This is a genomic window from Kitasatospora sp. NPDC029367 (genome assembly GCF_055569135.1).
This window is the reverse complement of the sequence record NZ_JBVHYH010000051.1, coordinates 1-54,887: the sequence shown is the minus strand read 5'-3', so window position 1 is coordinate 54,887 and position 54,887 is coordinate 1. Positions and strand designations below refer to the sequence as shown.

Genomic DNA, 54,887 nt, shown 5'->3' with positions numbered 1-54,887 from the left:
CGCGGCCACCGCCGTGGCCATCGTCACGGTCAACATGTTCGAGGGCGTGCTGATCGGCCTGGGCCTGTCGGTCGTCAAGTCGGCCTGGGAGACGTCCCGCCTGCACGTGGCGACGGAGGAGCGGCCCGGTGGCACCGTCCGGGTCCGACTGACGGGCAACGCCACCTTCCTCCGGCTGCCCAAGCTCCTGGACACCCTCGAAGCGCTGCCCGCCGACCGCGTCGTGGAGCTGGACCTCTCCGGGCTCCGGCACCTCGACCACGCCTGCCAGTCCGCGCTGACCACCTGGACCGAGCGTCACAACGCCCGGGCCCCGGAGGCCGTGCGGCTGATCCCGGCGCCGGCCGGTCGGACCTGACCCCGTCCGCGGTGCTCGCCGTCAGGCCACCGGAGCGCCGGTTCCCGCGAGCACCTCGGGCCGGAGCAGGGCGGCGAGCCGCTCGGCCGGGAGCAGCCCCTTCTCCAGGACGAGTTCGGCCACGCCCCGGCCGCTGGCGAGGGCCTCCTTGGCGATGTCGGTGGCGGCCGTGTAGCCGATGTGCGGGTTGAGGGCGGTCACCAGGCCGATGGAGTTCTCGACGCTCGCGCGCAGCACCTCGGTGTTGGCGGTGATGCCGACCACGCAGCGCTCGGCGAGGGTGAGGCAGGCGGCGCGCAGATGGGTGATCGACTCCGAGAGCGAGTGGAGGATGATCGGCTCGAAGGCGTTGAGCTGGAGCTGTCCGGCCTCGGCGGCCATGGTGACGGCGACGTCGTTGCCGATCACCTCGAAGGCGACCTGGTTGACGACCTCGGGGATCACCGGGTTGACCTTGCCGGGCATGATGCTCGAACCGGCCTGCACCGGCGGCAGGTTGATCTCGCCGAGGCCCGCACGCGGCCCCGAGGACAGCAGGCGCAGGTCGTTGCAGCTCTTCGAGAGCTTGACGGCGATGCGCTTGAGCACCCCGGACATCTGGACGAACGCCCCGCAGTCCTGGGTGGCCTCGACCAGGTTGGCGGCGGTGACGAGGGGCAGCCCGGTGAGCTCGGCGAGGTGTCGGCGGGCGGACTCGGCGTACCCGGCCGGGGCGTTGAGGCCGGTGCCGATCGCGGTGGCGCCGAGGTTGATCTCCAGGATCAGCTCGACGGCCTCCGCGAGCCGGCTGCGGTCCTCGTCGAGCATGACCGCGAAGGTCGAGAACTCCTGCCCGAGCGTCATCGGCACGGCGTCCTGCAGCTGGGTGCGGCCCATCTTGAGGACGTCGCGGAACTCGACGGCCTTGCGGGCGAAGGCGTCCTGGAGGACGGCCATCGCGTCGAGCAGGCCGCGCACGGCGAGGACGGTCGCGATCCGGACGGCCGTCGGGTAGACGTCGTTGGTGGACTGGCCCAGGTTGACGTGCTCGTTGGGGTGCAGGTGCCGGTAGTCGCCCTTGGCGTGCCCCAGCAGCTCCAGCGCCCGGTTGGCGATGACCTCGTTGGCGTTCATGTTGGTCGAGGTGCCGGCGCCGCCCTGGATCACGTCCACGACGAACTGCTCGTGCAGCTTTCCGGCGCGGATCTCCTGGCAGGCGGCGACGATCGCGGCGGCCTTCGCCGGCTCCAGCAGGCCGAGTTCCTCGTTGGCGAGGGCGGCGGCCTCCTTGACGGCGGCGAGGGCGTCGATCAGGTGCGGGTAGGTGGAGATGGGCGTGCCCGTGATGGGGAAGTTCTCGGTGGCGCGCAGCGTGTGGACGCCCCAGTAGGCGTCGGCGGGGACGTCGCGGTCTCCGAGCAGGTCGTGTTCGCTACGGGTGGCGGCGGTCATGGGGGTGCGGTCCTCTTCCTCGGTGGAACGGTGGAACGGTGGGTCGGGTCAGACGGGGGCGGGCAGGGCCGACGGGTCGAGCGCCGCCACCGGCCGGACGCCGCCGACGGGCCGGCCACCGCCGGTCGTCGGCTCGCCCGCGAAGCCGGTGAGCAGCCGCGGTTCGACTCCCGCCAGGGCCAGCGCGGCCGCCGCCACCGGGACGCGCGCCCGGTTCGCCCCGTCGGCGATCTTCACCGCGATGGCGCGGCCGTCCGGCAGCGCGGCGACCTGCACGCCCTCGAAGCCGTCCTTGGCCAGCAGTCCGGGCACCGCGTGCATCAGCGCGGCCGTGTCCCGGCCGGCGCCGGAGGCCATCTCCGGGTGCGCGCGCAGCGCGTCGGCCACCCGGAACTCGGGCGTCCCGGGCGCGCCGGTGGCGATGCGGGCGGCGGCGCGGGCGAGGCCGTGCAGCGAGACGGCGAACAGCGGGGTGCCGCAGCCGTCGACGCTGACCCGCGCGATGCGTTGACCGGTGAGCTCCTCGACGACCCCGGCGATCACCCGCTGGAGCGGGTGGGTGGGATCGTCGTAGTCCGTCAGCGGCCAGCCGTTGAGCTTGCAGAGGTAGAGCATCGCGGCGTGCTTGCCCGAGCAGTTCTGGGCGAGCCGGGAGGGCGGGCGGCCCTCCCGGATCCAGGTGTCGCGGACCGCCGGGTCGTACGGGAGGTCCGGGACGTTGCGCAGGTCGTCCTCGGAGAGGCCGGCGAACTCCAGGATCCGCCGGGCTCCGGCGAGGTGGCGTTCCTCGCCGGAGTGGCTGCCCATCGCGAGGGAGAGGAGTTCGCCGTCGAGCGGCAGCCCGGCCCGCACCATGGCCACGGCCTGGAGCGGCTTGAGGGCGGACCGCGGGTAGCAGGCGACCTCGATGTCGCCGAGCCCGAACCGGACTTCGCCGTCGGCGTCGAGGACGACGACCGAGCCGTGGTGGACCCCCTCGACCATGCCGCCGCGGGTGACGTGGGCGACGGGGACGTGCCGGGGCTCGCGGATCGCGGGTGCGTCCGCGGGGGTGGTTCTGTGCATCACTGCCTCGCTGGGTGGTGGTTCGCTTGCTGCTCCGCCGGCCGGGCGGGCGGCCCTCGACAGCCGCGGGGTCGCCCCCGCACCGAAGGCCGCCGCCCGGGTCAGCCGTCGGACCGGGCGCCGTCGCGCGCGAGGCGGCGGCGGATCGCGTACCAGCCGGCCACCAGTGCGGCGGCGATCAGTGGTACGCAGAGCACGGTGGTGCGTCCGGCGCCGCCGTCGGCGTACATCAGGACCAGGACGGTGGCGAGGAAGGCCAGCGTCACGATCTCGGTCCAGGGCGAGCCCGGCAGCCGGTAGGAGGGGCGGGTCAGTTCGCCGGCCCGGGTCTTCCGCCAGAAGAAGAGGTGGCAGACCATGATCATGCCCCAGGTGGCGAGGATGCCGATCGCCGCGAAGTTGAGCACGATCTCGAACGCGTCCGCGGGCACCACGTAGTTGAGGCCCACGCCGAGGACGCACATGCCGCTGGTCAGCAGGATGCCGCCGTACGGCACCTGACTGCGGCTCATCCGGGCGGTGAAGCGCGGCGCCGAGCCGCTCACGGCCATCGAGCGCAGGATGCGACCGGTGGAGTAGAGGCCGGAGTTGAGCGAGGACATCGCCGCGGTGAGGACCACCAGGTTCATCACGCTGCCCGCCGCCGGGATGCCGATGTGGGACAGCACCGTCACGAACGGGCTCTGGCCGGAGCTGTACCTGTTCCAGGGCATCAGCATCGACAGCAGCACGACCGAGCCGACGTAAAACAGGCCCACCCGCCACATGATCGAGTTGATCGCCTTCGGCATGATCTTCTCGGGGTTCTCGGTCTCCCCGGCCGTGACGCCGACCAGTTCGACGGAGGCGTAGGCGAAGACGACGCCCTGGATGATCAGCAGCATCGGCATCAGGCCGTTGGGGAAGATCCCGCCGTTGTCGGTGATCAGGGACGGGCCGGGCACGGCGCCGTCAACCGGGTGCCGGGTGACCAGCAGGAAGATCGCGATGCCCATGAAGACCAGCAGCGCGCCGACCTTGACGATGGCGAACCAGAACTCCAGTTCGCCGAAGATCCGCACCGAGATGAGGTTCACCGTCAGCACCACGGCCAGGGCTATGAGCGCGATCACCCACTGCGGGATGTCGGAGAACAGGTGCCAGTAGTGGGTGTAGGTGGCGACGGCGGTGATGTCGGCGATGCCGGTGGTCGCCCAGTTGAGGAAGTACATCCAGCCCGCGGTGTACGCGCCCTTCTCCCCCAGGAACTCCCGGGCGTACGAGACGAAGGCACCGGAGGACGGGCGGTACAGGACGAGTTCGCCGAGCGCGCGCACGACGAGGAAGGCGAAGACGCCGCAGACGGCGTACGCGACGAACAGGGAGGGCCCGGCGTCGGCGAGGCGGCCACCGGCGCCCAGGAACAGGCCGGTGCCGATGGCACCGCCGATGGCGATCATGTTGACGTGCCGGGGCTTCAAGGACTTGCTGTAGCCGGCGTCACCGGCGTCGACATGCCGAGCCGTAGGGGCCGTGGGGGTGGTGGGGGCGTTGGGGGTGGTGGGGGCCGTGGGGGTGGTAGGGGCGTTGGGGGTCGTGGGGCGCTTCTCGTCTTCGAGGAACTGCTCGCTCACGCCTCAGCTCTGCCTTCCATGGGGGTCTCCGTGCGCCTGGGGTGCACGATGTCGGTGAGGGTCGCCTCGACGCGGTGAAGGTGGTGCGACATCGCCGCTACCGCGTCGGGCTCGGAACCGTCGACCAGCGCCTCGACGATCGCCCGGTGCTCGCAGTTGGACTGCTCGCGTCGATCGCCCAGCTCGTTGAGGAACGCCGACTGACGCGCCAGTGCGTCGCGGATCTCCTCGATGACCCGACGGAAGACCGGGTTGCGGGAGGCCTCGGCCACCGCCAGGTGGAAGACGGTGTCCAGGGCGACCCACGCGGTGGTGTCGGTCTCCCGCTCCATCCGGTCGAGCAGGTGGGCCAGCTGGTCCAGGTCCTCCGGGGTGCGGCGCAGCGCCGCGTACCCGGCGACCGGGATCTCGACGTGCCGGCGCACCTCCAGCAGGTCGCTGGCCGCGTAGTCGCCGAAGGTCGGGTCCTCGACCGTGTTCGCCACGACGAAGGTGCCCTTGCCGGTCTTCGAGACGGTCAGGCCCATGGCCTGGAGCGCCCGGAGCGCCTCCCGCAGCACGGGCCGGCTGACCTCCAGGGTCCGGCACAGCTCCGCTTCGGAGGGGAGCTTGTCCCCCACGACGTACTCGCCGCGCTCGATGGCGCTGCGCAGGTGGCCGAACACTGCTTCCATCGCGCTCACGCGCCGGGGGGCCGACCCTGCTGTCTGGCTGTCTGACAGGTTCACAGGGCGATCCTGGGGCTTGCGGCCGGAGGGTGTCAAGATGTTGAGAGCGCTCACATGAGAACGCTCACAAGTCCGCCGGTGCCCCACGGCTCACGCGCGCCGGGCACCTCGGGCCTTCGCTCAGCGGGCGATCGGCAGGACGGACGTGGGCTCGGTGACCACCAGGGGCTCCCCGGCCGGGCTCAGCCGGCCGGTGGACGGGTCGCGATGGAAGGCCGTGACCGTGTCGGAGCGCTGATTGGCGCAGAAGAGCAGCCGGCCGTCCGGGGTGAGTGCGATGTCGCGCGGCCAAGTCCCGCCGCAGGGAACGGCGGTGAGCAGCTCCACGGAGGCGCCGTCATCGCGGACGGCGTGGACCGAGATCGCGTCGTCGCCGCGGTTGGTCGTGTAGAGGAAGCCGCCGTCGCCGGACAACCGGACAGCGGCGGCGGAGTTGGCGTTCGGCGCGCCCGGATCCTGCCGGGTCTCGACCTCGGCGAACGGTTCGAGGCGGCCGGAGAGCGCGTCCCAGGTGCACACCGTGAGGGTGGAGGAGAGCTCGTTCAGGACGTAGGCGTACCGGGCCGACGGGTGGAACACGAGGTGCCGGGGGCCCCTGCCCGGCGGCAGTTGCACCGTCCGGTGGGCGCTGAGCGGGCCGCTGTCCGGATCGAAGGCGTAGACGTACACCCGGTCGGTACCGAGATCGGTGCACAGCAGGAACCGCCCGTCCGGCGACGGGGCCGCCATGTGGGCGTGCGGGGAGGTGAGCAGGTCCCCGGAGGCCTCCCGGCCCGGGTGCCGAATGGTCTGCACCGGCTCGGCGGTGGCGACCGTGCCGTCGGCGCCGGTGGGGACGACCGAGAGGACGCCGTCGCCGTAGTGGGCCACGAAGACGTGCGAACCGCTGGGGTGGACCGCGAGGTGGCACGGGCCCGCACCACCGCTGGCAGCGGCGGCGGGCGGCCCCTCGCCCTCGGCCCCGGAGTCCGTCCGGAGGGAGACGACCCGTCCGACCGCCTGTTCCAGGACGGTGTGGACGACGGCGCGTGTCGGGTCGACGGCCGCATAGGAGGGGTGGTCGAGCGGCAGTGTGTGGAGGAGGCTCATGGCGCCGGTGCCGTCGTAGCCGACCGTGCACAGCCCCGCGCCGGAAGCGTCGGCCGGGGCGGCGCTGCCGATGACCAGCAGTCCGCCGGGCGACGTGGTCGAAGGATGGTTCACGAAGGCCTGCTCTCTGCTCTGTGCCGCTGCTCTGTGCCCTCTGCCCTCTGCTCTCTGCCCTCTGCTCTCTGCTCTCTGCTCTCTGCTCTCCGGGTGGCATCGTCTCGGTGGCAGCGGGGCCGTGAGGTGGGGCGGGAAGTGCCGAAGTCTATCCGGCGCCCGAACGCCGGCACACCCGTCGAGCGGATGGTGCGGCGCGGCAACTGGACTTTCCGATCTGCCGTTTGACGGCCCCGTGGCAGGGCGGGCGCCGTCCCGGCTCCCGCGTCCGTCATCGCAAGCGCCGCCCGAGCCGGTGACGCCCCTGCGCCCAGCGCTTGTGATGATGGAGGCGTCAACCCGGGTCGTCGGCATCACCGCAGGTGAACGGCCGTGTGCTGACCGTCGAGGTCAGCGGTCGGGCGCGGACGGACGACCCGGCGTTGACACGGTTGCGCTCGGCCGCCGACGCACCTTCGTCCCGGCTCCCCGACGAACGGACCGGCAGGTGCGTACCCCCACGAGCCCTGAGCAGCCGGCCCCGCCCACCCCGGTCCCCTGGAGCGCTCCCCCATGTCCCTGCTCGCTCATCCCGCCCGTGTCCTCACCCCGGCCGCCCCTGTCCTCACCCCGGCCGCCACGGCCCTCGGCACGCCCCCCGAGCCGAGCCGCCCGGTCGTTCCGGCCGCCCCGGCACCCCGATTGACCAGCACCGTCGCCAAGGAGTACGTCCACCGGGCCTGCCACGCCGAGGTCTTCATCACCGGCAGCGAGCCGCTCGGCGACACCGCGTTCACCGTCACCGCCCAGTGGCCGCGGGCGCACACCTTCTTCAGCACCCCGGACGGGACCCGGTACGACCCGATGCTCGCCGCCGAAACGGTTCGCCAAGCCGGGCTCTATCTCGCCCACAGCCGGTACGACATCCCGCTCGACCACCGATTCCTGATGTGGAACCTCGACTACACCGCCCGCGCCCACCGGCTGTCCATCGGGGCGACACCCACCGACCTCACCATCGAGGCCAGGCTCCTCCCCCGGCCCCGGCGCACCCGCAGCACGATCGACTTCACCTTCACCGCAACCGTCCGCCGCGGCCCCCACCTGGCCGCGACCGGCGAGGCCCGCTTCACCACCGTGCCGGACTCCACCTACCGCCGGCTGCGCGGCGCGCGCCCCGCGAGCGGCCGGATACCGGTCGCGGCTGCGGCGGGCGACGACCGGCGCCTGCCACCGGCCCTGGTCGGCCGGGCCCGGCCCTGCGACGTCGTCCTGACCCCGACCGGCACCCCCGGCACCTGGTACCTCACCCCCGACCTCCGGCACCCGATCCTGTTCGACCACGCCGGCGACCACATACCCGGCATGGTGCTGCTGGAGGCCGCCCGCCAGGCCGCCAACGCCCTCACCGCCCCGGTCACCGTCACCCCGGCCGCCGCGGCCACCACCTTCCACCGCTACGCCGAGCACGACGCGCCCACCACCGTCACCGCCCGGCACACCCCCGGTGAGGACCCGGACGCCCTGACCACCACCGTGACCGGGCACCAGCACGGCGAACCGATCTTCACCACGATCCTCACCGGCCGACCCGACCGGCCCTGACCCGCAGGCCCTCGGCCCTGGCCCGCAGGCCCCGGCGCGGCCCGTCCGGCCCGTCCGACTGCGGGTCGGACGGGCCGGACAGGCCTGCTCCTACGGGCCGACTGTTCGTCAACTCCCTTGGGAGACAGTGCTTCCGAGTCGGCCGAGCGAGCGGTCGGGGAGGACGAGGAGGAAGAGCAGGGCCGCACCGCCGAACATGAACAGCGCGAGGTGGTGCAGCCCGGCCGTGGTGGCGCCGTGCGGGAAGAAGGCCGCGTTGGCGGCCGAGGCGGCCATCGCCCCGAGGTACATGAAGGTCCGCAACAGCCCGGCCGCGGAGGCGATGGCGGCCGGGTCGGCCTGGTGGTAGAGCGCGGTCTGGTTGCCGAGGCCGATCAGCCCCTGCGGAATGCCCGCCAGCACCCCGACGGCGATCAGCAGCACCGGAGGACTCGCCGAGCCCGCCGTCAACAGGGCCGCGCAGGCGGCCATCTGGACCACCGCGCCGACCACCAGCTTTCCGCGCACCGCCGCACGGCGACCGGTCACACCGGAGACCGTGAGGGCGGTGAGCGAGAGCGGGAGCAGCACCAGCCCGGCGGAGGCGGCACTCAGACCCCGCCCCTGCTCCAGCCACTGGGTGTAGCCGTAGAGGAAGGCGTAACTCGCCGTGTAGCCGAGCACCTGGCGCAGGTAGGTGGCGATCAACGGACGGTTGCCGGCCAGGGCCCGCAGGTCGATGAACGGGCTGCGGGCCCTGGTCTCCCGGAGCACGAATCCGACACCGGCCAGGATCGCGAGCACCGGCAGGTACCAGCGCTCCGCCCCGGGCCGCATCACGAACAGCATCAGCGCCAGCAGGAGGACGGCGAACAGGGCGATCCCGGACCGGTCCAACCGCTCCCCGGCGTCCCGGCGCGGGGCGGCGGCGGGCAACCGGGCGGCCCCGAGTACCAGACAGGCCAGCGACAGCGGGACGTTGACCGCGAAGATCGCCCGCCAGCCGCCCAACCCGATCAGCAGGCCGCCGAGCGTCGGCCCGATCACGGCGATGGTCTGGTTGGCGACGGCGAGCGCCGTCAGCACCCCGGTGGGGCTGTCCCGCCCGGTCCGCTCGGCCTCGCTGCGGGTGAGGTGCATCGCGGCCGGATACGCGGCGGAGGTACCGATCCCGAGCAGCACCCGGGCGACGACCAGCACTCCGAGGGTGGGCGCGAGCACGCCCACCAGTCCGGCCAGGCCGACCAGCGCTGTCCCGGCCAGGTAGAGCCGGCGCGGCCCGTAGGTGTCCACCAGCCGGCCGATCACCGGCTGGCCGACGGCGGTCGCGAGGTAGAGCCCACTCACCAGCCAGGCCGTCTCGGCGGGCGGCGCCCCGAAGGCCGTGCCGACGGGCACCAGGGCCACCGCGATCATCGAGGAGTTGATCGGATTGAGCACCGAGCCCAGCACCATCGGGGCGAGCAGTCGGCGGTTGAAGCCGTCGCCGGGCCCGGCCGGCCCGTCGGCCCCGGTGGGCGCTCCTGCCCGAGCCGAGGCCGACGGCTCCGCCGCCCGCTCCGTGCCCTGGCGCCGGGAGCGGAGCCGCGCCAGCAACGTCGACGGGCCGGTCATCGCCGGTTCAGCCGGTCCAGCAGGGGCAGCGCCGCCAGCACGGTGGCGCGCTCGGCCTCGGTGAGCTCCTGCTGCAGCGCCTGGGCCAGCCACTCCTCACGGGCCCGGCGGCTGTCCGCGATCCACTCCAGCCCGGTCACGCTCAGGTCCACGACCTGGCGGCGCCCGTCCTCGGGGTCGGGACGGCGGGCGATCAGCCCGTGCGCCTCCAGCGCGGCCAGTGTCGCGGCCATCGACTGCGGCCGGACCCGCTCCGCGGCGGCCAGCGCGCTCGCGGAGGCCGGCCCGTCGGTGATCAGGCGGTTGAGCACCGCGGTCTGGGAGGGGGTGAGGCCGGTGGTGCCCTGCCCCTTCTCCTTGAGGGTCCGGCGCAGCCGGCTGAACACGGCCCGGAGCTCCCGGGCGGCCAGCGCGGCCGTGTCGACGGGGAGCTCCGGAACGGCCGGGGGCTCCGGAACGGCTGGGGCGGTTCGTTTCTCGGTCACCACTCCACGGTAATTTCATCAGTCCAAACTGTCCAGCCTTGCTGTAGATATTGTTCCGCACCCGGCCCCACCGTCCACCCGGACGGTCCGGATAATGGCGTCATGATCGACAAGCAGCTCCGCGTCGTCCTCGCCGAGGACTCGGTGATCCTCCGCGAGGGGATGGTCGAGCTCCTGACCGCCCGCGGGTGCGCGGTGGTCGCCACCGCCGGTACGGCCCCGGAACTGGTCGCCGCCGTCACCGAGCACCGGCCGGACGTGGCCGTGGTGGACATCCGGATGCCGCCCACCCACACCGACGAGGGGATCCGGGCCGCGGTCGAGATCCGGGCCACCGCACCCGGGGTCGGCATCCTGGTCTTCTCCCAGCACGTGGAAACCGCCTGGGCCGCCCGGCTGTTGGCTGACGGCGCCGCCGGCATCGGCTACCTGCTCAAGGAACGGGTGGCCCGCACCTCCGAGTTCGTGGACGCGCTGCACCGGGTCGCCGCGGGCGGCACGGCGCTCGACCCGGAGATCGTCAACGGGCTGATGCACGGCGGACGGCGCAACCGGGTGGACTCGCTCACCCCCCGCGAGCGCGAGGTGCTGGAGCTGATGGCCCAGGGCCACTCCAACCGCTCGATCGCGGGACGGCTGGTGGTCTCCGAGCGCGCCGTGGAGAAGCACGTGGCCGCCGTGTTCGGCAAGTTCGACCTGCCCGCGACGGACGCGGACAACCGCCGGGTCAAGGCCGTCCTGGCCTACCTCGCGGAGACCGGGGCCTGAGCTGCCCGGCCTTCCGCCCGGCACACCGCCGGACGCGCCGCCCGTCCCACCGCCCGACGGGCGGCCTCACAGCCTGCTCGGCAGCTCCGCGGTGACCACCGTCGGCCCACCGGGCGGGCTGTCCACCCGCAGCCTCCCGTCCACCGCCGCGAGGCGCTCGGCCAGCCCGGCCAGCCCCGTCCCCGCACCGATCCCGGCGCCCCCGCGCCCGTCGTCGCGGACCGTCAGCCGGACCCTGCCGTCGCCCGCACTCACCGTCAACTCGACCGCCCGGGCCCCGCTGTGCTTGGCCACGTTGGTGAGCAGTTCGGCCGCGCAGAAGTAGACCGCGCGCTCGATCACCTCCGTCGGCCGCTCCCGCAGGTCCAGCCGGAGCGTCACCGGCACCGGCGAGGTGGCGGTCAGCGCGGGCAGTGCCTCGGCCAGGCCGCCGTCCAACGCCACCGGGTGGATGCCCCGGGTCAGGCGGCGCAGCCCGGTGATGGTGTCGTCGGTCTGCCCGCGCGCCCGGTCGACCAGGGTGCGCAGCCGCCCGAGGTCGGCACCGACACCGGCACCGCTCCCCGCCCCGGCCCCGGATGCCTCCGGATCACCGAGGGCGTCGTCCGCCAGCGAGAGGGTGATGGCGAGCGCGACCAACTGCGCCTGGGTGCCGTCGTGCAGGTCGCGTTCGAGCCGCCGCAGCCGGTCCGTGTTCTCGGCGAGCAGGGTGGCGCGGGCGTGCTCCAGCTCGCGCACCCGCTGCTGCGAGCGCACCGGTCCGAGCAGCGCCCGGGCCAGCGCGCGGTTGGCCCGGCTCAGGGCCCGCAGTACGGCCGGTACGGCGGCCAGCACCGCGAGGCCCACCGGCGGCCCGGCGAGGTCCAGCCAGTCGACCGGTCGCGGCCCGGGCTCCAACAGCCGTACCCAGAGCGGAAAGCCCGCCAGCCACACCGAGCTGAGCGGCAGTCCGACCACGGTCAGAAAGCCGAGCACGCCGAGCGGCAGCCGGAGCAGCAGGTAGAGCAGCGCCCGCCAGGCGACCGGGTCGGTCAGTACGGCCCGCCCCCGGGCCAGCAGCCCCGAGGGGCGCGCCGACGCCGGTGGCGCGGCCACCCGTTCGCCCAACAGCCGCCCGACCAGCCGCCGGTGCAACCCGCCGATCCCGCGTGCCCCGGCCAGGGCGGCCGCGACGAACGGCAGCCCCAGGACGGTGAGCGAGAGCAGCGCGCCCGCGTAGAGCACGGCCACCGCGTAGACGCCGCCCAGCACTCCGAGCGGCAGTCCGAGGACGGCGAACGCCACCTCACCGCCCCGCACCGACATTCCGCGCCGCCACCGAGTCACCACGTGCCCCACCGTTCACCGATCAACCGACCCCCAGCATCCCTCAGCCGCCACCGGATCCGCCGCACGCCCGGACCCTCCCTCACCGCAGGCCACCTCACGGCCCCGAACCTCCTCTCACCTCCGCAGTTCTCATCCGCCTCATCCGCCCTCATGCCTCCTCAGCCGTCCTCGGTCGTCCGAAGCCGTCCCCGGTCGTCCGAAGCCGTCCTCGATCGCCCGCAACCGTCCCTCTCCCCGCTCACCCCCGCTCACCCCCGCTCACCGCCCACCTCCTCCACCGCGCGCCCGCCGATCGCCCAGAGTCCGGTGCCCACGATCCCCGGTACCGTCAGCACCGCCGCGCCCGCCACCACCCAGCCGCAGGCGGCCCCCGGCACCACCGGCAGCAGCGACCCGGTGACCGCCCGACTGAACGCCCCGGTCGCCGCGGCCGCCACCGCCGCGCCGAGCAGCACGCCCACCGCCGTGGTCAGGACGGCCTCGACGAGGAGCATCCGCAGCAGCTGCCGCCGCGTCGCCCCGACCAGCCGGAGCAGCGCGAACTCGCGCCGGCGGTCGGCGGTCAGCGCGACCAGGGTGTTGACCGTGGACACCGCCGCGAAGCCGGCCAGCAGGCCCAGCTCCGCCTGCCGCAGCCAGACGTCGCTGGCCTTGGTGACGCTGGTCGTGGCCCCCGTCGCCAGGGCCGCCCGCTCCGCCGTGCCGGTCATGATCAGCATGGTGGCCGAGAGCCCCACCAGCAGCGCGACCGGGACCACCGCCGAGGAGAGCCGGACCGCGTAGCCGCGCAGGTTGGCGTCCGCCAGCCAGCCGACCCGGGGCAGCAGCGCCCGGACCGGGGCACCGAGCACCGCCACCGGCAGCCGGGCCAGCACCGGCCCCAGCAGGGCGACCGCGACCAGCAGCACCAGAGCGCCGAGCAGGGCCGCCTGCCCCGCCTTGTCCAGTTGCTCGGCCGGTCGGCTGCCGGCCAGCCGCAGCAGCAGGCCGCCGCCCACCAGCACCGCCCCGCCGACCAGCAGCCGCACCACGCCCGTCCACCGTTGCCCGACCGCGCTGTCGGTCAGCGCGGCCGCCGGGGCGGGCCGGGTGATCCGCCGGACCGTGAGCCCGGTGGCTGCCAGGCCGACCAGCAGCGCGACCGCGAGCGCGATCAGCACCGGCACCGGTGTCCCGGGTATCCGCAGCCCGGGTGCGGCCATCCCGCGCCGCTGCAGCGCGGCGAGGAAGGCCCGGGCGGCGAAGTGGCCCACCGCACCGCCCGGAACGGCCGCCGCCAGCACCGTCGCCGTGACCTGGAGGCGCACCAGCCGCCGGATCTGGCGGGGCGTCGCCGCGACCGTGCGCAGCAGGGCGAGGTCGCGGTGCTGCTGGCGGAGGGTGAACCCGAGCGCGTTCACCACCACGAACAGCGCGACCAGGACGGCGATCTCGCCGAAGGCCCCGGCGATCACCAGCAGCCCGGGCCCGGTCACCGCCGCCCGCGCCACCGGGGCCGGCGCCGTGACCTGGGCGGCGACCAGGGAACCGAACAGCGTCACCGCCGCCACCGCCAGGAACAGCGCCGCCGCGAGCCCGGCGAAGGCCGCCGGCCGACGCCTGATCTGACCGACCGCCAGGGTCGGCACGGAACCGCCACGCATCGCCCTCACCCGCCCAACCTGCTGAGCCGCTCGCCGACCTGCGCCGCCGTCGGCCGGTCCAGTTCGTCCACCAGCAGGCCGTCCGCCAGCAGCAGCACCCGGTCCGCGTAGCCGGCGGCCACCGGATCATGGGTGACCATCACGCACGTCCGCCCGTCCTCGTCCACGCCCGCGCGCAGCAAGTCCAGGACGTCGCGCCCGGTCGCCCGGTCCAACGCGCCGGTGGGCTCGTCGGCGAACAGCACCTCGGGCCGGGCGGCCAGCGCGCGGGCGATGGCCACCCGCTGCTGCTGGCCGCCGGACAGTCGGCCCGGCCGGTCCCGCTCCCGCCCGGCCAGCCCGACCCGGGCCAGCGCCTCCCGCACCCGGGCCCGCTCCGGCGGGTGCCCGGCCAGCCGCCCGGGCAGCTCGACGTTCTGCGCGACCGTCATCGCGGGCATCAGGTTGAAGGCCTGGAAGACGAACCCCACCCTGGTGCGCCGCAGCTCGGCGAGCCGCCGTTCGGGCAGGCCGGACACCTCCGTACCGCCCCAGCGGACGGAGCCCCGGGTGGGGCGGTCCATCCCGGCCAGGCAGTGCAGCAGGGTGGTCTTGCCGGAGCCCGAAGGCCCCATCACCGCCGTGAACGTGCCCGGCGCGAAGGCCACGGACACCCCTCGCAGCGCCCGGACGGCGGCCGCGCCGCGCCCGTACTCGCGGTGCAGCCCCTCGCCACTGAGCGCCGCCTCCGTCACCCCGCCGTGCGCCGCCCGGTCGGCGGCTGTCGTGATCCCGTTCATGCCCCCAATCCTGGACATCCGGGACGACCGGGTCGATTGTGCTGGCACCCCAATCCGGGGTTCGGAAAACCGAACCCCGCAGGTGGTGCTACGCCCCCTATGCCCCCTATGCCCCTTGCGCCTCCTCGGGCCCGCGACGTGTCCGCCAGGCCCAGGTCGCGTCGGCCCGATGGTCGTTCCGGTACTCGTGCCAGGGGACGGCCCCGACCCGCTCGACTGCCTCCGAGCCGGAGCAGGCAGGCGGTGACCTCCGCCGGGAAGGGCTGCCCGCCGACCCCAGGCAGAGCGTCACCAGGGTGCGCACCTCCCGCGCCGGGTGGTCGGCGTGGCGCAGCGCCAGGCCTTCCATCCCCCCGGGGTGGTCGCGCATCAGCAGCGCCTGGAGGACCTCCGCGAGCACCTCGCCGTCGGTCTCCTCCGCCGTCCAGGCGGCGAGCAGCTCGTCCTCCTCCTCGAAGGAGGGGAACGGGGCCGGCCGCACCGTCCGGTTGGTCGCCAGGAAGGAGACCACGAACCGGCGGTGGCGCGGGGTCCGGGTGCCGGCGGTGCGCCATCACCGCCTCCCAGGTCGGCCTGCCGGGCCGCTGCGCGAAAACGTGGCGGCACACCGCCCCGTCGACGTGGAGGACGTCGGGCTGCCGCACGGCCCTGGCCACCAGCTCGTCGACCGGCGTGACGATCCGGAAGCTCCACTCCAGCTCCGTCAGCACGGCCCCGTGCCCGGCCCGGACGGTGAGCCCCGTGGGCCACCGCGTGGTCGAAGCCGGCCACTGCCGCGCACAGCACCGGCAACCCGTCCCCACCCCGCGCGTCGGGGTCGGCCCCGGCGCCGAGCGCCGCCCGCACCGCCTCCGCCTCCGCCTCCGCCTCCCCGCACCGACCCTAGCCCGGCCCGCGCTCCGTGACGCCCGCCACGGCGGAACGGACTCCCGTCGGCGGACCCGACGAGGAATCATGATCGGGTGACCATCGACCTGCTGCCCGGCCGAGGCGTCCGCCTGCCGGCCCCGCTGCCCGAACTGCGCTTCGGCCTCGGCGAGGAGGCCGTGCGCGCGCTGCTGGCCCCGCACGGCGAGCTGCTGCCAGACGGGGTGCACCCGACCTTCGTCTGCGGCACCAGCTGGGCCCTCGGCTTCGGACTCCCCGGGGTGGGCGTCACGCTGTCCGGGGGCGAGGACGGGCGGCCTGGAGGGGGTCTCGGTGGGCCTGAACCGGTACGACGACCGGCCCGCCTGCCCGGTCGGCTACCTCGGGATCGACGTTTTCGGCTGGCCTGCCCGGGAGTTGGCCGAAGCTCTGCGCGCCCAGGGCCTGCCGGTACCGGACCCTGAGCACGGCACGCTGCGCCACCACGAGCTCTACCTCCACGCGAGCACCGGCCGCCCGCCCCGCCCGGCCCCCGGCCGCAAGGCCCGCCACGAGGCGCCCTACCACTTCGACTTCGTCTCCCTCCACCGCACCACCGCCACCGAGGCCGCCCGATGAACTCCCCGGAGTCGACCCCCGCCCCCCGAACACCCCGCTCAGGCACCGGTCTCCAACCCCTCCCACCCCACGAAGGAGTCAGCATGACCACCACCCCCCTCACTGTCGCCGTCCTCGGCCCCGGTGGCGTCGGCGGCCTGATCGCCGGGCTGCTCGCGCGCGACGGCCACCGCGTGATCTGCCTGGCCGGTGAGCGGACCGCAGCCGTCCTGGCCCGGGACGGACTGCACGTGCGCAGCACCCAGTTCGGCGAGTTCACCGCCCGGGTCGAGGCCGCGACCGAGCTCGGCGAGCCGGTCGACGCCGCCTTCGTGACCGTCAAGGAGACGGCCCTGACCGCCGCACTCGACCGGATGCCGCCGCAGTCGCTCGGCACCGGCATCGTGGTGCCGCTGCTCAACGGCCTGGACCACATGTCGCTGCTGCGCGGGCGCTACCCGGCCGGGCAGGTGGTGGCCGGCACGATCCGGGTCGAGGCCACCCGTACCGCGCCGGGCCGGATCGAGCACACCAGCCCGTTCGCGGCCGTGGAACTCTCCGGTCCGGTGCCGGAGTTCGCCGAGCGGCTGCGGCACACCGGGCTGGACGTCACGCTGCGCAAGGACGAGACCGCGATGCTCTGGAGCAAGCTCTCCTTCCTCGCCCCGTTCGCCCTGCTGACCACCCGGTACGCCGACGGCATCGGCGTGGTGCGTGCCGAGCACCGGGACGAACTGCTCGCCGTCCTGGACGAGATCGCCGCCGTCGCGAACGCGGTCGGCGCCCCGGCGGACGCGCGGGCGCTGCTCGCCGCCTTCGACCGGGTCCCCGCCGGGATGAGGTCCTCGATGCAGCGGGATGTCGAGGCGGGCCGGCCCACCGAGCTCGACGCCATCGGCGGCGCGGTGCTGCGGGCCGCCGAGGCCCACTCCGTCCCCACCCCGACCATCGCCCGGCTGGTGCGCGAGCTCTCCTAGCGGGTACGCAACGCCTCGAAACGCCTCGAACTCCCGTCGTCGAAGCGCCGTGTGGGCCGACGACGGGCGTGAGAGACCTCACGGTCGGCCCCGGTTGTGGGGCGCTCCGGCACAGGAGTAGAACTCGTCAGGTGACATCACCCGACCGCCGCACCGCTCCCGCGCGGAGCCACGTCAAGGAGTTCCTGCGCTCCCACGAGGCCGACCGGATCCCGCACCCGGGCGGCACCCTGCTGGACCACCTGACCCGGGTGGCGGCCCGGTTGGCCGACTGGGGCACCGATTCCGCCGTCCAGGTGGCCGGGCTCTGCCACGCCGCGTACGGGACCGACGGGTTCGACGGCGCCCTGCTCACCCTGGACGAACGGGCCACCCTGGTCGACCTCCTGGGCGACCGCGCCGAGGCGGTCGTCTACCTGTACGCCAGCTGCGACCGGTCCGCCGTCTACCCGCGCCTGGGCCGGGACGAAGCGCCGCTGTTCCACGACCGGTTCACCGGCGAGGACCACACCCCGCCGGAAGAGGACCTGCGGGCCTTCCTCGCCATCACGGCCGCCAACGAGCTCGACGTGTTCGTCCACAACGCCGAGCTGGCCGCCCGCTACGGGCCCGGCCTGTACGAACTCCTGTCCCGCAGCCGCACCTTGCTCCCGCCGACCGCGTGGCGGGACTGGCAGGACTGGCAGGACCGGTTCCACCGGCAGAACCGCCCGGATTGACGGTCCGTCAATCCCTCATCTACAGTCGCCCCTTCCCCGACCGTTCACCCGTCGCACCGGAACCGCCGCGCGAGCACCGGGCGTTCTAGAACGCGGGAGGGATACAGACATGACGAAGAAGCCGTACCGCCTGGCCGCCACCGCGCTCGTTCTGCTCGTGGCGGCCCCCTTGTTCACCGCGTGCAAGAACGCCGACCAGGCCCTCGACTGCGGAAAACGGGCGATCAGTCTCACCGGTGACGTCCAGGACCTCACCGACTCCGCGCTCAACGTCGGCCAGATCACCGACGAGAGCCGGCGCAAACACACCAGCGCGGCCCTCAAGAAGATCGTCGAGGACGTCAGGAAGATCCGCCAGGACGGCGACGGCAAGGTGGACGCGGCGGCCGACAAGCTGTCCAAGGCCGTGGACAAGGCCCAAACCGCCGTCTCCAAGGGCACGGAGCCCGACTTCGGGCCGATCGGCGACGCCGCCGGCGAGCTGACCAAGGCCTGCGCCGGAGCCTGACCCCCGCACAGCCCGCCACCCGGACCGGGGGCGCCGAACCACCGGGCGCTCCCGGCACCCGCACCGCCCGAGCACCCTGGGCCCCCGGAGCCCCCATCCCGGAGCCCCCCGGCCTGTCGCCACCGCCCCGAGGCCCGCAACCGGTAGGAATGGGCACCGGACCGAACCGCACCCCGGAGGCACCGGTGAACCATCCGATCCTCGACCAGATCCGCCACCTGCGCGCCGAGTTGGCCCCCGGCGACACCGCGCCCGCCCTGGTCACCGCACTCGCCGACGGCACCGCCCCGCTCTCCGCGGTGGCCGAACTCGCCGCCCAGCAACAGCGGATCATCACCTCGGACCGGCGCAGCCTGCTGCTCCTCGCCACCCGCTGCGCCGACCGGCCGCTCGGCGCCTGGTTCGTCACCCTCGCCGAGGGCGAGAGCGCCGCGCTGCGCACCCTGCCCGCCCTCGCCGCGACCTGCGGCCTGGACCGCCGGGCGGTCGCCGCCCGGGTGCCGCTGCCCGGCTGCCAGGCCTATCCGTCCTACCTCGCCTGGCTCGCCCTGAACGCCCCACCGCCGGCCGCGGCCACCGCCCTGGTGGCCAACTTCGCCGCCTGGGGCGGCTACTGCGCCACCATCGCCGCGGCGCTGCGCCGCCACCACGGCTTCTCCGACGAGGCCTGCGCCTTCTTCGACTTCTTCGCCCAGCCGGCACCCGAACTGGAGCAACAGGCCGCCGACGCCCTCGGACCGGACCCACTGGACGACCGCACGCTGACGGCCGCCCGGGAGTACGGCCTGCTGCTCCAGGCCTACGAGCACCTGTTCTGGGACACCCTCGGCGGGTGACTCACGCCTGCCAGTGCGGATTTCCGCTGACCACCCGGCAGTAGATCATCAGCCCGGTCCGCATCGTGGGCGCCCCGACCCAGGTCGTCGTTCCGGCAGAACTGCGCGGATACTGGAGGAGCGTGCCGCCAGGGAGGCGGCGGGGCCTGACCCGTCCTCATCTCCATGTGGACGTCTTCGCAGCACGACGCCCCGATGCAGCCCGCGAAGGGCATACATCGGGGCGGGCTTGATGAATCAGGCGTCTCGCAGTGTCCCCGCCTCCATCGCCCGGCGGAGCGACAGCGGCCGCATGTCCGTCCACACCTCCTTGATGTACGCCAGGCATTCCTGCTTGTTGCCGGACTTACCGGCGTCCCGCCAGCCCGCCGCGATTTCCTTGCCCGCCGGCCAGATGGAGTACTGCTCTTCGTGGTTGATGACGACCGTGTAGATCGTCGTGTCTTCATCCTCGGTGGACATTCCGAACTCCTTATGTCTGGTACTCGGTGCCGCTGGCGAGCATGCCCCCCTGTGATCGCCAGGCATGGCACAGGTCATTCGATCGGGTGGTTCCATCGCCGATGGTCGAGGGCCCACGAGCCGGAGCTCTAGCCAGCCGCCACTACCGCGAGCACGAAGGTGTCGCCCGTGGTGATGCCCGTGGTGTCCAGATCGATGTCGAGCTCAGCCTCCACCACGGCCGCGACCCTGCGGATGCGGTCCGCGTTGAGACCCATCGCGGCGAGACGGGCCTCAAGCTGGACCGCCTCCAGCGGGATCTTCAGTTCCCTGGCAAGGGCCGCCTTCACGGTCGTGACTGCCCTGTCGTAAGCGATGTCTCCCATGGCCGACAGCGTAGGGTTCCGGTCCTCTCGCCGACCGAAAGTCCCGAGGACATGACCTGATCGAGTGAGTCGACTCCGGTCGGCCCACGTCCCGAAGGAAGGCCGCCTGGGAGGTGACGTTCTGACAGTCACTACGAGCCTTTTCGCATGCTCGCGACTCACGCCTGCCAGTGCGGCTTTCCGCTGACCATCCGGCAGTAGATCATCCGCCCGTTCGCGTCGTGGGTGCTCCGGCCCAGGTCGTCGTTGCGGCAGAACTGCCCGGCCGCGTAGCAGTTGCCCGCATTGGAGCGGATCTCGCACTCGGTGCCGCCCGCCGCCTGGGTGTGCTGCGGCTGCGGGTCGTTCGGCGGCTGGGCGGTGGTCACCTTGGGCTGCGGCTTGGCGGACGGCGTCTGCGGGTGCGCGGCGGGCGGGGCGGACGGCGGCGGGGCGGACGCGACGGGCGGCGCCGAGGGGGTGACCACCGGCGGCGCCGGGACCGTCGGGCTCGCGGGCGCGGCCGGGGTCGGCGCGGCGGCGCTCGGCGTGGCCGCGACGCTCGGGGAGGAGGTCGGCGTGGTGTCCGCCGCCGACGGGTCGCAACCGGTCAGCGCCAGACCGACGGTGAGGACGAGTCCGGCGAATCCCGCCAGGCCGGCCGTCCTGCGACGCCCGGATATCGGTGAAGCCATGAAGAGGGAACGCTCCGTTCCGTGGGTCCGTACGGGTGAGGCGTGCGATTCAAGCAGAACCCGCACACGCCGTGAGCACGATTTCCCCACTCGTTGGCGGATCGAGATCTTCCGACCACCCGACGCGGCCACCCGACGCAACCACCCGACGCGACCGGCCACCGCCCCGCACCCCCGCAGGGGTATAGCACCGGAGCGCGGGGCGTTACGACATGTTCCGAACATGCCAATCAGCTCGCTACGGTTCCGGCAACCCCCACGCCGAACGAGGAGACCCCATGCTCCGGATCCGTGCGCTCGCCGTCGCCGCAGCCTTCGCGACCGTCGCGCTCACCGCAGCACCCGCCGTCAGCGCCCCCGCTGACGACCCGTCCATAGCCGCCGCCCTGGCCGCCGCCCCCACCCGCACCGCGGCCGTACCGACCCCCCTGCTGCACGCGATGCAGCGCGACCTCGGGCTCGCCCCGCAGGCCGCCGCCGACCGGATCGCCCGCGAGGGCCGCGCCACCGCCGTCCAGCGCGCCCTCACCCAGGCGCTCGGCGACCGCTGGGCCGGCGCCTGGATCGACGGACCGCAGGCCGAGCTGGTGGTCGCCACCACCGACGCCTCCGCCGCCCGGACCATCACCGCCCACGGCGGCCGGGCCACCGTCGTCCGGCATTCGCTGGCGTCCCTGGACCGGGCCAAGGACGCGCTCGACCGGGCCTCCCGGGCCGCCGCCCCGGACGCCACCCCGCTCTGGTACGTCGACGTCCGCTCCAACACCGTCGTGGTGCGGTCCGCCGACGACGCCCGCACCGGGGCCTTCCTGGACCGGGCCGGGGTGGACCGCTCCCTGGTCCGGGTCGAGCGGGCCACCGCCGCACCCCGGCCGCTCGCCGACCTGCACGGCGGGGACGCGTACTACATCGACGACGCCGCCCGCTGCTCGATCGGCTTCCCGGTCACCCAGAACGGCCAGCCCGGCTTCGTCAGCGCCGGCCACTGCGGCCAGCCCGGCTCCAACGCCACGGCCTCCGACGGCAGTTCGATCGGCACCTTCCAGGGCTCGACCTTCCCGGGCAACGACTACTCCTGGGTGGCGGCCGGATCCGACTGGACGGCCCAGCCGCAGGTGAACGACTACGCCGGCGGCGCGGTCACGGTGGGCGGCTCGTCCGAGCAGACGGTCGGTGGCTCGGTCTGCCGCTCCGGTTCCACCACCGGCTGGCACTGCGGCACCGTCCAGGAGCTGGGCGCCACCGTCAACTACCAGGAGGGCAGCGTCTACGGCCTCACCCGCACCGACGTCTGCGCCGAACCGGGCGACTCCGGCGGTTCGTTCATCTCCGGCGACCAGGCCCAAGGCGTGACCTCCGGCGGCTCCGGCGACTGCACCTCCGGGGGCGAGACCTACTTCCAGCCGGTCAACCCGATCCTCAGCACCTACGGCCTGACCCTGGCCACCGGCTGACCCGCCCGGGGCCGGCGGGTTCCACCGCACCCACCGGCCCCGGCCTCACAGCCGCCACCGCGCAACCCCCGCCTCACAGCGCCCACCTCACGGCCCCCGCCCTCACAGCTCCCGCCCTCACAGCTCCCGCCCTCACAGCTCCGCCGTCCGGCGCTCGAACACATCGGGACGCGCCGTCTCCAGCGCCGTGGCCACCGCGCCGAGGAGCACCGCCTCCTCCCCCAGCAGGCTCGGGGCGAGCGTCGGAGGCATCGGCGCGAAGCGGCGCAGGGCCCGCTCCAGCGGTTCCAGGAGCAGGTCCGCGCTGCTGCCGATTCCCCCACCGAGCACCAGCAGGTCCGGGTCCAGCACGGCGGACAGCACCGCCACCGCGTATGCGAGCCGGTCCGCCTCCCACTCCACCGCCCGCAGGGCCGCGTCCTCCCCGGCCCGGGCCCGCTCGAAGACCTGCTTGGCCGTCAGCCGGCTCCGGCCCTTCCCCGCCAACCCGAACTCCCGGGCAGCGCGCACCACCGCGTCCGCCGCCGCTTCCTGCTCCAGCGTGGCCACGGCCGGCTCGCCCGGGCCGGCGGGCAGCGGCGCCAGGCCGATCTCGCCGAGTGCGCCGTGCGCACCGAGCAGCAGTTCACCGTCCTTCACCACCCCCACGCCGAGGCCGGTGCCGACCAGCAGGTAGGCGAACATCCGGCTGCCGCGCCCGGCCCCCAGGGTGTACTCGCCGAGCGCGGCCAGGTTGGCGTCGTTGGCGACCGTCACGGCCGTGCCCAGGCCCTCGCCGATCCGGTCGAACAGCCCCGGCCGGCCCCAGCCGGGCAGGCTGGTGGCGTACCGCAGGCCGCGCCGCTCCTCGTCCCACACCCCGGGCGTGCCGATCACCGCGTGCACGAGGTCCCCGGCGGCCAGGCCCGCCTCGGCGGTCGCCTCCCGCGCGGCGGCGACCACGGCGTCCGCGACGGCGTCCGCGGTCCGCCCCCGGTTGGGCACGTCCCGCCGGGCGACCACCGTGCCGGCCAGGTCCGCCACGGCGACCCGGAGCCGGGCCCGGCCGACGTCCACGCCGAGCACGTGACCGGCCGTCGGGTCGACCTCGTAGAGCACCGCGGTGCGGCCCCGTTCCGGGGCCACCCACCCGGCCTCGCGGACCAGCCCGGCCTGCTCCAGGTCGGCCAGCGCGGCGGACACGGTGGGCTTGGACAGGCCGGTGTCCCGGGCCAGTTGGGCGCGCGAGGTGCCGCCGCCGGTGCGCAGCAGCTCCAGCAGCAGCCACTCGTTGTTGCTGCGCTGCCGCTGCCGGTTCCACGGCACCCCCGGAGCCCCTGCCGCCGGACGACTGGTCGGCTGGTGGGGGCTCATCGGTTCCTCCGGTCTGGGCTGCTGACGGGCTGTCCTGCACGGGCGGGGCTGCCCGCGGCCGACGCCGCCGACGGCCCCGGCGCCGCCGCCCAAGTATGACCGGTGATCACCCACGACCCACCGCCCGGACCCGCCGGGAGGCCCGCCCGGACGACCACCCGCGCCGCCCGAACGCCCGCTCGCGCCACCCGGACACAAGCCCGGCAACCAACCCCCGACGGTCAGGCGCCACCGGTCGTGACCCAGCCGCCGGTCATCGCCCCCACCGCCGACCCGTCCAGGTCGGCCAGCTTGACCCCGGCGAAGGCCCGGGCCGCCTCGGAGGTCTGCACCCGCAGCGGCGGCCGCTCGGCGGTGAGCACGTCGACGATCGGCGCGGCCGCCTCCTCGGGCGTCTGGGCACTGCCGAAGGCCTTCAAGGTCCGGTCGACGTAGGCCTCCAGGGCGGGGCCGTACGGGCCGGCGGCGGCCACCAGCGCGGGCACGTCGATGCCCTGGTTGCCGATGAACTCGCTGGCCACCGCGCCCGGTTCGACCACGCTGACGGCCACCCCGACAGCCGCGGCGACCGGTGCCAGCGACTCCATGAAGCCCTCGACGGCGAACTTGGCCGCGCAGTAGGCCTCGTTGAAGGGCTGTCCCACCACCCCGCCGACGCTGGTCACGGTGACCACCCGGCCGCCGCCGGCGCGCAGGTGCGGCAGCGCGGCCCTGGTCACCTCGACCACGCCGAAGTAGTTGACCTCCATCGCGGCGCGCACCGGTGCCATGCCGTCCTGCTCGACGGTGCCGACGAAGCCCGCGCCCGCGTTGTTGACCACGGCGTCCAGCCGCCCGTGCCGGTCCAGGACGACGTCCAGGCAGTGCGCGACGGAGGCCGGGTCGGTGACGTCCAGCCGCTCGATCTCGATCCGCTCGGCGACGCCCGCCTCCTCCGCCGCGCGCAGCAGGTTCCCGGCCCGGCCGGTGTCGCGCATGGTGGCGACCACCCGGAAGCCGGCCCGGGCGGCGGCCACGGCGGCGGCGAGGCCGATTCCGGAGGAGGTGCCGGTGATCAGGACGATCCGGGTGCCGTTCATCGGGGTGACTGCCATGCGGGCCCTCCTCGCGACCGCCGGGCGGTTCCGGGCGGTCGATTACTGTGTGCGTGTGCACGCACTCTACAAGTGTGTGTGCGCGCACGCAACCGGCCGCGCTGCGCTCCTTGCTCTTCGCTTCGCCCTTCGCGCCTCGCTCTTCGCTACGACACCGTCTCCGACCGGTCAAGGTTTCACCCAGTTGTAGGCGTGCCGCGCTCCGGCGCGTGATCATGGGGCTATGCACTTCCGGCACGGGCCCCGAGCAGAGGGCACCCCACCCCCGGACGCCCGCTCCCTGACGGCGACCGCGGCAGCCCTCGCCGCGCGCCTCGCCTCCATCACCGGCAGTGACCGCCTCGGACGCCCGGGCCGTGACATCGAGAACCCCGGCGGCCAGAATCCCGACAGCCAGAGCCCCGGCAGCCAGAACCCAGGCAAGGAGTACCCCACCGCCGAGCCCCCCGGCAGCGACCCGGACCTGCTCCGCGAACTGCTCGCCACCGCCCCGGTCGGCATCGCCCTGCTCGACGACCAGCTGCGCTGGCACTACCTCAACCCGGCGTTCACCACCGTCACCGGCCTGCGCCGCGCCGACCTGCTCGGCCGCGCCACCGCGGCCACCCCCTTCGCCGGCGCCGTCGCCACCCTGCGCCGCGTCCTCGCCGACGGCCGCGACCGCGAGCACGTCAGCGGCGGTCCCGACGGCCCGGACGCCCCCGTCCCACCCGGGCTACGGGTGCGCTACCGGCCGCTGCGGAACGGCGGGCGGACCACCGGCGTGATCGTCGCGGTCCTGGACGACCCCGACCCGGCCCGCGAACAGCTGCGCGAACTCGAACACGCCCGCGCCCGGCTCGCCCTGCTGGACGCCGCCGCCGAGCGGATCGGCACCACCCTCGACATCGGCACCACCTGCGTGGAACTCGCCGCCTTCACCGTGCCCGCCCTCGCCGACCTCGCCGTCGTCGACGTGCTGCCACCCGAGGCCGAGCCCGCCCGCCCGGGCCGGGCCGGCGCCCAGCGGCTGCACCGCGCCGCGGTCCGGGCCGTACCCGGACTCGACGCCGCCCTCGCCGAACTGGCCCGCCCCGGCGAGTCCGTGCGCCACCGCGAGGGCTCGGCCGCGGCCCGCGGCCTGGCCGGCGGCGTCGCCGTGCTCACCGAACCCGGCCCCGCCGACGCCTGCCCGGCGGGCACCGCCTCACTGCTGGTCCTGCCGCTCGCCGCCCGCGGCCGCCTGGTCGGGGTGCTCACCCTCGGCCGCACCGCCGCCACCCCGGCCTTCACCCCGGACGAGGCCGCCCTGCTCGGCGACCTCGCCGCCCGCGCCGCCACCGGCATCGACAACGCCCGCAGCTACACCCGCTCCCAGGGCATCGCCCTGGAACTCCAGCGGGCCCTGCTGAGCGAGCCCGGCAACCCGCACCAGAACCTCGCACTGGCCTCCCGCTACCTGCCCTCCGGCAGCAGCTCGGTGGTCGGCGGCGACTGGTACGAGACGGTCCGACTGCCCTTCGGCCGCACCCTGCTGGCCATGGGCGACGTGATGGGGCACGGCGTCGAGGCGGCCGTCGACATGAGCCACTACCGCTCGGCGCTGCGCGACATCGCCACCATGGACCTGCCCCCGCACCGGATCCTGCGCCAGCTCGACACCGTGATCTCCGCCGACGACACCGCCCGCCCGGCGACCTGCCTGCTGGCCCTCGCCGACCCCGGCCGCGCCCGCTGGACCTTCTCCAGCGCCGGCCACCTGCCGCCCGCCCTGATCACCCCGGACCACCCCACCGAGCTGCTGCCGGTCCCCACCGGACCGCCGCTCGGCACCGGTTTCGGCGGCTACGAGCAGTCCACCCACCCGCTCGACCCCCGGCAGACCCTGCTGCTCTACACCGACGGCCTGGTGGAGCGTCGGCACGAGGACATCGACACCTCGCTGGAGCGCCTCGCCGCCCTCAGGCTCCCCGCCACCGGCGACCTCGACGAGCTCCTCGACGCCGTCCTGCACTCCCTCGCCCCGCCCCCGGCGCCCGCCGCGGAGGACGACATCGCCCTGCTCGCCGCCCGGCCCAGGGCCCGCTGACGGCCCGCCCGCCCACCTCTCGAGCTGGCCTACTCCTCGAACCAGACCACCAGCCGGACGTGCTGCTCCCCGTGCACCTCGGCGAGGGTGCGCAGCACCGTCCACACCGGCCGCCACGGCCCGTCGGCGGGAACGGCGTCGCGCCGCCGGTCGCGCTCGGCCCGGAAGACCAGCGGGCCGGTGTCCCACTCGGTGCCCTCGGCCCAGTGCTCGCCGAGCCGCCCGAAGTCGAAGGTCCGGCTGTCGATCCCGGCGGCCCGGGCGAAGGTCCGGCTCCAGTCCTCCCGCCGGACCGGATCCAGCGAGCCGTCGGGCCGCCGCCGGTACCGGGCGATCCTGGTCGCCCGGGGCAGCGCCGGCTCGTCCCAGTCCACCGCGAGCACCTCGTCCCAGCCCAGCCAGGTGGCGCCGAAGGCCGCCGGCCCCCAGGAGGCGTGCCCGGCCCGGGTGGTGGCCGAGGCGTCCTCGGGCAGGCCGCGGGCGCCGACCACCGGCCGCCAGTGGCCGTGCGGGTCCCGCACCCCGAAGAGGCAGGCGAAGGCGGCGTAGTCCCTGGTCGGGCCGAGCAGGGAGAGGTCGACGGCCGCCTGCCAGGCCCGCTCCCCGGGGTTGAGGGCCGGGGCCCAGGTGCGACACTCCACGAAGCCCCGGATGTCCGTTCCCATGGGCCGGATCATGCCCGGTCGGCCACGGTCCCCGCACCCGGATTACCGCCCCGCCCGGATTACCCGCCCCACCGGGATTACCGCCCCACCGGGTCGGGCCTCACCCGGCCTTCGCCAGGGCCTGCTCGACGTCCGCCCACAGGTCCTCCGGGTGCTCGATGCCCACCGAGACCCGCACCGTGCCCGGGCCGATGCCCGCCGCCGCCAACTCCTCGTCCGACAGCTGCCGGTGCGAGGTGCTGGCGGGGTGGACCACCAGGGTGTGGACGCCGCCCAGCGAGGGTGCCAGCGCGGCCAGCCGGACGGACTCGGTGAAGGCCCGGGCCGCCTCGCGGCCGCCCGCCAGGTCGAAGGCCAGCACGCCGCCGTGGCCGTCGGGCAGCAGGCGGCGGGCGAGTTCGTGGTCGGGGTGGTCGGGCAGGCCCGGGTAGTGGACGGCGTCGACGGCCGGGTGGGCGGCCAGCCGGGTGGCCAGGTCGAGCGCGGTGTCGCAGTGACGGCGGACCCGCAGCGCCAGGGTCTGCAGGCCGCGCAGGGTCAGCCAGGCGGCGAAGGGGTCGGCGCTGGCGCCGAGTTCGGTCCCGTGGTGCCAGACCTTCCGGTGCAGTTCGGGGTCGGCGAAGACCGCGATCCCGGCCAGCACGTCCGAGTGCCCGCCCAGGTACTTGGTGGCCGAGTGCACCACCACGTCCGCGCCGTGCTCGATCGGGCGGCACAGCAGCGGGGTGGCGAAGGTGTTGTCGACCACGCTGAGCACCCCGGCCCGCTTGGCGACGGCGATCAGCCCGGGCAGGTCGGTGACCCGGGTGGTGGGGTTGGAGACGGTCTCCAGGTGCAGCAGCCGGGTGGTGGGCCGCAGCGCCGCCGCCACCTCGTCCGGGTCGGAGCCGGAGACGTGGGTGACCTCGACGCCCCACCGCTGCGCGAGGTCGGCCAGCAGCGCGAACGTCCCTCCGTACAGGCTCCGTTGGGCGATCAGGTGGTCGCCGGAGCGGAGCAGGGCGAGCAGCACGGTGCTGATCGCGCCCATTCCGGAGGCGGTGGCCAGCGCCCCGGTGCCGCCCTCCAGGTCGGCGACGGCGTCCTCCAGCGAGCGGACGGTGGGGTTGCCGTAGCGGTTGTAGACGAACGCGCCGTCGGGGCCGGCGAAGGAGGCGGTGAGCGCCTCGCTGGTCTCGAAGGCGTACAGGTGGCCCTGGTGCAGCGGGATGCCCATCGGCCGGGCGCCGCCGAGTCCGGCCAGCGGCGGGTGGACGATCCGGCTCTCGGGGCGCAGCGCGTCGGCGGCGGGGTTCCGGGAAAAGTCGCTCATGCCGCCCATCCTGGGGCGCGGCGGCCGGGCGGGACAGGGCCAATCACAGCCGGGTGGCCCGCCTCGGCGCCGTCTCGGCACCCGGGCGGGCCGCCCCGGAACCGACTCAGCGACGGCGGAAGAGCTTCCGCACCAGGTGAACGATGCCCCAGATCACCAGGATGATGAACAGGATGATCAGAATGACCACGACCAGCAGGAACTTGCCGAGCTTGGCGAAGAAGCCGGACTTCTTCTTCTCCTTGGCCGCGATGTGCGCGACCTGCGTGACGTGCGCGACCTGTCCGACCTGCGCGACCTGCCGGTCCTGCGCGCCCTGGGCGGCGGCGGTCCCGGCCGCCGCTCCGCCGGCAACGGCCGTGCCGCTCACGGCGGTCCGGGGTGCGGCCACCGCCGTCGCGCTCGATGCCGCGGCGCCGAGGCCGACGGCGGCCAGCAGTGCCACCAGGGCGCCGGCTATCGAACGTGCGATCCGGTGAGTCATCGTGCTCCTCGTACGGGTACGGAGCGACGGAGATGAGACCCGGTCGACCTTCTCTCATGGTCTGACCAGTATTTTTCTCATCTGCGCCTAGTATGCTCCTCTGGAAGTTCTACAGCGGTGTAAAAGTTTAGCGGCGGGACGACCGGATCCGACTCCGACCCAGGACCACGCAAGCCACCGCTCCGTCGGGGTTCCGTGGCAACTGTGGAGGATGACGCCGTGTCGGGTCGCAGGGGTTCCACCGAGAGCGAGAATTCGTCGCACCGGGCCGGTGGACGCAGAGCGGCGAACCGCAAACCCGGTACGGGCGCGGACGGTTCGAGCAGGGACGGCTCCCCCGAGGACCGTTCCCCCAAGGACCGTTCGGCCAAGGACGGCCCGGGCAAGGGGATACCCGACGCCCGCCCCGCCGGCCGGGCCAGGCCGAAGCCCAAGCGCAGCACCAAGCAGAAGGTGCTCTGGGTGACGGCCGGCTGCACCGCCCTCCTGGTCCTCGCCGGCGGCGCCGTCTACTACCGCCTGAACAGCAACATCACCACCTTCGACCGCGACGCCCTCAGCAAGGACCGCCCCGAGGCGGCCGCCCCGGACGCCCAGGGCCGCACCCCGGTCAACGTGCTGATGATCGGCTCGGACAGCCGCGGCAACGGCAACAGCGACCTGGGCGGCGGCGGGGACGAAGGCGCCCGCTCGGACACCGCGATCCTGCTGCACATCTACGCCGACCACAAGCACGCCGTCGGCATCTCGATCCCCCGCGACTCCCTGGTCGACCTCCCGCCGTGCAAGCTGCCCAACGGCAAGTGGACCAAGGAACAGACCAATGTGATGTTCAACAGCGCGTTCTCGGTCGGCAACACCGACCAGGGCAACCCGGCCTGCACCCAGAACGCCGTCGAGAAGCTCACCAACCTGCGCGTCGACCACACCATCGTGGTGGACTTCGGTGGCTTCGCCGCGATGACCAAGGCGGTCGGCGGCGTCGAGGTCTGCCTGCCGAACAACGTCTACGAGGGGGATCTCAACCCCAACCTCGGCCGCAAGGGCAAGCTGATCTTCGCCAAGGGCAAGCAGAAGGTCGAGGGCCAGTCCGCGCTGGACTTCGTCCGGGTCCGGCACGGCATCGGCGACGGCTCCGACATCGGCCGCACCAAGCGCCAGCAGGCCTTCCTCTCCTCCCTCATCAAGGAGGTCAAGTCCCGCGGCATGGACCCGACCACCCTGCTGCCGCTCGCCGACGCGGCGACCAAGTCGCTGACCGTCGACCCCGACCTCGGCTCGGCCGCCAAGCTGATGTCCTTCGCCATGTCGATCAAGGACGTCGACCTGCACGACGTCAAGTTCCTCACCGCGCCGTGGCGTTACGAAGGCCCCCGGGTCGCCCTTGTCCACCCCGACGTGGACCAGCTCTGGGCCGCGCTCAAGGCCGACCACACCATCGACGGCCAGGACGCCAGCGCCCAGAGCCCGGCCGCCAGCGGCTCCGCCGCCCCCAGCACCCCGCCCGGCGCCGAGGCCACGCCCTCCCCGACGGCGGCCGCCAAGAACGCGGACATCAAGGTCGCCGTCCTCAACGGCACGGGCGAGAGCGGCGTCGGCAGCAAGGGCGCCGAGACCGTCAAGGCCGCCGGCTACACCGTCACCGCCGTCGGCAACGCGGCCGGCAAGGCCCGCAGCACCACCGTGGTCGAGTACGGCGCGGGCGAGCGCAGCAACGCCGAGGCCGTCGCCAAGCTCTTCCCCGGGGCGAGCGTCCAGGCCGGCGGCAAGGGCCTGAGCGTGGTGCTCGGCCGCGACTTCGCCGCCGCCAACCCGGCCCCCGCCACCGGTTCGACCCCCGGCGCGCCCGCCGCCCCGGCCCCGCTGCCGAGCAGCGTCAGCGGAACCGCCCGCTCGGCCGACGACGACCCGTGCGCCAACGTGTCGTACGGCTGAGCCGCCGCCTCAGGGGCCGTCCCGCAGCCGACGGCCCCCCGGGCGAACCGACGGGGCGCCTGCGGACCTCACCGTCCTGCGGGCGCCCCGTCGCGTCGGCTGACGGCCGCTCAGCGCCTCGTCCCGCAGGACGGGCAGAACGCCGCCCCCTCGGGCACGTCCTGGTGGCACTGCCCGCACTGGACGGGCTGCGCCAGCTTGAACCCGCAGCCCGGGCAGAACGGCGTGCCGTGGGTCTCCGTGTGGCACTGCGGGCAGACCAGTTGGCGCGGTGTCCGCACGTCGAACTCGGCGCCGGACTGCTGGCCGACCTGGTACGCCCGGTCCGACACCATGTCGTTGAGGCCCCGCCGCTGGGCCGCGGCCGCCTCGGCCGCGGTGTCCGGGGCGCAGCTGAAGCACAGGCCCTGCTCCGGGTTGAAGCAGCGGCCGCAGACGTAGTGGGTGCATCGGGCGCAACGGTTGAAGTGCGAGCGGGCGTTGTCGATCGCGCGCTGGAACGCGGCGTCCCGCGAGCTGCCCCAGGTGTGGCCGGCCAGGCCGTCCGCGGCGTTGCTGATCGTGTTGGCACTGCCGCCGATGAGGTTCCAGGCCGCGCTGACGCCCTTGCCCAGCCAGCCCGCCACCTGGCCGGTGGTGAACCGCTCGAACGGCGAGCGCCAGGTGTCGGAGCAGCGGTAGCAGGAGAACTCGAACTGGAAGCCCGCGCCGGTCCCGTACTGCTCGCACAGGTCGCGGTAGTTGTTGCTGAAGTAGATCTCGGAACTCACGTCGTCCCCGGTTGCTGAAAGTGGCCTAGTCGGCGTTCGCTCCCAGGGACGACAGGTGCCTTCGAACGGTTCCGCCAAGAACTCCTGACACTCTCTTCACAACCCGGCGACCGGTAGCAGCCGTACCCGGTCGGGTTCGAACGGCCGCCAGTCGGCGGGCCGTCCGCTGCGGCCGACCCGCAGTTGGCACCAGCTACGCCCGGCTGGGTCCTGCCACCAGCCGCTGATCCGGCCGGGCGCCCAGCGGCCGTCACCGAGGTCGACCTCGACCGGCTGGTAGACCCACCGGACCTCCCGGTCCACCGGTCGCCCGGGCACCTCGGCGGGGGCCGCGAACTCAGCGGACGACACCGCGGGCGAAACGGCGGGCGACACCGCGGACACTGCGGGCCCGTTCGAACCCTCCACCACGGCTCCGCCTCCGCTCCGACCGGTGCGACCGCGCCCGTCGCCGCGGCCCGTCGCCGGAACTCTACAGCCGCGTAGAACACGGCGGGTGGAGTTCCGGCGAAGCGGTCCCGCTCAGCGCCCGGTGCGCCGCGCCCGCCGGCGCCGCCACAGCGCGATCGGCACCACGCCCGCGAGGGCGAGCGCCGCCGGCGCCGGGGGCGCCTCCGCCGGGCCGCCCGCGGCCCGGGAGGGCACCTTGTCGAAGGTGTCCGGGACGGGCAGGGTCGACCAGTCGGAGAGCGGCCACGCCACCACGAAGGCCCGGCCGACCACGTTGTCCACCGGCACGAAGCCGTCCCCGGTGAGGTTCTGGTGCGGACGGGAGTCCCGGGAGTTGTTCCGGTGGTCGCCCATCACCCAGAGCTTGCCCTTGGGCACGGTGACGGTGCCGACCGGGTCGTTGTCGCAGGGCGTCGCCCCGGGGAACACGTACGGCTCGTCCAGCGCGACGCCGTTCACCTTCACCGGACTGCCCGCGTTGCACTCCACCGTGTCGCCGCCGACCGCGATGACCCGCTTGATCAGGTCCTTCTCGTCCGCGGAGGGCATCAGGCCGACGGTGCTCAGCGCCTTCTGAACGGTGCTGGTGAAGCCGCCGGAGCTCGTCGTGGGGGTGTCCTCCAGCCAGCCGCCCGGGTCGCGGAAGACCACCACCTCGCCGCGCTCCGGCTCGGCGCCGAACCACGGGGTGAGCTTGTCGACCAGCACCCGGTCGCCGATCTGCAGGGTGTTCTCCATCGAACCGGAGGGGATCGAGAAGGCCTGTACGAAGAAGGTCTTGATGCCGAGCGAGAGCAGCAGGGCGATCACCAGCAGGATCGGCAGCTCCTGCCAGAACGGGCGCTTCTTGCGCGCGGGCTTCGCACCGTTCCCGGCGGGCTCCTCCGGTCCGGCGGCCCGCCCGGCTTCCGGCTCCGACGGCTCCTCCGTCCCGGCTCCGGAACCAGTGCCCGAGCCGGTGCCAGGGCCAGCACCCGGGCCGCTTTCCGACCTGGTGTCCGGCCCCGCCGGCGCGGTCCCCGGCCTCTGCTCGGTTCCGCCGCTCTCGCCGGACTCCGTGCTCTGCTGCACACTCATGTATTCGGCCCCTCCCGACGGCCTGGGGGGAGCCCGAAGCGGAGACCCCCTGTCAGGGAACGAACCTACCGAACTGAGGTTCCCGGGCGCGCCCTGATGTGGATCCGTTCGCCCTGCGGGCCGAACAGGCTGAGGAACTCCACCGGCTGCGGGCCGGCGTTGCCGAAGCCGTGCGGGGTCCGGGTGTCGAACTCGGCGGCCTCACCGGCGGTCAGCTCCAGGTCGTGCGGGCCGAGCACCAGCCGCAGCCGCCCGGACAGCACGTACAGCCACTCGTAGCCCTCGTGGACCTTCAACTCCAGCTCCGGCCCGGCGTTCCGGCCCGGTGGCACGATGTGCTTGTACGCGTGCAGACCACCGAGGTGGCGGGTGAGCGGGATGACGGTCTGCCCGTTCCTGGTCACCGGGCGCGGGTGGATCCGCGGGTCTCCGGTGGCCGGGGCGCCGACCAGTTCGTCCAGCGGCACCCGGTACTCCCGGGCCAGCGGCAGCAGCAGCTCCAGGGTCGGCTTGCGCTGCCCGGACTCCAGGCGGGACAGCGTGCTGAGCGAGATCCCGGTCGCCGCGGCCAGCTTGGCGAGCGTGGTGCCGCGCTCCCGGCGCAGCGCCCGCAGCCGCGGACCCACCGTGGTGAGGACGTTCTCGAACTCTTCGTCGGCCATGCCTGCTATTCGCCGGGACGGCAAGGGTGCTTGTCAATCCGGCACACCGGTGACGGCCACCCCGCCTGCCGGCAGGGCCCGGTGGCGGTCCGCCGATCGCCACCGGGCCCCGTCCTCCGGCTTCCCGGATCACGGCCTTCCAGTCATCCCGTCATCCGGCCGTGCCGTCAGACAGCCGTCCCGTCATGCGGCCGTGCCGTCATCCGGCCGTCCCGTCATACGGTCGCCCCGTCAACGGGCCGCGCACTACCGGTACTCGCGCAGCCGGGGCCGCACCCCCACCGCGGTGAGCGCCACCGCCGCCGCCAGGACGACCCCGCCCAGGGCCGCCGTGGTGCCGTCGAGGTCGCCGTCGGTCGCCGCGACGGCCGAGTCCATCGCCTTCTGGTTGACGTCGATGGTGTCCTCCAGGGCCGTGCTCAACTGCCCGAACTGGTAGTTGGACTGCCCCTCGGCGAGGCCGGTGTTGAGGGTGATCGCGTCCTTGAGCTGCCCCGCGCCGCGCAGCACGCGCATCCGGTGGTCGATGGCCTGGTACTCCTGGAAGGCGCTCAACACCCGCTCCGCGGCCGCCTGCTCGCCGGGGAAGGTGATGTTGTGCAGCTCGTCGCCCAGGTACCCGCCGAAGGGGACGGTCGAGCGGTCCTGGTGGTGCCGTTCGACGGCGGTCTGCAGCCGGGTGCCGTAACTGTCCATGGTCGCCCCGTCGAAGTGGACGATCGCCTGGCTCTGCTCCAGGTAGGCCTGCTCCCACACGGCCGCCCGGCTCGGGTCGATCAGGTAGCGGCTCTCGTCGGCGTTCATGTCGTACGCGACGGCGCGGGACCGGCTGAGCGCGATCACCGAGTCGTAGGCGTCGCTCTTGGCCGTCGCCAGGTGGTCCGAGGTGCGGCCCACCAGGGCCAGGCCGGTCACCAGCACCGCGCCGGTCAGCAGGGTGACGCCGGCCAGCGCGGGGTTGAACACCCGGTGGTAGCGCACGAACAGCGCGCGCTGGAGCCCGAACAGCGCGGCGAGGGCGAGCAGTCCGACGGCGAACAGCCACCACCAGCCGGTGCCCAGGTCGGCGCGCTGCTGGCCGTAGACGCGGTCGACGGTCGCCTCGTTGGCGGCGGTGACCTGGTCGGCGGCGGGCAGCAGCTGGCTGCGCAGCAGGTCGGAGGCCTGCCGGTAGGCGTCCAGGGCGGCGGGCGAGGGCTTGCCGGCCGGGGCCTTGGCCTGCTCCTCCAGCAGCTGGGAGCGGGCCACCAGGGCCTCGTAGCTGCCGAGCCGGCCGAGTACCAGCTGGACGGCGCGCTGCCCGGCCGGGTCGTCGGCGGCGGCCTGGGCGGCCTGCTGGAGGTCGTCGTCGGCCTGGTTGCGGCGCAGCTCGTAGGTGTCCAGGGTCTGCTTGCGCAGCGCGGCGTAGTCCTGGTCGTCGCCGACCAGCAGCAGGTTGGCGGCCTGGGCGTCCATGTCGCTGAGCGCGAAGTAGAGGTCGGCGGCCCGGGTGGCCTGCGGGGCCGCCCGGTGGCCGATGGTGTCGGTGCCGTCCCGGGCGCCGCCGAGCACGGCGGTGGCGGTGGCGCCGAGGCCGATCAGGGCGGCCAGGCTCAGTGCGGTGAGCCCGCGCACCAGGCGCGGGGTGGTCCAGTAGGAGCGGCTGCCGACCGTCCGCAGGCCCTGCCCGAGCCGGGCCAGCGGTCCGGACGGCACCCGCGCTCCGGCGGGCTCCCCGCTCCCGGCCGGTTCCGGGCCGTCGTCCCCTCCGGCGGCCGCCTCCTCCGAGGTGGCCGCTCTGCCTGCAGTCGAGGTGGTCATGACCACACGTCCCTTTCCCCCGTGGCACGGTCCTCCGGAGGCTCCCGGTGGGAACCGAACCTCCCGGTGGGAACCGCGCACAGAACCGTTTCTCTCCGCCGCGCGACGCTAGTGCCGCGCCACCAGCGATGAGACGCTCCCTGACGGCTCCTTGACACCGGCGGAGGGGGATCTTGACGCTTCCTTAGCGCGGGGGTCGTCGGTGGCACCCGGACGGCCCGCCGGGGGCCGTCAGAGCCAGTCTCGGCGCTTGAACACCAGGTACAGCCCGGTGCAGACCAGCGCCATCAACCCGATCGCGAACGGATAGCCGAAGGCCCACTTGAGCTCCGGCATGATCTCGAAGTTCATCCCGTAGACCGTGCCGATCAGGGTCGGCGCGAACAGGATGGCCGCCCAGGAGGAGATCTTCTTGATCTCGTCGTTCTGCGCGTGCCCGGCCTCGGCGAGCTGCTTCATCTCCTCGTTCTGCCGCTGCGAGACCAGCGTCGCGTTCACCGTCAGGATGTTCTGCAGCATCTGCCGGAAGCCGTCCACCCGCTCGGCCGCGTAGGTGGCGTGGTCCGCGACGTCCCGCAGGCGGCGCTGGAGTTCCTCGTCGGTGCCGTACTTGCCGAAGCCCGCCTCCAGGCTCCGCATGATCTCCAGCAGCGGCCGGGTGGCCCGCTGGAGCTCGATCACCTCGCGGGACAGCTCGTAGATCCGGCGGGAGACGTGCGGGTCCCCGCCGAACACCTCGGTCTCGATCTCGTCGATGTCGTGCTGGAGCCCGGCGATCACCGGCGCGTAGCCGTCCACCACGGCGTCCAGCACCCCGTACAGCACCGCCTCCGGGCCGAGCGCCAGCAGCTCCGGGTCGTCCTCCAGGCGGCGGCGGACCGCGGAGAGGTCCGGGGCCTGCGAGTGGCGCACGGTGATGACGAACTCGGGGCCGACGAACAGGTGGATCTCGCCGAAGTCCACCTCCTCCGCCTCGTCCAGGTAGCGGGCGGCGCGCAGCACCACGAACAGGGTGTCGCCGTAGCGCTCCAGCTTCGGCCGCTGGTGGGCCACGATGGCGTCCTCGACTGCCAGTTCGTGCAGGTTGAACCGGTCCGCGGCCTCCAGCAGCTGCGCCTCCGCCGGGCGGAACAGCCCGATCCAGGCCATCGTGCCGGGCCGGTCCGGCAGTTCGCGGTAGATCTCGGCGAGGTCGGCGGGCGCGTCGGTGCGGCGGCCGTCGCGGTAGACCGCCGCGTCCACCACGGAACGTTCCAGGGCCACCGGCTCGACCGGCTGGTCCGGGCGCGGGTCCATCGAGTGCTCGGGCGCGGAGCGGGGATCGACGGGCCGCCGCTCGGCCGTCGGACGGGAGAACGGACGCTTGCTCGCGCGCACGGCGCGCACACGCCAGTCGGACATGGCGGGGAACCTCCACGGTGGGTGCCCGGCCACCGCCGCGCTCGGCACGGCGGGCCGGGGGCGCCCGGCCCGCCGCCACGCGCACGGCGCGACCGGCAGCAACGCCCCGCCGGTGGCGGAGTCAGCCCTGCGCGGGAGCCGTACGGGAGGAGGAGTGCCGGGGGCCGCGAATCCTGCGGGACAACCGGGGGCGGGGCCGACTTCGACCCGTACTACTGCACTCCACGGCTCTCACCTCCTCGAATCCGCGCGCCCCGGAGGACCAGGACGCTGACGCAACCCGCCCGATTTTAGTACCCGTTCAGTACCCGCCCGACCGATCCTCTCCACCGCCCCTCACCGCCACCGTTCCGACCGGGCCCTCCGGCGGCTCCTGGACCGTCCCGACCCGACGTCAACGGACTTGCGCCGTCCGCCCGTTCGTCCAACTGGACCGATTACGCTCCGACGCCGCCGCCACTACGCTACGTCGCATGAATTCTTTGGAGACGGCCCCCGCGCGGGGCACGGCGGTGGTGATCGGCGGCGGGCTGGCCGGCGTGGTGGCGGCCTGGGCGCTGCGGGGCCGCGCCGAGCGGATCGTCGTGGTGGAGCGGGACCGGTACCCGGAAGAGCCGGCGTTCCGGGCCGGGGTGCCGCAGGGCCGGCACGCGCACCTGGTGCTGGAGGCGGGCCACCGCGCGCTGGAGGAGCTGATGCCCGGCATCAAGCAGGAGTTGACCGACGCGGGCGCGCACCGGGTCTCCACCTCGGGCGACCTCCGGTGGCTCAGCTCCGCCGGCTGGATGGCCGACTACCCGGCCCAGCTGGCCTTCCTCTCCTGCACCCGGCCGGTGCTGGACAAGGTGGTGCTGGACCGGGTCCGCACCGAGCCGTCGATCGAGTTCCTGGAGGGCACCGACGTGGTCGGCCTGCTCGGCTCGGCGCAGCGGGTGACCGGGGTGAAGGTCCGCGAGCGCGGCCAGGAGCGCGGCGAAGTCCGGGAGATCCCGGCCGAGTTGGTGATCGACGCGGCCGGCCGCTCGACCTCCGTGCCGAAGTGGCTCGGCGAACTGGGCCGCCCGGTGCCCGAGGAGCGGGTGGACGCGGGCGTCGCGTACGCCTCCCGGCTGTTCCACCGCCCGCCCGGCGTCGACCTCGGCCACCAGGCGGTCTACCTCCAGACCAAGGCCCCGGACAGGCCCCGGATGGGCGTCCTGCTGCCGGTCGAGGGCGACCGCTGGATCGTCAGCCTGGCCGGGATGCGCGGCGCCGAACCCGCACCCGGCACCGAGGGCTTCACCGAGCACCTGTCCCGGCTGCGCGACCCGGCCCTCGCGGACATGCTGCGGGGCGCCGAACCGGCGGGCGAGGTGCGCGGCTTCCTGCCCGGCCCGGGCGTGCGGCGGCACTACGAACGCGGCGCCCCGGACGGCCTGGTGGCGGTCGGCGACGCCGCGAGCACCTTCAACCCGGTGTACGGACAGGGCATCACCGTGTCGCTGTTCTGCGCCCAGGTGCTGCGCCGCACGGCCGCCCGGCACGGCGGCGTCGGGCCGGCCGCGGCCCGTGACGCGCGCCGGGAGATCGCGGCGGTGTCCAAGACCGCGTGGATGATGTCCAGCGCCGAGGACGTCCGCTTCGCCGCCACCACGGGCGGGCCCTCGGGCGCGCTGATCAGGCTCCAGCACCGCTACCTGGACAAGGTGCTCCGGGGCGCCACCCACAACCCCGCGATCACGGCGGCCTTCCACGAGGTGCTGTCGCTGGTCGCGCCGCCGACCCGGCTGTTCCACCCGGCGGTGGTGGCCGCCGTGCTGCGCGGCTGACGGCCGGCTCGGGCCAGTGCGGCCGCCCCGGCCCGCCTCGCCGAGCGGTCCGATCCGGTCCGGTCCGCCTCGCCGAGCGGTCCGATCCGGTCCGGTCCGGATGCACCCGTTAATTCGGGTGCGTCCGTTCCGGCCGCCCGCTAGCCTGGCCGACATGTCTACGCCCCGAATCTCCTAGCTGACGGACCCGCCTCCACGCCACCCGTGTGCCCGTCAGCTGTTTCGGAGCGTTATCCCATGATCACCACCCGTGGTGTCGACGTGCGCGTCGGCGCCCGTCTGCTGTTGTCCGACGTCACCCTGCACATCGCCCCCGGCGACCGGATCGGCCTGGTCGGCCGCAACGGCGCCGGCAAGACCACCCTGCTCTCCACCCTCGCCGGCCAACTGCCCCCCGCCGCCGGTACGGTCACCCGCACCGGACCGGTCGGCTACCTCGCGCAGGACTCCCGTGCCGCCGACCCGGCCGTCACCGTCACCGACCGCATCCTGTCCGCCCGCGGCCTGGACACCGCCGTCCGCGCGCTGCGCGACGCCGAACGGGCCATGGCCCGGGCCGGCTCCGCCGCCGAGGAACGCCGGGCGATGGACGCCTACGCGCGCGCCGACGCCGCGTTCCAGTCCCGCGGCGGCTACCCGGCCGAGGCCGAGGCCGCCCGGGTCGCGGCCGGGCTCGGGCTGCCCGCCCGGGTGCTGGACGCCCCCGTCGGCACCCTCTCCGGCGGCCAGCGCCGCCGGGTCGAGCTGGCCCGCATCCTGTTCGCCGACTACGGCACCCTGCTGCTGGACGAGCCCACCAACCACCTGGACGCCGACTCGGTCGGCTGGCTGCGCGGCTTCCTCGCCGCCCACCGGGGCGGGCTGGTGCTGATCAGCCACGACCTCGACCTGCTGGCGGAGACCGTCAACCGGGTCTTCCACCTGGACCCGCAGCGCGCCGCGCTCGACGTCCACAACACCGGCTGGCGGGCCTACCTGGCCCAGCGCGCGGCCGACGAGCGCCGCCGCACCTGGGAGCGGGCCAACGCCGAGCGCAAGGCCGCCGCCCTGCACGCCCAGGCCGACCGGATGCGCTCCAACGTCGCCACCGCGACCAGCGCCCGCAGCATGGCCCGGCGCGCCGACCGGATGCTCGCCGAGCTGGAACCCGTACGGCAGGCCGAGCGCACCGCGCGCATCCGGCTGCCCGAGCCCGCGCCCTGCGGCCGGACCCCGCTCGGCGCGGTCAGCCTCGCCAAGGCCTACGGCGGCCGGACGGTGCTGAGCGGCCTGGACCTCGCCGTGGACCGGGGCAGCCGGATGGTCGTGCTCGGCCTCAACGGCGCCGGCAAGACCACCCTGCTGCGCGTCCTGGCCGGGCAGGAACGCCCGGACTCCGGCCGGGTCGTGGCCGGCACCGGCCTGCGGCTCGGCTACTTCGCCCAGGAGCACGACACCCTGGACCCGGCGCTCAGCGTGCGCGACAACCTGGCCGCCGCCGCGCCCGACCTGACCGACGGCGAACTGCGGACCGTCCTCGGCGCGTTCCTGTTCCGCGGGGACGACGCCGACAAGCCGGCCGGCGTGCTCTCCGGCGGCGAGAAGACCAGGCTGGCGCTGGCGGCCCTGGTCCACTCCGGCGCCAACGTGCTGCTGCTGGACGAGCCGACCAACAACCTCGATCCGGCCTCCCGGGCCGAGGTGCTGGCCGCGGTCGGCACCTACCCGGGTGCGATCGTGATGGTCACCCACGACCCCGGTGCCATCGAGGCGCTCCGGCCGGACCGGGTGCTGCTGCTGCCGGACGGCGACGAGGACCTGTGGCACGACGAGTACCTGGACCTGGTCACCCAGGCCTGAGCCACCGGCCTGGAGTGAGCCCTCGCCACCGCCCTCGCCCGTAGCGGTCCGCCGTCCCCCCGGTGGGCCGCTACGGCTTGCGCGCCTCGATCAGGAAGCGCGCCGAATGGGCGACGAACGGCCCCTCGGCCCGGATCCGGGCGTCCAGCTCGCGCAGCCGGTCGAGGTGGCCCTCCACGGTGAAGCCCGGAACCATCCAGATCACCTTCCGCAGGAAGTAGACCACCGCGCCGATGTCGCGGAACTCCATCCGCAGCCGCTCCGAACGCAGGTCCACCACCTCCAGCCCGGCCGCCCGGGCCTCGGCGCTCTCCGCCTCGGGGCGGCGGCCCTCGCGCGCCTCGGGCTGCGGCCCGAGGAAGTACTCGACCAGCTCGAAGACCGAGGCCGGGCCGACGTGCTGGGCGAAGTACGCGCCGCCGGGCCGCAGCACCCGGGCGATCTCCGACCACCAGGCCTTCACCGGGTGCCGGCTGCTGACCAGGTCGAAGGCCTCGTCCGCGAACGGCAGCGGCGGCTCGTCCGGGTCGGCGACCACCACCGCGCCCAGCGGGTGCAGCAGCCGGGTCGCCTTGGCCAGGTTGGGCGGCCAGGACTCGGTGGCCGCCAGGACGGGCGGGCGGCCGCCCTGACGCAGGGCGCCGGCCAGCACCTCCCCGCCGCCGGTCTGGATGTCCAGGGCCGCCGACGCCGACGCCAACCGCCCGGCCAGCAGCCGCTGGTAGCCCCAGGAGGGGCGCTCCTCGGTCGCCCGGCCGTCCAGCCAGGAGAAGTCCCAACCGTCCACGGGGACGGACCCGGCCTCGGCGATCAGCTCTTCGAAGGTGCGCATGCGTGGCATCATCGCGGCGCCGGCGCCGCGCTGCCAGTGGATTCGGAACCGGCCGGGTACCGGAGCACCCACCCCACCCGCACCTCCAGGCCTCCGGCGGCGATCAGCCCGGACACCGGCTCCGCCCCGCCGCCGTCCGCCTCGAACGCGAGCAGCACCTCCGGCTGCTCCCCGCACTGCCGCTCGACCAGCCGTCGCTCCTCGACGCTCGGCTCGCGGAACACCGGATCCTGGAAGGCCTGCGGGCAGCGGACGTACAGCGGGTCGGTGAGGACCAGCTCCAGGCCGTGGTGGTAGCCGAGGTCGTGCCCGGCGGCCAGACGCAGTTCCCCCGGGCGCCAGGAGTACACGTCCCAGTCCCACCAGGACCCTGCCGGCAGCTCGATCACTCCGGCCACCGGACCGGGCCGTCCGGAATCGCCGCGATGCTCGGGTGGCGGACGGCCTCCAGCCCGGTGTCGGCGAGCAGGTCGGCGATCAGGGCGGGCGGGCCGAAGACCTCGGTGGCGCTGAGGTCCCAGTTGGTGAGGACGAACCAGGAGCGGTCCGCGGGCCACCAGTGCGCGGGGAACTGGGCGTACTCCGGCCGGGCGTCGTAGTGGGCGAGCACCTCGTCCAGCCGGCCTCGGTGGGCCGTCACCGGTCGAAGCAGGTCCTCGATCGCGGCCGAGGCGAGGCGGCAGTCGGTCGCCGGCCCGTCGGCGCTGTGCCGGGCCAGCACCTCCACCAGCCGCGCGAGGCAGTCGCGGTCCGGCACCCCGATCAGCGGGTGGTCGACCTCGCCCGGGAGCACGACGCGCCGGTCGAACACCAGGTGCGACAGCGTGAAGGGCCAGTCGGCGAGGCGCCGCCCGGCGCCCGCCAGCGCCTCGGCCCAGCGCACCGGCCGCCCGTCCACCCGCAAGGTGTGCAGCACCCAGCAGCGGTCGGCGAACCCGGGCGTCGGCCCAGCGCCGGGCCAACTCCCGTCCGGCTCGTAGCCGAGAACCGCCTCCCCCGCCTCCAGCAGCGGACGGATCCCGTCCAGCGGGTCCTCGTCCGGTATCCGTTCCACGGTCCGCCCCTTCCTCCGGTTCCGGAACCGCGGCCTCGAAAGCCGCTACCCCCGGTCGATACGTCTGCGCGAGGATAGCGGCCATGACGGCCGGCCAGGACGGTCAGGACGGACGGCCAGGACGGCCAGGACGGCGAGCCGCCCGCTGGTCCTCCTGCCGACCACCACGCGGGGAGACCTCGACGCCATGACCAGCACACCGCAGTCCGAGCTCGGCCGCTTCTACGACGACTTCGCCGAGGACTACCACCTGCTCTACGCCGACTGGAACGCCGCGCTCACCCGCCAGGGCGCGGCCCTGGACGCCCTCGTCCGGGAGCACCTGGGCGAGGGCCCGGCCGAGGTGCTCGACTGCGCCTGCGGCATCGGCACCCAGGCGATCGGACTGGCCGCGCTGGGCCACCAGGTGACCGGTACCGACCTCAGCCCGGTCGCCGCCGCCCGGGCCGCCACTGAGGCCGCCGCACGCGGGCTCCGACTGCCCGCAGCGGCCGCCGACATGCGCGAACTCCCCTTCCCGGACGGCCGGTTCGACGTCGTGGTGTGCGCCGACAACGCGCTCCCCCACCTGCTCGCGGCCGAGGACGTCCGCGCCGCGCTGGCCGAGATGCGCCGGGTGCTGCGCCCGGGCGGGCTGCTCCTGCTCTCCACCCGCCCGTACGACGAGCTGCGCCGGGACCGTCCCGCCGCCACCCTGCCGCAGACCGCCGAACCGGACGGCCGGCGCTCGGTGCTCTTCCAGCTCTGGCACTGGCGCGAGGACGGCGAACGCTACGACCTGGAGCTCTTCCGACTCCTACCGGACGACACCGGACAGTGGCGCACCACGGTCCGCCGGTCCAGCTACTGGGCCCTCACCCAGGCCCAGTTGAGCACCTTCGCCACCGAGGCGGGCCTCACCGCCACCGACTGGCGCCACCCCGCCGACACCGGCTTCTTCCAGCCCGTCCTGCTCGCCCGGGCGCCCTGACCTCCCGGTTTCCTCCGCCACACCACCCCGCCGCCTCCCCCACCGGAGGCGGCGGGCTGATCTCGTACCACTTCGACGACAGGGAGGACCTCCTCCAGACCCTGGTCGACACCGTCCAGGAACAGGCCCGGGCCGCCATGCAGCCGCGGATCCGCGCCCAGCACGAACCGGCCGCGATGCTGGCCGCCTACATCGAGGCGAACCTCGACTTCCTCGCCGAACACCCCGTCGCGGTCCGGGCGTTGGTGGACGTCCTCGCCAACGCCCGCTCGCCCACACCAAGCGCCACGGCCTGCGGGCCTGAGCCGGGGCGCGGTCCCGCCCGGTTGCTCCGTCCAGGTCATGCCACGTGACCGGGGTGGGTGCCGGTCGTTCCCCAGGGCGACCGTCAAGCGGGGGACTCCGGGTCCGGCGAGCCCATTCGGGTGCGGCGGATGCACAGTGAGAAAGCACAACTGCATGACTGATGCGACCACTCGTCCGACCGCTGCACCACCGGCCGCCGGGATCACCGGGGCGGACCGCGAACCCGGCGCCGTCACGTCCACCGGCACAGCGGGCGCACGTCGGCCCCTGCCGCACGCGATGGCGGTCGCCGAGGCCGTCGTCAGCCTGGTCACCGGCGTCGGCTTCATGCTCTGGGCCCGCAGCATCGACGTGAACCCGCTCGTCCGCATCGGCCAGGTGAGCGGCCTCGCCGGTCTCCAAGTGCATGCCGCGGTGGTCGCCGTGCCCGTCCTCGCGGCGCTGCTGTACGTCGCCCACCGGGCCGGCCCCGACCGTTACCGTCCGGCGCTCCGCCTCGGGTGCGCGGTGATCGCGGGGCTGAGCACCGGCCTGGTCGCCGGCGGCATCGCGGTGGCGCTGCACGGAACCCCGTGGGGGCTCGGGGGGCAGGAGGGCGACCCGGGCAACGTGATGGGCATGGCCGACGACATGATCCACGGCAAGGGCCTGCCCGGGGTCTACCCGCCGCTCTTCCCGGCGCTGCTGGCCGTGTGGGGCAAGCTGTTCCACGGTGGTGTCGCGGGCGTCGGGTTCGCCATGCAGGACCTGCAACTGCTCTGCACCGCCGTCGCCGGCCCGATCGCCTATCTGGTTTGGCGGCTGCTGCTCCGGCCCTTCTGGGCCCTGCTCGTCGCGGTGCCCGCCGCGGTGCTCTTCATCGACCCCATCCGCCCCTACAGCCACAGCGCCATGCTGGTCATGGTGCCGCTGCTGGCCGCCTGCCTGCGCGACCTGCGCCGGGCGCACCGGCTGCCGACCCGCAGCGCCGTCCGGCGGGCGGTCGCGTACGGCTCCGCGATGGGCGTGGTGTTCCTCTGGTACTCCGGCTGGTTCGTCTGGGCCGCTCCCGGTGTGCTCGTCCTGGTCGGGTTCTCGATCCCCTGGCGGGCGGGAGCGGCGCGGCTGCGGCGGACGCTGCTCTTCCTGGGGGTCACGGTGGTGAGCGCCGCGCTGGTCGGCGCGCCACTGCTCTACCAGATGGTCCGGTTCGGTGCGACGACCAAGGACCGCTACGCGATGATCACGGTCTACGCCGATCCCGCCTACGTGATGGGATGGGCGTCCGACCGGGCCGGCACGCAGACCTACCACAACTGGCCGGTCAGCGGCGAGCTGGCCGGGCAGAGCGCGTTCACCCTGCTGCTGCTCGCGGCGGCGGCACTCGCGATCGGCCTCGGTTCGGGAGGCGTCCTGGTGCGGACCGTCGCCACCGTCCTGGTCAGCTCCTGGCTGCTCCGGTTCTGGTTCGCCGCGCGGATGGAGCGCACCCAGGCCGTGCAGCTCTACCCGCGGACGACGTGGATCATCCTGTACTGCCTGATCGTCCTGGCGGTGCTCGGACTGATGCTGGCCGTCCGGCACACGGCGGCCTGGAGCCGCACGCTGTCCCGGCCCGGCGGCGGCCCGGCCACCGGCCGGAGCCTCCTGACGGTCCGCCGGATCACCGCGGCCGGAGTCTGCGCGATCGCGCTGTTCACCGCGATGGCCGGCTCCTGGTCGGCCAACCGGTACATGCCGACCACCGCCCCGGTGGTCCAGGACATGGGCCTGGACGCCTGGCGCGCACACGCGATCAAGGACGCCGACGGCCGCTGCCCGCGGTACTCCCCCGTCGCGACCTGCGCCGACGTCAACCGTGGCCTGACCGCGCGGAAGGAGTCCTCCGACGACCCCGGGCTGTGGTGCGCCGGCGTCCCCGCCGCCGAGTGGCCTGTGACCTGCGGGCGCAAGGCCCCGTGGGTCTGACGGGCGCGGGCGGGAGCGTCAGGTCTCCCGCTGCGGGTGGTAGGCCGTCTCCGGTATGCCGAACGTCCAGGCGACCCCGGCCCGGGCCGTCCGGGTGCTCGGCGGGACGCGCAGCCAGTAGGTGCGGGAGGTGCCGTCGGGCTCGGGCGTGGAGTTGACCACCTCGACCATCACCACCGGTTCGTCGTCCGGCAGGACGATCCGCCACAGCACGCCCGTCTCGTCACGGTGGACGGGCTCCGCGCCCGAGTCGGCGAGGTACCGCTCGTAGCCGTAGTGCTCCAGCAGCACGCGGCGCAGCTCGGCGTTCTCCTCGGTACGGATCCGCTCGGCCGTCACCTCGGCGAGGCCCGCCAGGAACTCGGCGGGGACGGGCATCCCGCGCCAGGCGTGCAGCGCGAAGCCGTCCGGGTACTCCAGCGCGGGGCCGTCCGCCCGGTCGAGTCGGCCGGCCTCGTCGCGGTGCAGGGCGACGGGCCGCTCGGAGACCAGCGCCACCTCCTGGTAGGGCCACCACCAGCCGGCTCCCCGCCCCACCTCGGCGAGCGGTGCCACGGCCTCGACGCCCGCACCGGCGGCCTCCAGGGCGGCGAACCAGGGTGCGTCGTGCTGGCCGCGCACCGCGTCCAGCAGGGCGAGGCGGACGGCGGTGCGGCGGTTCCGGGCCGCGGCGGCCTCGCCGTCGGGGGTCCGGTCGTCGTCGGGGGTCCGGTCGTCGTCGGGGGTCCGGTCGCTGCCGGAGGCCAGGTCACTGCCGGAGGCCCGGTCGCGGTCGGCCTCGGGCGCGAGCCGGTCGAGCACGGCGTTGCGCACCCGCTCGGCCAACGGCGTGCTGACCGGGCCGAGTTCACCGCCGGTGAGCGCCCAGTGCGCCGCCCAGCCGGCCGGGCCGACCCGCTCGACGGCCCGCCGCCGGGCCTCCTCCCAGGGCCGGGTGCGGACCTCCTCGCGCACGCTCACCGCCCCGGCGGCCCGCAGCTCCAGCGCGGCCTCGGCGGCCGCGAGCGGCGAGCCGAACCAGCGCACGGCCGCGGGTTCGGGCAGCCCGGCCGCCCGGTAGGCGGCCCGCACCGCGCGTTCGACCGCCGCCCGGTCGGCCGGCCCGGTGGCGGCCGAAGCGGCCCGCCAGCGCGCCGTGGCCCCGGCGGCGCCGGCCGCCCCGCCGACCTCGCCGCCCCCGCCCGTGTCCGCGTCCGGATCCGCCGGGTTGGCCCGGATCACCGTCTCCGTCGTCATCGTCTGCTCCGTTCCCCGGCCGGGCTCCCCACCCGGCCGTCCGTTCCCGTTCGCATCCCCGGTGCCGCACCCGCGCCGACACTCGCTCCCGCACTCGCGGCGGCACTCGCCCCCGCACCCGCCCCCACAGTCAGTCCGCGACCACCCGCACCGCGCCCGGCACGTACTCGCGTTGACGGACCACCCGGTACCACCCCCTGGGCAGCGGTATCGCCGCGTGCTCCTCGTGCACCACCCGGCCGCCCTCCGGCAGGTGCAGCCAGGCCTCGCCGAAGGGCCCGGCCTCCCGGCGCAGCTCACCGGGGCCGACCACGGCGTGCGCATGGCCGGTGACCTCACCGAGCGCGAGCACCATCCGCCCCCGTGCGTCCCGGGGCTGCACGGCCAGCCCGGACACCCGCAGCGGCACCACGACCTCCGCGACCGGCACGATCAACACATCACCCTGGCGGTACATCAGCCCTCCCACGCCGTACGGCCGGACCCCGACGGACGCCGGAACCCACGGCTCCGCCCGACCGGAGACGGTCACGCTCCGGAGCCACGACCCGAACGTAGAGCAAGGGTCTGACAATGCGCCCGGGCCGCCACCCGGCCACCGGTCTGTCGGACCCGCCTGGTAGACAGTCGTTCGGTCCGATTCCCCGGAGGAGCAGCGCATGACCGTCAACCACCACCTCGAGCAGTTCCACGGTCTCCCGGTCTTCGACTTCGTCCAGGCCCTGGAGGCGGCGGAGGCGGCGGAGGCAGCCGGGCCGACCGACGGCGCCGGGCCCGCCCCGCTGCCGGACGCGGCCGCGGTCGCCTGGCGGATCCGGCTCGACTACGAGTCCGAGCGGACGTGGCCCGAACGCTGGCAGCAGTTCCTCGAGGCCGTCGACACCGAGCGGGTCACCGCCCTGGTGATCGGCCAGTGGGCGCCGGAGGAGCCGGACTCCTTCCGGGAGCCGCTGGAAGCGGTGGTCGCCGCCGCGCCCCGACTGCCCGCCCTGCGCGCGCTGTTCGCCGGGGACGTCACGTACGAGGAGTGCGAGATCTCCTGGATCCAGCAGTGCGACGTGACACCGCTGCTGACGGCCTTCCCCGCACTGGCCGAACTGGTGGTGCGCGGCGCCTCGGAGGACTGGGAGGGCCGGGGCGGCCTCGCCCTCCAGCCGTTGCGGCACGAGGCGCTCAAGGCGCTGCGCTTCGAGGCGGGCGGCCTGCCGGCCACGGTGGTCCGCGCGGTGGCCGCCTGCGAGTTCCCCGCGCTGGAGCGGCTGGAGCTCTGGCTTGGGGTGGACAACTACGGCGGCGACGCCACGATCGGCGATCTGACGCCCTTCCTGGACGGCACCGGGCTGCCCGCGCTGCGCCACCTCGGCCTGCAGAACAGCGAGTTCCAGGACGAGATCGCCGCCGCCCTCGCCCACGCCCCCGTGGTCGCCCGGCTGGAGTCGCTCAACCTCTCCATGGGCGTGCTGACCGACCAGGGCGCGGCCGCCCTGTTGGAGGGCCAGCCGCTCACCCACCTGCGCGCACTCGACCTCCACCACCACTACCTCACCGAGGAGATGCAGCAGCGCCTGCGCCAAGCGCTGCCCGGCGTCGAACTCGACCTCGGCGAACCGGGCAAGCCGGACGACCGGTGGCGCTACGTCGCCGTCGCCGAATAGCCCGCACCACCCCCTCCGGCTCCACCCGCCCCGCACCCGCCCGAGCACACCCGCCAGGATCCGACATGACGGTCTCGCACCACCTCAAGCACTTCCACGAGTTGCCGATCCACGAGTTCGCCCCCGACGACACCGGAAGCCGGCCCGAAGCCGGCGAGGCCGCCTGGCGGCTGGCCCTGGAGTACGACGCCCGGCACGGCTTCGAGGAGCTCTGGCAGTCCTTCCTCCGGGCCGTCGACCCGGCCGGGGTCCGCGCCCTGGTGATCGGCCCCTGGTGGCAGGGCGGCTACTCCTCCGTGCGGGTCGCGGTCGAGGCCCTGGCGGCCGAGGCCGACCGGCTGCCCGCGCTGGAGGCGGTCTTCCTCGGCGACGTCACCTTCGACGAGTGCGAGATCTCCTGGCTGGAGATGGACGACGTCACCCCGCTGCTGACGGCCTTCCCCCGGCTGGCCTCGCTGACCGTGCGCGGCGGCATGGACCTCTGCCTCCTCCCGGTGCGCCACGAACGGCTGACGTCCCTGCGCTTCGAGTCCGGCGGTCTGCCGGCCACCGTGGTCCGCGCGGTGGCCGGCTCCGAACTGCCCGCGCTGGAGCGGCTGGAGCTCTGGCTCGGGGTGGACGAATACGGCGGCGACACCACGCTGGACGACCTGACGCCCTTCCTGGACGGCTCGCGCCTGCCGCGGCTGCGCCACCTCGGCCTGCAGAACAGCGAGTTCCAGGACGAGATCGCCGCCGCCCTCGCCCACGCCCCCGTCGTGGCCCGGCTGGAGTCGCTCGATCTGTCCATGGGCGTGCTCTCCGACGAAGGCGCGGCGGCCCTGCTGGAGGGCCAGCCGCTCACCCACCTGCGCGCACTCGACCTCCACCACCACTACCTCACCGAGGAGATGCAACAGCGCCTGCGCCAAGCCCTGCCCGGCGTCGAACTCGACCTCACCGAGGCGGAGGACGCGGGCGAGGACGACGAGGACCGCTACGTCGCGGTCGCCGAGTAGCCGCAGGCGAAGACCGGAGACGGAAACGGAATCGGCACGGAAGCAGCAACGGCAACAGCAACGGCAACGGAGAGAGGACACGGCACGATGACGCAGCAGTTGACCGTCCTCGGCAACCCCGGGCACCGGCGGGTGACGCTGTTCGCCGCCGCCGCCCGGGCCGCCGGCCTGCCCGAGCCCGCGGTGCTGCCCTGGCTGGACGTCCTGCGCGGCGGGTACCGGCTGCCGGAGGGCACCCTGCTGCGCATCGAGTCCCCCGGTGAGGAGCCGCTGGTCGACGAGCTGCTCCGCGGCCCGGCGCTCGGCTCCGGCTACGCCCCGACCAGGGTCGAGGGCACGGCCGTCTGGTACGCCGGGGTGCTGACCGCCCTGCGCGGGCTGGCCGCGCACCCCGGGGTGCGGCTGCTCGGCGACCCGGAGGAGATCGGCGTGATGTTCGACAAGCGCCGGACGCACGCACGGCTCGCCACGGCCGGCGTGCCGGTGCCCCGGGCGCTCACCGGCCAGGGCCCCAACGGCCCGGGCCCCGGTGGCCAGGACCCCGGCGGCGAGCTCTCCGGCTGGGACCAGCTGCGCGAGCGGCTCGCCGCGGCCGGTCTGCACCGGGTCTTCGTCAAGCCCGCGCACGGTTCCTCCGCCTCCGGGGTGATGGCCCTGGAGTTCGGCCCGCGCGGCCGGCTGCTGGCCACCACCTCGGTCGAGCTGGCTGACGGCCGGCTGCACAACTCGCTGCGGGTGCGCCGCTACCGCGACGAGCGGGAGGTCGCCGAGATCGTCGACCGCCTGGCACCGGACGGGCTGCACGTCGAGCAGTGGATCCCGAAGGCCTCCCAGTCCGGCCGTTCGGCGGACCTGCGCGTCGTGGTGGTCGAGGGCCGGGCCACCCACGCGGTGGTGCGCACCAGCTCCCAGCCGATGACCAACCTCCACCTCGGCGGCGCCCGGGGCAGCCTCGAGCTGGCCCGGGAGGCGGCCGGCCCGGCCTGGCCCACCCTGTTGGAGACGGCCGAGCGGGCGGCGGCCTGCTTCCCCGGCTCCCCGATGGTCGGCGTGGACGTCCTGCCCACCGCGGGCTGGCGCCGCGCCCTGGTCGGCGAGGTGAACGCCTTCGGCGACCTGCTGCCCGGGCTCACCGGCTTGCCGGACGGCCCGGCCGAGGGCCTCGACACCTACGGCGCCCAGCTCGCCGCCCTCGCCCGGCGCACCGACCAGGCCACTCGCACCAACCAGGCCACCCGTACCGGCCGGGCCACCCATACCGACCGCACAGAGCCCCGCACCCCCGCCCCGACGCACCACCAGAGCATGGAACCCTCCCGATGAACCACCAGCCCACGCCCGAGACGGCCGCCCCGAACCCCGACATGAACGCGGTCGTGGGCAGCCACGACCTGCTGCTCGTCACCCTCGACACGCTGCGCTTCGACGTCGCCGAGGAGCTGGCCGCGGCCGGCCGGATCCCGAACCTCGCCGCCTTCCTGCCCGGCGGCCGCTGGGAGCGCCGACACGCGCCCGGCAGCTTCACCTACGCCTCCCACCAGGCGATCATGGCCGGTTTCCTGCCCACCCCGGCCGCTCCCGGCGGCCCGCACCCGCGCCTGTTCGCGGCCCGCTTCGCCGGCTCGGAGAGCACGGCCACCCGTACCTGGGTGTTCGACGCGGCGGACCTGCCGACCGCGCTGGCCGCGGCCGGGTACCGAACGGTCTGCATCGGCGGCGTCGGCTTCTTCAACAGGCAGGGCCCGCTCGGCTCGGTCCTGCCCGGCCTGTTCCAGGAGAGCCACTGGGAGCCCGCGATGGGCGTGGCCTCCCCCACCTCCTTCGAGGAGCAGGTCGCCCGGGCCGAGCGGATCGCCGCCGAACAGCCCGCCGAACAGCCGCTGTTCCTGTTCCTGAACGTCTCGGCGCTGCACCAGCCCAACTGGTTCCACCTTCCCGGCGCCACCCGCGAGCACGGCGACTCGCGGGCCAGCCACGCCGCCGCCCTGGAGTACGTGGACGCCCACATCGGCCGCCTCTTCACCGCGATGAGCGCCCGCCGACCCTGCTTCGCCGTCGTCTGCTCCGACCACGGCACGGCGTACGGCGAGGACGGCTACACCGGGCACCGGATCGGCCACGAGGTGGTCTGGACGGTCCCGTACGCCCACTTCACCATCCCGCCCGGCCACGGCGCGGTCACCGCCCCCTCCCCCGCCAGCACCCCCGAGGAGCGCGCATGACCACCGCACCCCCGCTTGCCGACTCGCCCTACCAGTCCTACGTCTACGCCTACCCGCACAAGACGGCCTACCGCCGGCTAGCCGAGCGCCCGGCGCTCAGCGAACTCTGGGCCGGGGAACCGCAGCACGCCCTCTCGCTCTACGTGCACGTCCCGTTCTGCGAGGTCCGCTGCGGCTTCTGCAACCTGTTCACCCGGATCGGCAGCCCCGAGGGCCTGACCACCGCGTACCTGGACGCCCTGGAGCGCCAGGCCGACGCCGTGCGCTCGGCGCTGGACGGCGACGCCCGGTTCGCACTGGCCGCGTTCGGCGGCGGCACCCCGACCTACCTGACGGCCGCCGAGCTGGAGCGGCTGTGCGACATCGCCGAGCACCGGATGGGCGCCGACCTGCGGGCCGTGCCGCTCTCCGTGGAGGCCTCGCCCGCCACCGCGACCGCCGACCGGCTGGAGGTACTGGCCGCCCGCGGCACCACTCGGCTGAGCCTGGGGGTGCAGTCCTTCGACGACACCGAGGCCCGCTCGGCCGTCCGCCCGCAGAAGCGCGCCGAGGTGGAGGCCGCCCTGGCCCGGATCCGGGCCGCCGGGATACCGGTGCTGAACATCGACCTCATCTACGGCATCGACGGCCAGACCGAGGCGAGCTGGCTTCGTTCACTGGACGCGGCCCTGCACTGGCAGCCCGAGGAGCTCTACCTCTACCCGCTGTACGTCCGCCCGCTGACCGGCCTGGCCCGGCGCGGCGAGCAGGAGAGCGCCGCCGCCTGGGACGCCCGCCGGCTCGCGCTCTACCGGGCCGGACGGGACCACCTGCTGGCCAACGGCTACCAGCAGGTGTCGATGCGGATGTACCGTCGCGCGGCCTCCCCGCAGGCCGGCCAGGGCGAGTACGCCTGCCAGACCGACGGCATGGTCGGCCTGGGCTGCGGCGCCCGTTCCTACACCTCGCGGCTGCACTACTCCTTCGACTACGCGGTGAACGCCACCGAGGTGCGCGGCATCATCGACGACTACGTCTCCACCGAGGACTTCCACCACGCCGAGGTCGGCCACTGGATGGCCGGCGGGGAGCCGCGCCGCCGCCACCTGGTCCAGTCCCTGCTCCAGGCCGAGGGCATGCCGCTGGCCGACTACCGTGCCCGCTTCGGCAGTTCACCGGCCGAGGACTTCGCCGCGGAGCTGGCCGGCTTCGCCGAGCGGGGCTGGCTGGCCGCCGACCCGGAGCGGCTGCGGCTCACCCCGGAGGGCCTGGCCCACTCGGACGCGGTCGGGCCGCTGCTGTTCTCGCCCGAGGTCCGGGCCCTGATGGCGGGCTACGAGGCGAAATGACCTTCCTCGGCATGCCCTCCGGCGCCCCCGTCCCTGCGGACGTCGACACCGCCGTAACCGTCGACGCCGACGCGGCGCAGGCCCGCGACCTCACCCTGCTCTACCGCGGCCCGCTCGCCTCCTGCGACTACGACTGCCCCTACTGCCCGTTCGCCAAGCGCCGCGACTCGCCCGAGCAGCTGCGCGCCGACCGGGCCGCGCTGGAACGCCTCACCACCTGGGCCACCGCCCGCGCGGGCACCGGTGACACCCTGTCGCTGCTGTTCACCCCCTGGGGCGAGGGCCTGGTCCGCTCCTGGTACCGCCGCGCGCTGGTCGAGCTGAGCCGGCTCCCGCACGTGCGCCGGGTCGCGATCCAGACCAACCTGAGCTGCCGCACCGGGTGGCTGGCCGAGGCCGACCCCGCCACCCTCGCCCTGTGGGTCACCTACCACCCCGGCCAGGTGCCCTTCGACCGCTTCCTCGCCAAGTGCCGCGAGCTGGACGCGCTGGGCGTGCGCTACAGCGTGGGCGTGGTCGGGCAGCCGGACCACCTCCCCGAGGCCCGGAGGCTGCGCGCGGCGCTCGCCCCCGAGGTGTACCTGTGGATCAACGCGGCCGAGGGCCGCAGCTACACCGATGCCGAGGCCGCGCAGTGGACGGCCCTCGACCCGCACTTCGGCTACAGCCGGCACGCCCACCCGAGCGCCGGACTGCCCTGCCGCACCGGCGAGTCGGTGCTCTCCGTGGACGGCGACGGCACGGTGCGCCGCTGCCACTTCGTCCGGGACGTCCTCGGCAACCTCTACGACGGCAGCTACCGCGCCCGGCTGCGGCCGCGCCCCTGCCCACTGCCGGTCTGCGACTGCCACATCGGTTACGTCCACCTGGAGACGCTGCCGCTGTACGAGCTGTTCGGCGCGGGCGTGCTGGAACGGGTGCCGCAGGAGTGGGCTCGGGGCAGCTGATCGTCCGCGCCCCCGCGTGACCGGCCGCGCACGGCCCGCAGCGCTCCCCGGCCCACCGAGCGCCCGGCCGCGTACCTCCCTAGCCTGGTAACCGAGAGGAGGCGAACCACCATGCTTGGAGACGGACCGCTGCAAGCAGTCATCCCCGCCACCGATCTCGCCCGCGCCAAGGCCTTCTACACCGACACCCTCGGCCTCAAGGTCGTCGAGGAGCACGAGGAGGAGCTGACCGGCGAATGCGGCGCGACGCAGTTCACCATCTACCACACCCCCAGCGGCGGCCAGGCCGCCCATACCCTCGCCAGTTTCAAGGTCGCCGACCTCGACGGCGAGATGACCGCGCTGCGTGAGCACGGCATCACCTTCGAGGAGTACGACTTCCCCGGCCTCAAGACGGTCAACGGCGTCGCCGAGGGTGAGGGCATGCGCGCCGCCTGGTTCAAGGACAGCGAGGGCAACATCCTCTGCGTGTCCCAGCGCGTCGGCAGCTGACCCAGCCCCAACCGCACCCCGCCCCCAACCGCACCCGGGACGCCGGGGGGGGGGGGGGGGGGGGGGGGGGGGGGGGGGGAGGGGGGGGGGGGGGGGGGGGGGGGGGGGGGGGAGGGGGGGGGGGGGGGTGGTGTGATTTGGGTC

The 54,887-nt window shown here is 74.3% G+C and carries 53 protein-coding genes (1 of these 53 running past the window's edge); 23 read left to right on the top strand and 30 right to left on the bottom strand.

Annotated elements, in window-relative coordinates; genetic code table 11:
* Positions 1-358, top strand: partial view of a SulP family inorganic anion transporter gene (locus tag ACZ4W5_RS25325; RefSeq protein ID WP_465657083.1) — the final stretch only. 1,106 nt of this gene lie to the left of the window's left edge; only the last 358 of its 1,464 coding nucleotides appear in the window; the start codon falls outside the window, past its left edge; the stop codon is at positions 356-358.
* Between the two features lie 21 nt (positions 359-379).
* Here ACZ4W5_RS25325 and aspA read toward each other — a convergent pair whose 3' ends face one another.
* From aspA to ACZ4W5_RS25300, 5 genes are all read right to left on the bottom strand, one after another.
* Positions 380-1,789 (bottom strand): aspartate ammonia-lyase, encoded by a 1,410-nt coding sequence (gene aspA / locus ACZ4W5_RS25320; RefSeq protein WP_360229157.1) that lies wholly within the window; start codon positions 1,787-1,789, stop codon positions 380-382.
* Between the two features lie 48 nt (positions 1,790-1,837).
* Positions 1,838-2,854 carry an asparaginase gene (locus tag ACZ4W5_RS25315; protein ID WP_465657081.1) on the bottom strand — a complete coding sequence of 339 codons (1,017 nt, stop codon included), beginning with the start codon at positions 2,852-2,854 and terminating at the stop codon, positions 1,838-1,840.
* A gap of 101 nt (positions 2,855-2,955) precedes the next feature.
* Complete coding sequence (locus ACZ4W5_RS25310) at positions 2,956-4,467, bottom strand: amino acid permease (RefSeq protein WP_465657080.1); 1,512 nt, start codon at positions 4,465-4,467, stop codon at positions 2,956-2,958.
* Entirely contained in the window at positions 4,464-5,141 is a 678-nt protein-coding gene (locus ACZ4W5_RS25305; RefSeq protein ID WP_360229148.1) for a FadR/GntR family transcriptional regulator, read from the bottom strand. The genes ACZ4W5_RS25310 and ACZ4W5_RS25305 overlap by 4 nt, the downstream gene beginning before the upstream one ends.
* Before the next feature lie 174 nt (positions 5,142-5,315).
* On the bottom strand, positions 5,316-6,398 hold the full coding sequence (locus tag ACZ4W5_RS25300; RefSeq protein WP_465657078.1) for a lactonase family protein: 1,083 nt from the start codon (positions 6,396-6,398) through the stop codon (positions 5,316-5,318).
* Positions 6,399-6,950: 552 nt separating this feature from the next.
* On the opposite strand from ACZ4W5_RS25300, the gene ACZ4W5_RS25295 reads away from it, so the two are divergent.
* Positions 6,951-7,982: a ScbA/BarX family gamma-butyrolactone biosynthesis protein gene (locus ACZ4W5_RS25295; RefSeq protein WP_465657076.1), complete on the top strand. Its 1,032-nt coding sequence runs from the start codon at positions 6,951-6,953 to the stop codon at positions 7,980-7,982.
* A gap of 108 nt (positions 7,983-8,090) precedes the next feature.
* On the opposite strand, the gene ACZ4W5_RS25290 is transcribed toward ACZ4W5_RS25295, so the two are convergent.
* Both ACZ4W5_RS25290 and ACZ4W5_RS25285 read right to left on the bottom strand, forming a co-directional pair.
* Complete coding sequence (locus ACZ4W5_RS25290) at positions 8,091-9,575, bottom strand: MFS transporter (protein WP_465657074.1); 1,485 nt, start codon at positions 9,573-9,575, stop codon at positions 8,091-8,093.
* A complete protein-coding gene (locus ACZ4W5_RS25285) occupies positions 9,572-9,985 on the bottom strand; it encodes a MarR family winged helix-turn-helix transcriptional regulator (RefSeq protein ID WP_465657096.1) in 414 nt (137 codons plus the stop codon). Before ACZ4W5_RS25285 ends, ACZ4W5_RS25290 begins: the two co-directional genes overlap by 4 nt.
* Before the next feature lie 177 nt (positions 9,986-10,162).
* Between ACZ4W5_RS25285 and ACZ4W5_RS25280 the strand changes: the two genes are divergently transcribed.
* The gene (locus tag ACZ4W5_RS25280; protein WP_402480024.1) at positions 10,163-10,828 is read left to right on the top strand and encodes a response regulator; all 666 of its coding nucleotides are present in this window, start codon (positions 10,163-10,165) and stop codon (positions 10,826-10,828) included.
* Between the two features lie 66 nt (positions 10,829-10,894).
* On the opposite strand, the gene ACZ4W5_RS25275 is transcribed toward ACZ4W5_RS25280, so the two are convergent.
* The 4 genes from ACZ4W5_RS25275 to ACZ4W5_RS25260 all read right to left on the bottom strand — a co-directional run bounded on the left by ACZ4W5_RS25275 (position 10,895) and on the right by ACZ4W5_RS25260 (position 15,090).
* Positions 10,895-12,133: a sensor histidine kinase gene (locus tag ACZ4W5_RS25275; protein ID WP_465657073.1), complete on the bottom strand. Its 1,239-nt coding sequence runs from the start codon at positions 12,131-12,133 to the stop codon at positions 10,895-10,897.
* 272 nt (positions 12,134-12,405) lie between these two features.
* The gene (locus ACZ4W5_RS25270; RefSeq protein WP_465657071.1) at positions 12,406-13,800 is read right to left on the bottom strand and encodes an FtsX-like permease family protein; all 1,395 of its coding nucleotides are present in this window, start codon (positions 13,798-13,800) and stop codon (positions 12,406-12,408) included.
* A 5-nt stretch (positions 13,801-13,805) separates the two neighbouring features.
* Entirely contained in the window at positions 13,806-14,579 is a 774-nt protein-coding gene (locus ACZ4W5_RS25265) for an ABC transporter ATP-binding protein (RefSeq protein ID WP_465657069.1), read from the bottom strand.
* A 106-nt stretch (positions 14,580-14,685) separates the two neighbouring features.
* Complete coding sequence (locus ACZ4W5_RS25260; RefSeq protein ID WP_465657067.1) at positions 14,686-15,090, bottom strand: hypothetical protein; 405 nt, start codon at positions 15,088-15,090, stop codon at positions 14,686-14,688.
* A 689-nt stretch (positions 15,091-15,779) separates the two neighbouring features.
* Between ACZ4W5_RS25260 and ACZ4W5_RS25255 the strand changes: the two genes are divergently transcribed.
* The 5 genes from ACZ4W5_RS25255 to ACZ4W5_RS25235 all read left to right on the top strand — a co-directional run bounded on the left by ACZ4W5_RS25255 (position 15,780) and on the right by ACZ4W5_RS25235 (position 19,083).
* Positions 15,780-16,064 (top strand): hypothetical protein, encoded by a 285-nt coding sequence (locus tag ACZ4W5_RS25255; protein ID WP_465657065.1) that lies wholly within the window; start codon positions 15,780-15,782, stop codon positions 16,062-16,064.
* An 83-nt stretch (positions 16,065-16,147) separates the two neighbouring features.
* Positions 16,148-17,020: a ketopantoate reductase family protein gene (locus ACZ4W5_RS25250; protein WP_465657064.1), complete on the top strand. Its 873-nt coding sequence runs from the start codon at positions 16,148-16,150 to the stop codon at positions 17,018-17,020.
* Between the two features lie 131 nt (positions 17,021-17,151).
* Positions 17,152-17,739: a DUF6817 domain-containing protein gene (locus ACZ4W5_RS25245; protein WP_465657062.1), complete on the top strand. Its 588-nt coding sequence runs from the start codon at positions 17,152-17,154 to the stop codon at positions 17,737-17,739.
* Positions 17,740-17,848: 109 nt separating this feature from the next.
* Positions 17,849-18,247: a hypothetical protein gene (locus tag ACZ4W5_RS25240; protein WP_465657060.1), complete on the top strand. Its 399-nt coding sequence runs from the start codon at positions 17,849-17,851 to the stop codon at positions 18,245-18,247.
* Positions 18,248-18,432: 185 nt separating this feature from the next.
* A complete protein-coding gene (locus tag ACZ4W5_RS25235) occupies positions 18,433-19,083 on the top strand; it encodes a thiaminase II/PqqC family protein (protein ID WP_465657058.1) in 651 nt (216 codons plus the stop codon).
* A 237-nt stretch (positions 19,084-19,320) separates the two neighbouring features.
* Here ACZ4W5_RS25235 and ACZ4W5_RS25230 read toward each other — a convergent pair whose 3' ends face one another.
* The 3 genes from ACZ4W5_RS25230 to ACZ4W5_RS25220 all read right to left on the bottom strand — a co-directional run bounded on the left by ACZ4W5_RS25230 (position 19,321) and on the right by ACZ4W5_RS25220 (position 20,584).
* Complete coding sequence (locus tag ACZ4W5_RS25230; RefSeq protein ID WP_465657056.1) at positions 19,321-19,545, bottom strand: MbtH family protein; 225 nt, start codon at positions 19,543-19,545, stop codon at positions 19,321-19,323.
* A 128-nt stretch (positions 19,546-19,673) separates the two neighbouring features.
* Positions 19,674-19,910 carry a hypothetical protein gene (locus ACZ4W5_RS25225; RefSeq protein WP_360229109.1) on the bottom strand — a complete coding sequence of 79 codons (237 nt, stop codon included), beginning with the start codon at positions 19,908-19,910 and terminating at the stop codon, positions 19,674-19,676.
* Between the two features lie 158 nt (positions 19,911-20,068).
* Positions 20,069-20,584 carry a hypothetical protein gene (locus ACZ4W5_RS25220; protein ID WP_465657054.1) on the bottom strand — a complete coding sequence of 172 codons (516 nt, stop codon included), beginning with the start codon at positions 20,582-20,584 and terminating at the stop codon, positions 20,069-20,071.
* A gap of 278 nt (positions 20,585-20,862) precedes the next feature.
* Between ACZ4W5_RS25220 and ACZ4W5_RS25215 the strand changes: the two genes are divergently transcribed.
* Positions 20,863-22,038, top strand: coding sequence for a S1 family peptidase (locus ACZ4W5_RS25215; protein ID WP_465657052.1), 1,176 nt, complete (start codon positions 20,863-20,865; stop codon positions 22,036-22,038).
* A 132-nt stretch (positions 22,039-22,170) separates the two neighbouring features.
* Here ACZ4W5_RS25215 and ACZ4W5_RS25210 read toward each other — a convergent pair whose 3' ends face one another.
* On the bottom strand, positions 22,171-23,391 hold the full coding sequence (locus ACZ4W5_RS25210; RefSeq protein ID WP_360229101.1) for an ROK family transcriptional regulator: 1,221 nt from the start codon (positions 23,389-23,391) through the stop codon (positions 22,171-22,173).
* Positions 23,392-23,612: 221 nt separating this feature from the next.
* Positions 23,613-24,485: an SDR family NAD(P)-dependent oxidoreductase gene (locus ACZ4W5_RS25205; protein WP_465657050.1), complete on the bottom strand. Its 873-nt coding sequence runs from the start codon at positions 24,483-24,485 to the stop codon at positions 23,613-23,615.
* 223 nt (positions 24,486-24,708) lie between these two features.
* Between ACZ4W5_RS25205 and ACZ4W5_RS25200 the strand changes: the two genes are divergently transcribed.
* Positions 24,709-26,553 (top strand): SpoIIE family protein phosphatase, encoded by a 1,845-nt coding sequence (locus ACZ4W5_RS25200; RefSeq protein ID WP_465657049.1) that lies wholly within the window; start codon positions 24,709-24,711, stop codon positions 26,551-26,553.
* Between the two features lie 29 nt (positions 26,554-26,582).
* On the opposite strand, the gene ACZ4W5_RS25195 is transcribed toward ACZ4W5_RS25200, so the two are convergent.
* The 3 genes from ACZ4W5_RS25195 to ACZ4W5_RS25185 all read right to left on the bottom strand — a co-directional run bounded on the left by ACZ4W5_RS25195 (position 26,583) and on the right by ACZ4W5_RS25185 (position 29,014).
* On the bottom strand, positions 26,583-27,218 hold the full coding sequence (locus ACZ4W5_RS25195) for a hypothetical protein (RefSeq protein WP_465657048.1): 636 nt from the start codon (positions 27,216-27,218) through the stop codon (positions 26,583-26,585).
* Positions 27,219-27,318: 100 nt separating this feature from the next.
* A complete protein-coding gene (locus ACZ4W5_RS25190; RefSeq protein WP_465657046.1) occupies positions 27,319-28,530 on the bottom strand; it encodes a trans-sulfuration enzyme family protein in 1,212 nt (403 codons plus the stop codon).
* A 106-nt stretch (positions 28,531-28,636) separates the two neighbouring features.
* Positions 28,637-29,014, bottom strand: a complete 378-nt coding sequence (locus ACZ4W5_RS25185) for a hypothetical protein (RefSeq protein ID WP_465657044.1) — start codon at positions 29,012-29,014, stop codon at positions 28,637-28,639.
* Positions 29,015-29,233: 219 nt separating this feature from the next.
* On the opposite strand from ACZ4W5_RS25185, the gene ACZ4W5_RS25180 reads away from it, so the two are divergent.
* The gene (locus tag ACZ4W5_RS25180) at positions 29,234-30,949 is read left to right on the top strand and encodes an LCP family protein (RefSeq protein WP_465657043.1); all 1,716 of its coding nucleotides are present in this window, start codon (positions 29,234-29,236) and stop codon (positions 30,947-30,949) included.
* A 110-nt stretch (positions 30,950-31,059) separates the two neighbouring features.
* On the opposite strand, the gene ACZ4W5_RS25175 is transcribed toward ACZ4W5_RS25180, so the two are convergent.
* The 6 genes from ACZ4W5_RS25175 to ACZ4W5_RS25150 all read right to left on the bottom strand — a co-directional run bounded on the left by ACZ4W5_RS25175 (position 31,060) and on the right by ACZ4W5_RS25150 (position 37,109).
* On the bottom strand, positions 31,060-31,719 hold the full coding sequence (locus ACZ4W5_RS25175) for a double zinc ribbon domain-containing protein (protein WP_360229083.1): 660 nt from the start codon (positions 31,717-31,719) through the stop codon (positions 31,060-31,062).
* A gap of 96 nt (positions 31,720-31,815) precedes the next feature.
* A complete protein-coding gene (locus tag ACZ4W5_RS25170; RefSeq protein ID WP_360229080.1) occupies positions 31,816-32,070 on the bottom strand; it encodes a hypothetical protein in 255 nt (84 codons plus the stop codon).
* A 171-nt stretch (positions 32,071-32,241) separates the two neighbouring features.
* Positions 32,242-33,246, bottom strand: coding sequence for a signal peptidase I (gene lepB, locus ACZ4W5_RS25165; protein WP_465657042.1), 1,005 nt, complete (start codon positions 33,244-33,246; stop codon positions 32,242-32,244).
* 65 nt (positions 33,247-33,311) lie between these two features.
* Positions 33,312-33,908, bottom strand: coding sequence for a helix-turn-helix domain-containing protein (locus tag ACZ4W5_RS25160; RefSeq protein WP_360229074.1), 597 nt, complete (start codon positions 33,906-33,908; stop codon positions 33,312-33,314).
* Between the two features lie 246 nt (positions 33,909-34,154).
* Positions 34,155-35,708 (bottom strand): hypothetical protein, encoded by a 1,554-nt coding sequence (locus ACZ4W5_RS25155; RefSeq protein ID WP_360229071.1) that lies wholly within the window; start codon positions 35,706-35,708, stop codon positions 34,155-34,157.
* A gap of 231 nt (positions 35,709-35,939) precedes the next feature.
* Positions 35,940-37,109, bottom strand: coding sequence for a magnesium and cobalt transport protein CorA (locus ACZ4W5_RS25150; RefSeq protein WP_402480084.1), 1,170 nt, complete (start codon positions 37,107-37,109; stop codon positions 35,940-35,942).
* A 473-nt stretch (positions 37,110-37,582) separates the two neighbouring features.
* Here ACZ4W5_RS25150 and ACZ4W5_RS25145 point away from each other — a divergent pair, with 473 nt between their 5' ends.
* Positions 37,583-38,917 carry an NAD(P)/FAD-dependent oxidoreductase gene (locus ACZ4W5_RS25145; RefSeq protein ID WP_465657040.1) on the top strand — a complete coding sequence of 445 codons (1,335 nt, stop codon included), beginning with the start codon at positions 37,583-37,585 and terminating at the stop codon, positions 38,915-38,917.
* 237 nt (positions 38,918-39,154) lie between these two features.
* Positions 39,155-40,756 carry an ABC-F family ATP-binding cassette domain-containing protein gene (locus tag ACZ4W5_RS25140; protein WP_465657038.1) on the top strand — a complete coding sequence of 534 codons (1,602 nt, stop codon included), beginning with the start codon at positions 39,155-39,157 and terminating at the stop codon, positions 40,754-40,756.
* Positions 40,757-40,826: 70 nt separating this feature from the next.
* Here ACZ4W5_RS25140 and ACZ4W5_RS25135 read toward each other — a convergent pair whose 3' ends face one another.
* Genes ACZ4W5_RS25135 through ACZ4W5_RS25125 form a run of 3 tightly spaced genes read right to left on the bottom strand, consistent with a single transcriptional unit; the run spans position 40,827 to position 42,642 of the window.
* On the bottom strand, positions 40,827-41,588 hold the full coding sequence (locus ACZ4W5_RS25135) for a class I SAM-dependent methyltransferase (protein ID WP_360229059.1): 762 nt from the start codon (positions 41,586-41,588) through the stop codon (positions 40,827-40,829).
* Between the two features lie 8 nt (positions 41,589-41,596).
* Positions 41,597-41,977: a hypothetical protein gene (locus ACZ4W5_RS25130; protein WP_360229056.1), complete on the bottom strand. Its 381-nt coding sequence runs from the start codon at positions 41,975-41,977 to the stop codon at positions 41,597-41,599.
* Entirely contained in the window at positions 41,974-42,642 is a 669-nt protein-coding gene (locus ACZ4W5_RS25125; protein ID WP_360229053.1) for a hypothetical protein, read from the bottom strand. Before ACZ4W5_RS25125 ends, ACZ4W5_RS25130 begins: the two co-directional genes overlap by 4 nt.
* Positions 42,643-42,829: 187 nt before the next feature.
* On the opposite strand from ACZ4W5_RS25125, the gene ACZ4W5_RS25120 reads away from it, so the two are divergent.
* From ACZ4W5_RS25120 to ACZ4W5_RS25110, 3 genes are all read left to right on the top strand, one after another.
* Positions 42,830-43,612, top strand: a complete 783-nt coding sequence (locus tag ACZ4W5_RS25120; RefSeq protein WP_360229050.1) for a class I SAM-dependent methyltransferase — start codon at positions 42,830-42,832, stop codon at positions 43,610-43,612.
* Positions 43,613-43,749: 137 nt separating this feature from the next.
* Positions 43,750-43,965 (top strand): hypothetical protein, encoded by a 216-nt coding sequence (locus ACZ4W5_RS25115; RefSeq protein WP_360229047.1) that lies wholly within the window; start codon positions 43,750-43,752, stop codon positions 43,963-43,965.
* 106 nt (positions 43,966-44,071) lie between these two features.
* Positions 44,072-45,865, top strand: coding sequence for a hypothetical protein (locus ACZ4W5_RS25110; RefSeq protein ID WP_465657035.1), 1,794 nt, complete (start codon positions 44,072-44,074; stop codon positions 45,863-45,865).
* Positions 45,866-45,883: 18 nt separating this feature from the next.
* Here ACZ4W5_RS25110 and ACZ4W5_RS25105 read toward each other — a convergent pair whose 3' ends face one another.
* Both ACZ4W5_RS25105 and ACZ4W5_RS25100 read right to left on the bottom strand, forming a co-directional pair.
* On the bottom strand, positions 45,884-47,101 hold the full coding sequence (locus ACZ4W5_RS25105) for a DUF6745 domain-containing protein (RefSeq protein ID WP_465657033.1): 1,218 nt from the start codon (positions 47,099-47,101) through the stop codon (positions 45,884-45,886).
* A 130-nt stretch (positions 47,102-47,231) separates the two neighbouring features.
* The gene (locus ACZ4W5_RS25100) at positions 47,232-47,558 is read right to left on the bottom strand and encodes a hypothetical protein (protein ID WP_465657032.1); all 327 of its coding nucleotides are present in this window, start codon (positions 47,556-47,558) and stop codon (positions 47,232-47,234) included.
* 202 nt (positions 47,559-47,760) lie between these two features.
* Here ACZ4W5_RS25100 and ACZ4W5_RS25095 point away from each other — a divergent pair, with 202 nt between their 5' ends.
* The 7 genes from ACZ4W5_RS25095 (at position 47,761) to ACZ4W5_RS25065 (ending at position 54,743) form a co-directional block, all read left to right on the top strand.
* Positions 47,761-48,756, top strand: a complete 996-nt coding sequence (locus ACZ4W5_RS25095; protein ID WP_465657030.1) for an STM4015 family protein — start codon at positions 47,761-47,763, stop codon at positions 48,754-48,756.
* 65 nt (positions 48,757-48,821) lie between these two features.
* Positions 48,822-49,754 (top strand): STM4015 family protein, encoded by a 933-nt coding sequence (locus ACZ4W5_RS25090; protein ID WP_465657028.1) that lies wholly within the window; start codon positions 48,822-48,824, stop codon positions 49,752-49,754.
* A gap of 87 nt (positions 49,755-49,841) precedes the next feature.
* Positions 49,842-51,077 (top strand): STM4014 family protein, encoded by a 1,236-nt coding sequence (locus ACZ4W5_RS25085; protein WP_465657026.1) that lies wholly within the window; start codon positions 49,842-49,844, stop codon positions 51,075-51,077.
* 41 nt (positions 51,078-51,118) lie between these two features.
* Positions 51,119-51,976 carry an STM4013/SEN3800 family hydrolase gene (locus ACZ4W5_RS25080; protein ID WP_465657094.1) on the top strand — a complete coding sequence of 286 codons (858 nt, stop codon included), beginning with the start codon at positions 51,119-51,121 and terminating at the stop codon, positions 51,974-51,976.
* A complete protein-coding gene (locus ACZ4W5_RS25075) occupies positions 51,973-53,304 on the top strand; it encodes an STM4012 family radical SAM protein (RefSeq protein ID WP_465657024.1) in 1,332 nt (443 codons plus the stop codon). The genes ACZ4W5_RS25080 and ACZ4W5_RS25075 overlap by 4 nt, the downstream gene beginning before the upstream one ends.
* On the top strand, positions 53,301-54,251 hold the full coding sequence (locus tag ACZ4W5_RS25070) for an STM4011 family radical SAM protein (RefSeq protein WP_465657023.1): 951 nt from the start codon (positions 53,301-53,303) through the stop codon (positions 54,249-54,251). Before ACZ4W5_RS25075 ends, ACZ4W5_RS25070 begins: the two co-directional genes overlap by 4 nt.
* Positions 54,252-54,362: 111 nt before the next feature.
* Entirely contained in the window at positions 54,363-54,743 is a 381-nt protein-coding gene (locus tag ACZ4W5_RS25065; RefSeq protein WP_360229018.1) for a VOC family protein, read from the top strand.
* Positions 54,744-54,887: the final 144 nt, after the last annotated feature.

What these genes read in the sequence shown, in the direction of transcription:
- aspA (WP_360229157.1), bottom strand. Translation starts at nt 1,789, where the DNA reads ATGACCGCCGCCACCCGTAGCGAACACGACCTGCTCGGAGACCGCGAC.
- ACZ4W5_RS25315 (WP_465657081.1), bottom strand. Translation starts at nt 2,854, where the DNA reads ATGCACAGAACCACCCCCGCGGACGCACCCGCGATCCGCGAGCCCCGG.
- ACZ4W5_RS25305 (WP_360229148.1), bottom strand. Translation starts at nt 5,141, where the DNA reads ATGGAAGCAGTGTTCGGCCACCTGCGCAGCGCCATCGAGCGCGGCGAG.
- ACZ4W5_RS25295 (WP_465657076.1), top strand. Translation starts at nt 6,951, where the DNA reads ATGTCCCTGCTCGCTCATCCCGCCCGTGTCCTCACCCCGGCCGCCCCT.
- ACZ4W5_RS25290 (WP_465657074.1), bottom strand. Translation starts at nt 9,575, where the DNA reads ATGACCGGCCCGTCGACGTTGCTGGCGCGGCTCCGCTCCCGGCGCCAG.
- ACZ4W5_RS25280 (WP_402480024.1), top strand. Translation starts at nt 10,163, where the DNA reads ATGATCGACAAGCAGCTCCGCGTCGTCCTCGCCGAGGACTCGGTGATC.
- ACZ4W5_RS25275 (WP_465657073.1), bottom strand. Translation starts at nt 12,133, where the DNA reads ATGTCGGTGCGGGGCGGTGAGGTGGCGTTCGCCGTCCTCGGACTGCCG.
- ACZ4W5_RS25270 (WP_465657071.1), bottom strand. Translation starts at nt 13,800, where the DNA reads ATGCGTGGCGGTTCCGTGCCGACCCTGGCGGTCGGTCAGATCAGGCGT.
- ACZ4W5_RS25265 (WP_465657069.1), bottom strand. Translation starts at nt 14,579, where the DNA reads ATGAACGGGATCACGACAGCCGCCGACCGGGCGGCGCACGGCGGGGTG.
- ACZ4W5_RS25250 (WP_465657064.1), top strand. Translation starts at nt 16,148, where the DNA reads ATGACCACCACCCCCCTCACTGTCGCCGTCCTCGGCCCCGGTGGCGTC.
- ACZ4W5_RS25240 (WP_465657060.1), top strand. Translation starts at nt 17,849, where the DNA reads ATGACGAAGAAGCCGTACCGCCTGGCCGCCACCGCGCTCGTTCTGCTC.
- ACZ4W5_RS25230 (WP_465657056.1), bottom strand. Translation starts at nt 19,545, where the DNA reads ATGTCCACCGAGGATGAAGACACGACGATCTACACGGTCGTCATCAAC.
- ACZ4W5_RS25225 (WP_360229109.1), bottom strand. Translation starts at nt 19,910, where the DNA reads ATGGGAGACATCGCTTACGACAGGGCAGTCACGACCGTGAAGGCGGCC.
- ACZ4W5_RS25220 (WP_465657054.1), bottom strand. Translation starts at nt 20,584, where the DNA reads ATGGCTTCACCGATATCCGGGCGTCGCAGGACGGCCGGCCTGGCGGGA.
- ACZ4W5_RS25215 (WP_465657052.1), top strand. Translation starts at nt 20,863, where the DNA reads ATGCTCCGGATCCGTGCGCTCGCCGTCGCCGCAGCCTTCGCGACCGTC.
- ACZ4W5_RS25210 (WP_360229101.1), bottom strand. Translation starts at nt 23,391, where the DNA reads ATGAGCCCCCACCAGCCGACCAGTCGTCCGGCGGCAGGGGCTCCGGGG.
- ACZ4W5_RS25205 (WP_465657050.1), bottom strand. Translation starts at nt 24,485, where the DNA reads ATGGCAGTCACCCCGATGAACGGCACCCGGATCGTCCTGATCACCGGC.
- ACZ4W5_RS25200 (WP_465657049.1), top strand. Translation starts at nt 24,709, where the DNA reads ATGCACTTCCGGCACGGGCCCCGAGCAGAGGGCACCCCACCCCCGGAC.
- ACZ4W5_RS25195 (WP_465657048.1), bottom strand. Translation starts at nt 27,218, where the DNA reads ATGGGAACGGACATCCGGGGCTTCGTGGAGTGTCGCACCTGGGCCCCG.
- ACZ4W5_RS25190 (WP_465657046.1), bottom strand. Translation starts at nt 28,530, where the DNA reads ATGAGCGACTTTTCCCGGAACCCCGCCGCCGACGCGCTGCGCCCCGAG.
- ACZ4W5_RS25185 (WP_465657044.1), bottom strand. Translation starts at nt 29,014, where the DNA reads ATGACTCACCGGATCGCACGTTCGATAGCCGGCGCCCTGGTGGCACTG.
- lepB (WP_465657042.1), bottom strand. Translation starts at nt 33,246, where the DNA reads ATGAGTGTGCAGCAGAGCACGGAGTCCGGCGAGAGCGGCGGAACCGAG.
- ACZ4W5_RS25160 (WP_360229074.1), bottom strand. Translation starts at nt 33,908, where the DNA reads ATGGCCGACGAAGAGTTCGAGAACGTCCTCACCACGGTGGGTCCGCGG.
- ACZ4W5_RS25155 (WP_360229071.1), bottom strand. Translation starts at nt 35,708, where the DNA reads ATGACCACCTCGACTGCAGGCAGAGCGGCCACCTCGGAGGAGGCGGCC.
- ACZ4W5_RS25150 (WP_402480084.1), bottom strand. Translation starts at nt 37,109, where the DNA reads ATGTCCGACTGGCGTGTGCGCGCCGTGCGCGCGAGCAAGCGTCCGTTC.
- ACZ4W5_RS25145 (WP_465657040.1), top strand. Translation starts at nt 37,583, where the DNA reads ATGAATTCTTTGGAGACGGCCCCCGCGCGGGGCACGGCGGTGGTGATC.
- ACZ4W5_RS25140 (WP_465657038.1), top strand. Translation starts at nt 39,155, where the DNA reads ATGATCACCACCCGTGGTGTCGACGTGCGCGTCGGCGCCCGTCTGCTG.
- ACZ4W5_RS25135 (WP_360229059.1), bottom strand. Translation starts at nt 41,588, where the DNA reads ATGCGCACCTTCGAAGAGCTGATCGCCGAGGCCGGGTCCGTCCCCGTG.
- ACZ4W5_RS25120 (WP_360229050.1), top strand. Translation starts at nt 42,830, where the DNA reads ATGACCAGCACACCGCAGTCCGAGCTCGGCCGCTTCTACGACGACTTC.
- ACZ4W5_RS25115 (WP_360229047.1), top strand. Translation starts at nt 43,750, where the DNA reads ATGCAGCCGCGGATCCGCGCCCAGCACGAACCGGCCGCGATGCTGGCC.
- ACZ4W5_RS25110 (WP_465657035.1), top strand. Translation starts at nt 44,072, where the DNA reads ATGACTGATGCGACCACTCGTCCGACCGCTGCACCACCGGCCGCCGGG.
- ACZ4W5_RS25105 (WP_465657033.1), bottom strand. Translation starts at nt 47,101, where the DNA reads ATGACGACGGAGACGGTGATCCGGGCCAACCCGGCGGATCCGGACGCG.
- ACZ4W5_RS25100 (WP_465657032.1), bottom strand. Translation starts at nt 47,558, where the DNA reads ATGTACCGCCAGGGTGATGTGTTGATCGTGCCGGTCGCGGAGGTCGTG.
- ACZ4W5_RS25095 (WP_465657030.1), top strand. Translation starts at nt 47,761, where the DNA reads ATGACCGTCAACCACCACCTCGAGCAGTTCCACGGTCTCCCGGTCTTC.
- ACZ4W5_RS25090 (WP_465657028.1), top strand. Translation starts at nt 48,822, where the DNA reads ATGACGGTCTCGCACCACCTCAAGCACTTCCACGAGTTGCCGATCCAC.
- ACZ4W5_RS25085 (WP_465657026.1), top strand. Translation starts at nt 49,842, where the DNA reads ATGACGCAGCAGTTGACCGTCCTCGGCAACCCCGGGCACCGGCGGGTG.
- ACZ4W5_RS25080 (WP_465657094.1), top strand. Translation starts at nt 51,119, where the DNA reads ATGAACGCGGTCGTGGGCAGCCACGACCTGCTGCTCGTCACCCTCGAC.
- ACZ4W5_RS25075 (WP_465657024.1), top strand. Translation starts at nt 51,973, where the DNA reads ATGACCACCGCACCCCCGCTTGCCGACTCGCCCTACCAGTCCTACGTC.
- ACZ4W5_RS25070 (WP_465657023.1), top strand. Translation starts at nt 53,301, where the DNA reads ATGACCTTCCTCGGCATGCCCTCCGGCGCCCCCGTCCCTGCGGACGTC.
- ACZ4W5_RS25065 (WP_360229018.1), top strand. Translation starts at nt 54,363, where the DNA reads ATGCTTGGAGACGGACCGCTGCAAGCAGTCATCCCCGCCACCGATCTC.